General features: G+C 50.3%; 37 protein-coding genes. 6 read left to right on the top strand and 31 right to left on the bottom strand.

Annotation, left to right across the window (positions count from 1 at the left end; genetic code table 11):
* From GF404_08120 to GF404_08030, 19 genes are all read right to left on the bottom strand, one after another.
* The coding region (locus GF404_08120) for a redox-regulated ATPase YchF (GenBank protein ID MBD3382148.1) at nucleotides 1-491 on the bottom strand (491 nt) is incomplete at its 3' end.
* A 3-nt stretch (nucleotides 492-494) separates the two neighbouring features.
* Nucleotides 495-1,388: a deoxyribonuclease IV gene (locus GF404_08115; protein MBD3382147.1), complete on the bottom strand. Its 894-nt coding sequence runs from the start codon at nucleotides 1,386-1,388 to the stop codon at nucleotides 495-497.
* Complete coding sequence (locus GF404_08110) at nucleotides 1,388-2,302, bottom strand: DUF58 domain-containing protein (GenBank protein ID MBD3382146.1); 915 nt, start codon at nucleotides 2,300-2,302, stop codon at nucleotides 1,388-1,390. The genes GF404_08115 and GF404_08110 overlap by 1 nt, the downstream gene beginning before the upstream one ends.
* A 17-nt stretch (nucleotides 2,303-2,319) precedes the next feature.
* The gene (locus GF404_08105) at nucleotides 2,320-3,318 is read right to left on the bottom strand and encodes an AAA domain-containing protein (protein MBD3382145.1); all 999 of its coding nucleotides are present in this window, start codon (nucleotides 3,316-3,318) and stop codon (nucleotides 2,320-2,322) included.
* A gap of 218 nt (nucleotides 3,319-3,536) precedes the next feature.
* Nucleotides 3,537-5,783, bottom strand: a complete 2,247-nt coding sequence (locus GF404_08100; GenBank protein ID MBD3382144.1) for an NADP-dependent malic enzyme — start codon at nucleotides 5,781-5,783, stop codon at nucleotides 3,537-3,539.
* A gap of 213 nt (nucleotides 5,784-5,996) precedes the next feature.
* Nucleotides 5,997-7,124 carry a sodium ion-translocating decarboxylase subunit beta gene (locus tag GF404_08095; GenBank protein ID MBD3382143.1) on the bottom strand — a complete coding sequence of 376 codons (1,128 nt, stop codon included), beginning with the start codon at nucleotides 7,122-7,124 and terminating at the stop codon, nucleotides 5,997-5,999.
* Nucleotides 7,125-7,135: 11 nt separating this feature from the next.
* The gene (locus tag GF404_08090) at nucleotides 7,136-8,995 is read right to left on the bottom strand and encodes a biotin attachment protein (protein ID MBD3382142.1); all 1,860 of its coding nucleotides are present in this window, start codon (nucleotides 8,993-8,995) and stop codon (nucleotides 7,136-7,138) included.
* On the bottom strand, nucleotides 8,992-9,204 hold the full coding sequence (locus tag GF404_08085; GenBank protein MBD3382141.1) for a hypothetical protein: 213 nt from the start codon (nucleotides 9,202-9,204) through the stop codon (nucleotides 8,992-8,994). Before GF404_08085 ends, GF404_08090 begins: the two co-directional genes overlap by 4 nt.
* A gap of 142 nt (nucleotides 9,205-9,346) precedes the next feature.
* Complete coding sequence (locus GF404_08080) at nucleotides 9,347-9,742, bottom strand: DUF393 domain-containing protein (GenBank protein MBD3382140.1); 396 nt, start codon at nucleotides 9,740-9,742, stop codon at nucleotides 9,347-9,349.
* An 86-nt stretch (nucleotides 9,743-9,828) separates the two neighbouring features.
* Nucleotides 9,829-11,187: an aldehyde dehydrogenase family protein gene (locus tag GF404_08075; GenBank protein ID MBD3382139.1), complete on the bottom strand. Its 1,359-nt coding sequence runs from the start codon at nucleotides 11,185-11,187 to the stop codon at nucleotides 9,829-9,831.
* Between the two features lie 16 nt (nucleotides 11,188-11,203).
* Nucleotides 11,204-12,841 carry an acetolactate synthase large subunit gene (locus GF404_08070; GenBank protein MBD3382138.1) on the bottom strand — a complete coding sequence of 546 codons (1,638 nt, stop codon included), beginning with the start codon at nucleotides 12,839-12,841 and terminating at the stop codon, nucleotides 11,204-11,206.
* 73 nt (nucleotides 12,842-12,914) lie between these two features.
* Nucleotides 12,915-13,361 (bottom strand): CBS domain-containing protein, encoded by a 447-nt coding sequence (locus GF404_08065; GenBank protein MBD3382137.1) that lies wholly within the window; start codon nucleotides 13,359-13,361, stop codon nucleotides 12,915-12,917.
* A 58-nt stretch (nucleotides 13,362-13,419) separates the two neighbouring features.
* Complete coding sequence (locus GF404_08060; GenBank protein ID MBD3382136.1) at nucleotides 13,420-14,031, bottom strand: hypothetical protein; 612 nt, start codon at nucleotides 14,029-14,031, stop codon at nucleotides 13,420-13,422.
* On the bottom strand, nucleotides 14,012-15,889 hold the full coding sequence (locus GF404_08055) for an ATP-binding cassette domain-containing protein (protein ID MBD3382135.1): 1,878 nt from the start codon (nucleotides 15,887-15,889) through the stop codon (nucleotides 14,012-14,014). The genes GF404_08060 and GF404_08055 overlap by 20 nt, the downstream gene beginning before the upstream one ends.
* Before the next feature lie 48 nt (nucleotides 15,890-15,937).
* Nucleotides 15,938-18,037, bottom strand: a complete 2,100-nt coding sequence (locus GF404_08050) for a VWA domain-containing protein (protein ID MBD3382134.1) — start codon at nucleotides 18,035-18,037, stop codon at nucleotides 15,938-15,940.
* A 5-nt stretch (nucleotides 18,038-18,042) separates the two neighbouring features.
* A complete protein-coding gene (locus GF404_08045; protein ID MBD3382133.1) occupies nucleotides 18,043-19,929 on the bottom strand; it encodes a tetratricopeptide repeat protein in 1,887 nt (628 codons plus the stop codon).
* A 45-nt stretch (nucleotides 19,930-19,974) separates the two neighbouring features.
* A complete protein-coding gene (locus GF404_08040; GenBank protein ID MBD3382132.1) occupies nucleotides 19,975-20,706 on the bottom strand; it encodes a 2-phosphosulfolactate phosphatase in 732 nt (243 codons plus the stop codon).
* Nucleotides 20,707-21,807 (bottom strand): glycine cleavage system aminomethyltransferase GcvT, encoded by a 1,101-nt coding sequence (gene gcvT / locus GF404_08035; protein MBD3382131.1) that lies wholly within the window; start codon nucleotides 21,805-21,807, stop codon nucleotides 20,707-20,709.
* Nucleotides 21,807-23,738, bottom strand: a complete 1,932-nt coding sequence (locus GF404_08030) for an aconitate hydratase (protein MBD3382130.1) — start codon at nucleotides 23,736-23,738, stop codon at nucleotides 21,807-21,809. The genes gcvT and GF404_08030 overlap by 1 nt, the downstream gene beginning before the upstream one ends.
* 226 nt (nucleotides 23,739-23,964) lie before the next feature.
* Between GF404_08030 and GF404_08025 the strand changes: the two genes are divergently transcribed.
* Nucleotides 23,965-24,132 carry a hypothetical protein gene (locus GF404_08025; GenBank protein MBD3382129.1) on the top strand — a complete coding sequence of 56 codons (168 nt, stop codon included), beginning with the start codon at nucleotides 23,965-23,967 and terminating at the stop codon, nucleotides 24,130-24,132.
* A gap of 179 nt (nucleotides 24,133-24,311) precedes the next feature.
* Here the strand turns inward: GF404_08025 and GF404_08020 are convergent, their stop codons facing one another.
* Both GF404_08020 and manB read right to left on the bottom strand, forming a co-directional pair.
* Nucleotides 24,312-25,088 carry a response regulator gene (locus GF404_08020; protein ID MBD3382128.1) on the bottom strand — a complete coding sequence of 259 codons (777 nt, stop codon included), beginning with the start codon at nucleotides 25,086-25,088 and terminating at the stop codon, nucleotides 24,312-24,314.
* A 54-nt stretch (nucleotides 25,089-25,142) separates the two neighbouring features.
* Complete coding sequence (manB, locus tag GF404_08015; protein MBD3382127.1) at nucleotides 25,143-26,483, bottom strand: phosphomannomutase/phosphoglucomutase; 1,341 nt, start codon at nucleotides 26,481-26,483, stop codon at nucleotides 25,143-25,145.
* A gap of 132 nt (nucleotides 26,484-26,615) precedes the next feature.
* On the opposite strand from manB, the gene ugpC reads away from it, so the two are divergent.
* Both ugpC and GF404_08005 read left to right on the top strand, forming a co-directional pair.
* Nucleotides 26,616-27,683, top strand: a complete 1,068-nt coding sequence (gene ugpC / locus GF404_08010; protein ID MBD3382126.1) for a sn-glycerol-3-phosphate ABC transporter ATP-binding protein UgpC — start codon at nucleotides 26,616-26,618, stop codon at nucleotides 27,681-27,683.
* A gap of 66 nt (nucleotides 27,684-27,749) precedes the next feature.
* Nucleotides 27,750-28,229, top strand: coding sequence for a DUF302 domain-containing protein (locus tag GF404_08005; GenBank protein MBD3382125.1), 480 nt, complete (start codon nucleotides 27,750-27,752; stop codon nucleotides 28,227-28,229).
* 204 nt (nucleotides 28,230-28,433) lie between these two features.
* On the opposite strand, the gene speB is transcribed toward GF404_08005, so the two are convergent.
* Genes speB through GF404_07990 form a run of 3 tightly spaced genes read right to left on the bottom strand, consistent with a single transcriptional unit; the run spans nucleotide 28,434 to nucleotide 30,908 of the window.
* The gene (speB, locus tag GF404_08000) at nucleotides 28,434-29,312 is read right to left on the bottom strand and encodes an agmatinase (protein MBD3382124.1); all 879 of its coding nucleotides are present in this window, start codon (nucleotides 29,310-29,312) and stop codon (nucleotides 28,434-28,436) included.
* A gap of 2 nt (nucleotides 29,313-29,314) precedes the next feature.
* Nucleotides 29,315-30,349: a deoxyhypusine synthase gene (locus GF404_07995; GenBank protein ID MBD3382123.1), complete on the bottom strand. Its 1,035-nt coding sequence runs from the start codon at nucleotides 30,347-30,349 to the stop codon at nucleotides 29,315-29,317.
* A 16-nt stretch (nucleotides 30,350-30,365) separates the two neighbouring features.
* Nucleotides 30,366-30,908 carry an arginine decarboxylase, pyruvoyl-dependent gene (locus GF404_07990; GenBank protein MBD3382122.1) on the bottom strand — a complete coding sequence of 181 codons (543 nt, stop codon included), beginning with the start codon at nucleotides 30,906-30,908 and terminating at the stop codon, nucleotides 30,366-30,368.
* A 187-nt stretch (nucleotides 30,909-31,095) separates the two neighbouring features.
* Between GF404_07990 and GF404_07985 the strand changes: the two genes are divergently transcribed.
* Genes GF404_07985 through serC form a run of 3 tightly spaced genes read left to right on the top strand, consistent with a single transcriptional unit; the run spans nucleotide 31,096 to nucleotide 34,355 of the window.
* A complete protein-coding gene (locus GF404_07985) occupies nucleotides 31,096-32,334 on the top strand; it encodes a DUF1015 family protein (GenBank protein MBD3382121.1) in 1,239 nt (412 codons plus the stop codon).
* Between the two features lie 34 nt (nucleotides 32,335-32,368).
* Nucleotides 32,369-33,253 carry a hydroxyacid dehydrogenase gene (locus tag GF404_07980; protein ID MBD3382120.1) on the top strand — a complete coding sequence of 295 codons (885 nt, stop codon included), beginning with the start codon at nucleotides 32,369-32,371 and terminating at the stop codon, nucleotides 33,251-33,253.
* Between the two features lie 22 nt (nucleotides 33,254-33,275).
* The gene (gene serC, locus GF404_07975; protein MBD3382119.1) at nucleotides 33,276-34,355 is read left to right on the top strand and encodes a 3-phosphoserine/phosphohydroxythreonine transaminase; all 1,080 of its coding nucleotides are present in this window, start codon (nucleotides 33,276-33,278) and stop codon (nucleotides 34,353-34,355) included.
* Nucleotides 34,356-34,405: 50 nt separating this feature from the next.
* On the opposite strand, the gene GF404_07970 is transcribed toward serC, so the two are convergent.
* The 7 genes from GF404_07970 to GF404_07940 all read right to left on the bottom strand — a co-directional run.
* Entirely contained in the window at nucleotides 34,406-34,945 is a 540-nt protein-coding gene (locus GF404_07970) for a DUF1648 domain-containing protein (GenBank protein ID MBD3382118.1), read from the bottom strand.
* Nucleotides 34,946-35,035: 90 nt separating this feature from the next.
* Nucleotides 35,036-35,974, bottom strand: a complete 939-nt coding sequence (locus GF404_07965) for a calcium/sodium antiporter (protein ID MBD3382117.1) — start codon at nucleotides 35,972-35,974, stop codon at nucleotides 35,036-35,038.
* Between the two features lie 81 nt (nucleotides 35,975-36,055).
* Nucleotides 36,056-36,967 carry a CBS domain-containing protein gene (locus GF404_07960; GenBank protein MBD3382116.1) on the bottom strand — a complete coding sequence of 304 codons (912 nt, stop codon included), beginning with the start codon at nucleotides 36,965-36,967 and terminating at the stop codon, nucleotides 36,056-36,058.
* Nucleotides 36,964-37,239, bottom strand: coding sequence for a hypothetical protein (locus GF404_07955; protein MBD3382115.1), 276 nt, complete (start codon nucleotides 37,237-37,239; stop codon nucleotides 36,964-36,966). The genes GF404_07960 and GF404_07955 overlap by 4 nt, the downstream gene beginning before the upstream one ends.
* Before the next feature lie 46 nt (nucleotides 37,240-37,285).
* Nucleotides 37,286-38,761, bottom strand: coding sequence for an NADH-quinone oxidoreductase subunit NuoN (gene nuoN / locus GF404_07950; protein ID MBD3382114.1), 1,476 nt, complete (start codon nucleotides 38,759-38,761; stop codon nucleotides 37,286-37,288).
* Nucleotides 38,758-40,329, bottom strand: a complete 1,572-nt coding sequence (locus GF404_07945; protein MBD3382113.1) for an NADH-quinone oxidoreductase subunit M — start codon at nucleotides 40,327-40,329, stop codon at nucleotides 38,758-38,760. The genes nuoN and GF404_07945 overlap by 4 nt, the downstream gene beginning before the upstream one ends.
* A 31-nt stretch (nucleotides 40,330-40,360) precedes the next feature.
* The coding region (locus GF404_07940) for an NADH-quinone oxidoreductase subunit L (GenBank protein MBD3382112.1) at nucleotides 40,361-41,305 on the bottom strand (945 nt) is incomplete at its 5' end.

Genomic DNA, 41,305 nt, shown 5'->3' with positions numbered 1-41,305 from the left:
TGCAGTACCGCGACTTCCCGTTTGGCTTTTTCATCGTTGGCCAGTCGAGCCTGCCGTTCAATTCTCTCCAGCCGTGATTCAGTTGTCAAAAGATCAGAGAAAATCAATTCTGATTCGACGTTCTCGATATCGCGGGCCGGGTCGACCGAACCATCCGGATGCATTACGATCTCGTCTTTGAAATACCGGACGACATGGGCCAAAACCTCCGGTTCCCTGAGCGCGGGCGGGATATCTTTTTCCGAACGACTGGCGCGGTCGGATTTACCGCTGACACCGGCCACATCCATAAATTCTATTTCTGCCTGAGTTACTTTTTCCGGTTGATATATCTTTTCCAGTTCCCACAGACGTTCATCGGGAACTTTAACGATGCCTCGCCGAACCTCCATCTTGGCTGCGCCGATATGGGATTCCTGGTGATGCGGGCAGACTGCTTTGAAGACTGTGCTTTTGCCCGACTGCGGCAGACCTATAATTCCGATTTTCATCTATCAGACCCTGCTTTCATTCTTTTCATAAAATTTCCTGAGCAGATTAAGATTTACCTCATCCATCGATTTGCCATCCTCCTCCTTGGGAGTCTCCAAAAGCTTGGGAACATCCTTGAGACGGTCGTCCTGCATGATAAACCTGAAAGCATCAGCCCCGATATTGCCCTGACCGAGATGGGCGTGGCGATCGCGTTTTTTTGCAAACTCCATCTTCGAATCATTCATGTGAATAGCTTTGAGGTACTTCAATCCGATTGTAGCGTCGAATTCCTGCATGGTTTTCTGATAGCTTTCCCGATCGCGGATATCGTAGCCGGCGGCAAAGATATGGCAGGTGTCTATACAGACCGAGACTCTCTCCTTATTCTCGACACCTTCAATCATTTCGGCAATCTGCTCAAATTTATAGCCCAGGTTGGTACCCTGACCGGCAGTGGTCTCCAGAGAAATCCGCACACCTGTCGCATGGGTGCTGTCGTTGATCTGATTCAATGTCTCTATGATCTTGCGGATACCTTCTTCTTCAGTTGTATCCAGGTATGAACCGGGATGAAGCACAAGATCATCAATTCCCAACAGGTGGCAGCGTTCGATCTCATCGATTAAGGCAGTTATCGATTTTTTATAGATCGCCTCTTTGGGCGAGGCGATATTTATCAGGTAAGCGGTATGCGCGATGACCGGATATATTCCGGTTTCTTTTTGGCGTCGATGAAAGCGTTCGATTTCATCATCTGTAAGCGGTTTCGATTTCCATTGATTGCTGGATTTTGTGAAGATCTGGAGCGCGGCACAATCGACTTTCTCACCATGATCGAAAGCATTGGACACACCGCCGGCAATCGACATATGCGCCCCGATCAGCGGATAGCGAAATTCCTTGCCCTCAGCCATCAGTACAACCTGCTCCGTTTGTTCAGGTAAGCGAACAGCGAGTAGTCATAGTCCAGCGAAGTGTCGATCAGGTGATAATCGATATTCGACATCCGGCATTCCCGCGCGAAATTATCGAAAACCCGGTCAAGCTCTTTCTTATAGGCTTTCCTGATCTGCCAGGGGAGAGTAGTGATCTCCTCGCCGGTTTCCATATCCTCAAAGATCGCTTCCTGCGGGAATGAGAAATCACGTTCGAATGGATCGAGTGTATGCAGGACTATCACTTCATGGTTGCGGTGGCGGAAATGCTTGAGTCCGGCCATAATCTTCGCCGGATCATCCAGAAGATCGGACATAATGATGATCAAACCACGACGTTTGATTCGTTCAGCCATCTGGTGAAGTGTATGGGCGATATCGGTTTTTTCCGATGCTCTTAGTTTGTCCAGTTCCTTCAGGAGAATATGAATGTGCGATGATGACGATCGCGGCGGAATATATGTATGTATCTTGTCATCGAAGCCAACCACTCCGACTGAATCACGCTGTTTGAGCATCAGAAAAGAAAATGCCGCCGCCAGATAGGAGCAGTACTCCAGTTTGGGCAGGTACTTTTTCTGGTCGGAGGTGTAGCCCATCGAAGCTGAAGTGTCGACTAGCAGATAAGCTTTGAGGTTGGTCTCTTCCTCGAACTCCTTGACATAGAAACGGTCGGACTTGCCGTACACTTTCCAGTCGATATAGCGGATATTGTCGCCGTGCATATACTGGCGATGTTCGGCGAATTCAACCGAGAAACCATGGTAGGGCGACTTATGCAGTCCGGTCATGAAACCTTCCACGACCATGCGCGCCTTAAGTTCCATAGTCTTCAGCCGCGAGACAACCTCCGGCTTCAGAAACCTTCTGTAATCTTTATCTTTGTCAGGCATACTATCTCGGGGAGGAATCAGGATTTCTCTTTGACATCATCCATCAGGCGTTCGACGATATGTTCAGCGGTGACCCCGTCAGCTTCGGCATTGAAAGATGTCACAATACGATGACGAAGCACCGGTTTGGCCACCATGCGGACATCTTCGACTGATGGAGTGGGACGATTATCCAGAATCGCCCGGGTCTTGGCGCCCATGATCAGGTACTGCGAAGCACGCGGTCCGGCACCCCAGCTGACCCAGTTTTTGACATAGTCGAGCCCGGAATCATCGCTTTGCCGGGTGGCGCGTACCAGCCGAACAGCATAGTCGATGACATGATCGGAAACCGGTACCCGTCTCACCAAATCCTGCAGGGCGGAAATATCCGAGCCTTTGATCACGGTCTCGAGCTTGAGATCGCGCCAGGATGTAGTCGAGCGGACGATTTCGTTTTCCTCATCATAAGTTGGATAGTCGATCAATATATTGAACATGAATCGGTCGAGTTGTGCCTCCGGAAGGGGATATGTGCCTTCCTGTTCGATCGGATTCTGTGTCGCCAGGACAAAAAACGGTTCCTCCAGTTTGAAGGTCTGCCCGGCGGCGGTGACCTCATGTTCCTGCATCGCCTGTAGCAGCGCTGCCTGAGTTTTAGGCGGAGTACGGTTGATCTCGTCGGCCAGGACGATATTGGCGAAAACCGGACCCTTGACGAAACGGAACTCGCGCGCTCCGGTGGCACGATCCTCCTGAAGGATTTCTGTGCCGGTAATATCCGAAGGCATCAGGTCAGGAGTGAATTGTATCCGTGAAAATTTGAGATCCAAAACCTGTGCCAGAGTCGAAACCAGTAGGGTTTTTGCCAGGCCGGGGACTCCGATCAAGAGTACATGGCCGTTCGATAAAATCGCGATCAGGAGTTCATCGATGACTTTCTCCTGTCCGACTATGATCTTGCCGATTTCAGATTTTATGGTGTCTCGCGCGCCTTTGAGCTTCTCGATCGTTTCGATATCTTTATTGTCCGCCACATCGTCTCCTTTCGCGAATCTGGAAATATAATAAATAATACAGGTATAACAAGGAATTGTTTCCAGGATAAGGAGATGAGCAGGTTTAAAGCGTCAGGTCACACCTCCCCGACTAAAGTCAGGGAGGCGACGCAAAACCAGGCAGTTGTTTCAAGTGAACAAAAAACGGCGGACACCGAAGCATCCGCCGTCTTGTCTATATAAATCAAAGTGTGCGATCAGTTCGAGGCAGCCTCAAGGACAGCGATCGCGGCCATATTGACGATATCCTGCACATCCTGAGCGCGATGAAGCACATGTACCGGTTTTTTGAGTCCGGACAAAAACGGTCCGAAGACCTCGGCTCCGGCCAGGCGCTGAAGCAGTTTATAGGCTGAGTTGCCAGATTCAAGGTTGGGGAAGATCAGGCAGTTGGCATCACCCTGGATCGAAGAGAACGTGAAATCAGCCTCGGCGATTGGCGCATGAAGCGCGGTGTCAGCCTGCATCTCGCCATCGACGGTGATCTCGGGATGATTCTGTTGCAGAAGCTCGACCGCATGCCTGACTTTAGCAGTGGCGGCATTGCGAACCGACCCAAAATTGGAGTAGGTCAGAAGCGCGACCTTCGGTTCGACATTGAATCGGCGCGCCAGCTTGGCAGTCATCACGGTAATGTCAACGAGCTGTTCCGGAGTGGGATCGAGGTTGACCGTTGTGTCGGCCACGAAATACGGTTTGCCCTTGATTATCAGCATGAAAATACCGCAGACAGTGGAATAGTGCTCTTTCTTTTCGATTATCTGCAGGGCGGGACGGATCGTATCCGGGTAATGCTGACGGACACCGGAGAGCATAGCATCCGCTTCACCCATAGCAACCATCATAGCTCCATAAGAGATCGGATTTTTCATTGCGATAATAGCATCATCAAAAGTAACGCCTTTGCGCTGACGTTTTTCAAAATAACCCTTGGCATATCGAACTCGGTCGTCGGTTTTCAAATGGTTGACGATTTCGATCCCATTCATGGGTATCTCGAGTTCTTTAGCCGTATCCTGAATTGATTCTTCGCGACCAATCAAGACAGGTGAAGCGATTCTTTCATCGACTATCTGGCGAGCGGCGCGCAGGATCTTTTCATTAGCACCTTCGGGGAAGACGATTCGTTTCGGTTTGATGCGTGCCTTGTTGATAATCCGGCGTGAGAGCTGATGACCGATACCGAGGCGGTCTTCGAGCTGGGTCTTGTATTCCTCAATATCGATATGTTTTCTGGCCACACCGGTATCCATGGCGGCCTTGGCCACAGCCGAAGCTTCCCAGACGAGGATGCGGGGGTCGAACGGTTTAGGGATTATATATTCCGGACCGAAGTGGAAATGCACCCCGCCGTAGGCACGGGCGACCGCATCCGGAACTTCGGTCTTGGCCAGGTTCGCCAGTGCATAAGCCGCCGCCAGCTTCATCTCCATATTGATCGCGCGGGCATGGACATCAAGGGCACCGCGGAAGATAAATGGGAAGCCGAGCACGTTGTTCACCTGGTTGGGATAATCGGAACGTCCGGTGGCCATGATGATATCTTTGCGGGCGTCGAAAGCGTCCTCCGGAAGAATCTCCGGATCGGGATTTGCCATGGCGAAGATGATCGGGTTTTTGGCCATCGATTTGACCATGCTCTTGGTGACCATATCCTTGACGGCAACACCGACAAAGATATCGGCATCTTCCATAGCATCATCGAGCGTACGCCTCTGGGTCTCACGCGCGAACTGTTCTTTGTATTTGTTCATTCCATCGGTACGACCCCTGTAGATCACGCCCTTGGAGTCAGTCATCAGGATATTGTCTGGATTGACACCCAGGGCGATATACAGGTTAGCGCAGGCTACACCGGCCGCACCGGCGCCACAGAAGACCGCGCGGACTTCGCTGATATCCTTTTTGACCAGCTCGAGCGCGTTGATAAGAGCCGCGCCGGAGATGATCGCGGTACCATGCTGATCATCATGGAAAACCGGAATATCCAGTTCCTCGATCAGGGTCTCTTCGATTTCAAAACATTCGGGAGCTTTTATATCCTCGAGATTGATTCCGCCGAAAGTGGGTTCCAGAAGTTTGCAGACCTTGATGACTTCCTTGGGATCCTGGCTGTCGACCTCGATGTCATAAACATCGACATCAGCAAAACGTTTAAACAACACCCCTTTGCCTTCCATAACCGGTTTGCCTGCGGCCGGGCCGATATTACCCAGACCCAGAACGGCGGTACCGTTGGAGACCACCGCCACCAGGTTGCCCTTGGCGGTATATTCATAGACATCGTCGGGATTCTCTGCGATTTTGCGGCAGGGTTCCGCCACACCGGGGGTGTAAGCCATAGATAAATCACGCTGTGTCGCGGTCGGCTTGGTCGGGACTACTTCGATTTTTCCCTTACGACCTTTAGAGTGATAATCTAACGCTTCCTCTTTCTTAATCACTTTCTCATCTCCTAAAAAGAGTGAAATATGTCATAAATTGATCTGGCAATAAAAGACCTGTCATTATCTTTGTCAAGCTATTTGGAAATTTTATTGCGACACTTATAATCGGCTTGAGCCCTTAATTTTACTGCTCTCAGGACGGATTGGTTTGATGCTGGGGATCAAAAAAAAGACCCGCCAAAGCGGGCCTTTTAACAAATTGTATTCTGATTATGTCAGCAGGCTCAAAAAGATTCCAGCCGCAACTGCAGACCCGATTACACCGGCCACATTGGGTCCCATGGCGGGCATCAGCGGATTGACCCTGCCGTTAGTCTGATCCGAGACAAATTTCTGGACCACCCGGGCGGCCATCGGTACAGCCGAAACACCGGCGGCGCCGATACAGGGGTTGATCTTTTTGGTACCGGGTAAGAACAGGTTAATGATTTTAGCGAAAACCAAACCACCAGCCGTACTGAAGGCAAATGCGAACGCGCCCAGCACCAGGATCATGATCGTCTGCCAGGTCAAGAAGTGTTCCGCGGCCATAGTTGCGCCGACAGCCAGACCCAGAAAGAGCGTGACGATATCGATTAATGCGCCTCCCGCGGTTTTGCGCAGGCGTTCGGTCACACCGCATTCACGGAGCAGGTTGCCGAACATCAGAAGCCCGATCAGTGGAGCGGCCGAAGGGATTGCCAGTGAAGCGATGATTCCGGTCACGATCGGGAACAGGATTACCGCGGTTTTGGAAACCGGACGGGCCTGTGGCATATCGATCTCGCGTTCCTTTTTACTGGTGAACATCCTGATTATCGGGGGCTGGATTATCGGTACCAGCGACATGTAGCTGTAGGCCGCCACGGCGATCGGTCCCAGCAGGTGAGGTGCCAGCTGTGAGGCCAAAAAGATCGATGTCGGGCCATCAGCACCACCGATTATACCTATCGCGGCGGCTTCTTTGTAAGTGAAGCCCAAAAGGTAAGCCGCCCCGAGCGCGGCCACGAAGATACCCAGCTGTGCGGCGGCCCCCAGCATAAAGGTGATCGGACGTCCCAGAAGCGGGCGAAAATCGGTCAGCACACCTACCCCCAGGAAGATGATCGGGGGGAGAAGCTCGGTCTTGATTCCTGATTTGTATATCAGCGCGATTATTCCATTGTCATAGGCCCCCATCTCGGCTAAAGGCAGGTTTGCCAGGATCGTTCCGAAACCGATCGGAATCAATAGAAGTGGTTCATAGTTCTTCGTGATCGCCAGATAGATCAAAACCCCGGCAATCACGAACATTACCAGGTTGCCCCAGTCGAGATTGGCCAGCCCCGAATTCTGTATCAGCTCTGTTAATGTCTCCATTCTTGCGCCTTCTATGAGATGGTTAAGATCGGTTGAGTTGAATCGATTTCATCGCCGATTTCGGCCTGGATATTCGAGACCTTGCCTGATTTCGGCGCTTTGATGTCATGCTTGGCTTTCATCGCCTCGACCGCGGCGATAACCTGTCCTTCCGAGACGGAATCGCCGACTTTGACATTGATATCGACTACTTCAACTGATCCAGCGAAAGAATGATGCACCGGGGTGCCGTTGTCGGAGGCCGGCGCGGATGTTTCGACTGCCTGAGGCGCGGGTTGTGAGGCTCCGCCACCTGCCGGCTCCATAGTTATTGTAAAGGTTCGTTTGCGACCGTTTTCCTCCACGGTCAAACGGGATTTGACCGGTCCGCTGACGGTTGGCGCGGATTCCATTCTGGCCTGCGGTGCGGATACCGCTTTTTTATCAGGCTTCGGTTCATCTTTCTTCTTGAGAGGAATATCGATTCGCGGTTTTCCGGTCAGCAGACGGATACCCTCGTTGAGTTCCATCTTCTTGCCGGGCACCATCGAAGCCAGGACCAGGAAGATATTCTTGTCGTTGACCGGCAAACTGCGTTCCTCGAGAGCTTCTTTCGCTTTGCCGATATTTTTCGGCGCGGCCTCCAGGGGATCTCCGGTAAACGGTTCCATCTCGAGTTGCTCAGAGGCTTTCTTGACAACTTCCGGATCCGGGGGAAGCGGTGTGCGTCCAAAGTATCCGAGCACGGCTTTACCGTAGCCGTCATTGATTTTCTCCCAGCGTCCATAGAGCACGTTGTTGAAAGCCTGCAACCAATACTGCTGGCTACCCGGGGTAACCGAGGTCCAGGCGCCTCCGGCTTTTACCACAACCGGGAATTCCTCGAGAACTTCGGAGTATTTATCGAGAATACCAGCTTTAACCATCATGTGCACATTGGGTCCGATCGCACCACCCGGCATAGGGAAGCCGAGTACACGAGCATCAGCCGAGGTCGTAGTCGGGTTGAAATTATATTCCTTCATCAACTCGGCCAGTTCGCGCTCGATTTCGGGCATCCGCTTGGGATCTATATCGAGAGAGTAGCCTGTGCCCTTGAGGGCATGAGCCATCGAACGCACATCCGGCTGAACCGTTCCGGAAGCCATCGGGCGACAGGAGAGATCGATACCGTCGACTCCGCCCTCGATCCCGGCCATATAGCAGGCGACCGCGGTTGAAGCGGTGTCATGGGTATGAAGCCAGAGGAGCATATCCGAGGGCATAATCTTCTTGAGCCCCTTAACAGTTTCATAGATCGTATTCGGATCAGTCGTCCCGCTGGCATCCTTGAGGCAGAGGGAATCGATCTGCACATCGCCTTCGAGAAGCTGTTTGCCGATATTGATATAGAAATCCGGTGTATGAACCTTGTCGGATTCGAACGGCAGACCCATCAGGGCGATACAGCACTGGTGGTGCATTCCAGCCTCGACGATCGGCTTGCCGGTATTGATCAGGTTGCGTACATCGTTCATGTAATCGAAGTTGCGATCCCAGGTAGTACCATACTCTTTCATCAGCTTGGCCTGAAGCTGCAGACCCTCGATTGACTGCGTGGTCAGGGTTACTCCTGAGACGGAACGGGTCAAAATCTGCAGGTCGGCATCGGGACCGACTGTGTCCCGGATTTTCTGCATATCCTCGAACGGATCTTCGCCGAGGTAGAAGTAGGGTGCCTGGTATCGGGCTCCACCACCGAATTCGAAGTGGCGAATTCCAGCTTCGGCCGCCAGCTTCATTGCCGGCAGAAAATCATTCAGGCGCACCTTACCGCCGAACGAGCTCTGAAGCCCGTCGCGGAAAGGTGTGAACATCACACGAACTGTTTTGGGCTTTTTGGCTGTTATCATTGTATTTCCTCAATTTTTGTGATTTTTGTTCCAGGATAGTTGGCTTGAGCGACTGCGGTGATCGCGGCATACAATGCGGCATCTTCGACGCTGTCGGCCTGCGGAAAGAGCGCGATAATCGCGCGCATGATTACCGCCAGGATTACCAGCAGGACGAAGACCGCCACAAAGGCGATCGCACAAATCACCAGCAGGTTTGATGAATCCATAATTTATCTCCCCCGCACGATATGTGCGTACGTAGATTGTGTTTTCAAGCGGTCATTAATCATTGACAGAGCAAAAATATACGGAATCTGTTAGTTTTGTCAATAGATACCGCACTATTTGCGGTGCTTTTAGTAATTCCGACTAATCTTGCCCGACACGGGTGAAGACAGGGGGAAGCTCACAGGAACGTTTGCGACCAAATAGCTTGTAGCGGTTTATCACGATGAATCTATATATTCTGTCGCGCAAACCGCGTGGAATCAACATGAAGATATACAGCATCTCCCATACTCCACCCAGTATGCGACAGATATTTAATGCGGCTGAACTTCTGGTGTGATACTTTTTCGGAGTGATTAGAATTATTGTATCAGTCTGCTCTTTTGGATACTCGATTTCATCCAGGAGCTTTTCGGCCTGTTCGGATTCACGCCAGAGATAGACGAACCTTCCGTCGATATCCTGCGAGCTCAGAAAACAGACCACGCTGGTACACAGCCTGCAATTTGAATCATATATGATTGCCGGTTTAAACATGGCGTCCTGTAAATGTCTTTAGTTTTCGGGAAGTTTCAAAAAAAAGCCCCGCCATCAGGCCGGGCATATTTAAAACAGGGCTATTTTCAACCCATCCAGATCGTTTTGATATTGACGAACTCGCGAATGCCGTAATGAGACAACTCGCGTCCGTAGCCGGATTTTTTGACTCCGCCAAACGGCAGACGGGGGTCGGATTTGGTCATACCGTTGACAAACATCGCGCCCGTCACGACCTTTCGGGCGACGTATTCACCTTTTTCGGGATCCTGTGTCCAGACCGATCCACCCAGCCCGAACGATGAGTCATTGGCGACCGCAATAGCCTCCTCCATATCCGAGACCGGAATTATTGCCGATACCGGGCCGAAAGTCTCTTCATCGTAGGCTTTCATACCTTTCTTGCAGTTGGTCAGCACCGTCGGCAGATAAAACGCCCCCGGACCGTCTTTTTTTCTACCGCCGGTCAGAAGTCGCGCGCCCATGGTGAGCGACTGCTGGACCTGCTCATCCAGTTCCTTCAGGAGGTCCATACGAGCCAAAGGGCCAACCTGTGTCTCTTCGTCGAGTGGATCACCGACTTTCATATTGCCCATAATTTCCGCCTGGGCATGTTCGAACTCCTCCAGACGGGATTCGACTACTATAAAGCGTTTGGCGGCAATACAGCTCTGACCGGTGTTTATCATACGAGCCCTGGCGGAAGTGTTAACGCAGGTCGGCATATCGGCATCTTCCAAAACGATATACGGATCTGAACCACCCAGTTCGAGGACGGTCTTTTTGAGCACGTTTCCAGCGGTGGCGGCCACTTTCATACCGGCCGGTTCGGAGCCTGTGAGAGTTACTGCCTTGATACGATCATCCCTGATAACCTTTTCCACCGCGGAGGATCCTATCAACAGTGTGCGGAAAGCATTTTCTGGAAATCCAGCCTTACGGAAGACCTCTTCAATTTTGAGTGCGCTTCCGGGTACGTTGGAAGCATGCTTGAGTACGCCGGTGTTGCCCGCCATCAGGGCCGGAGCGGCGAACCTGAAAACCTGCCAGAATGGAAAATTCCAGGGCATGATCGCCAATACGGTACCGATCGGCTGAAAGGCGACAAAGCTTGTTTTAGCGTCGGTTTCGATTATCTCATCGGCTAAAAATTTTTCGGCGTTTTCGGCGTAGTATTCGCAGACCCAGGCGCATTTTTCCACCTCAGCGCGGGACTCGCTGATCGGTTTACCCATTTCCATCGACATCTCGCGCGCATATTCGTCCTGGTTATCGCGCAGTACAGAAGCGGCCTTATTCATCAATTCGCGGCGTTTTCCAAAATCCGATTCGCGCCATTCCAGCCAGGTTTTATCTACATCGCCTAGTATCTGGTCGATCTGTTCGGGATTGTGTTCGCTGTAATCTTTTATGACTTCGCCGGTGGCTGGATTGACTGTCTTCATATTTCACCTCTTAGGGTTATTTATTGTTTTGATTCAGTTTCTTGCTGAGTTCGTAATTGACCGATGGATCGATTGGAATTTCGACTATAGTAAGTTTCTGCGAGCTGATCGTGGTATCGAGCACAGCGCGCAGTTCATCGAGGGTTTTCGGTGAATAACCTTCGATTCCGAAACTTTCGGCGTACTTGACATAATCGGGATTAGTCAGGACGGTACCGAATTTTTTGCCGGTATGTCCAATCTGCTTCCAGGAAATCAAACCGTAGTCGTTGTCGTTGAATACCAGGATCGTAAATCCGACACCACACCTGCAAGCGGTTTCGATCTCCTGCGAATTCATCAAGAATCCACCGTCACCCATAGCCGCAACCACCCGCCTGTCGGGGTACGCCAGCTTGGCGGCGATTCCCCCCGGAAGGGCGATTCCCATGCTGGCCAGGCCATTCGAAATTATCACCGAGTTCGGTTCATAAACCGGGTAGTTGCGGCCGATCCACATTTTGTGACTGCCGACATCTGAAATCAGGATATCACCCGCCTTGAGAATATCTCTGATAATCGCCAGTACCCCCGGTATGGTAAACTTATCTTTTTCATTTAGCCGGTAGGATTCTATGTCTGCTTTGATCGCTTCGCGGATCGGTTCGTACCATCCGCTGTCATAGCGCGATTCAGCGCTTTTAAACTGTATATTCAGGTCCCACAGGACGGCCGAGATATCGCATACTATCTCGATTTCGGGCTGATAGAACTCATAGACCTCAGCCGGCATAAAATCTATATGAATAATTTTATTGTCTTTACGTTTATTCCAATGCTCCGGGGCGTATTCAGCAATATCGTATCCGATCGTTATGATCAGGTCGGCTTTTTCTATCGCGTCCATGTGGATATCGCGCGCTTGCAGACCGACCGTGTAGAGTGAACAGGGGCTGTCGTCCGATATCGCTCCCTTGCCCATAAAAGTGGAGACAACCGGTATGCCAGTTTTCTGGACGAATTCCCGCAGGTGCTTGGAAGCCATCTTGCGAATCGCCCCGTTGCCGGCCAGAATAAGAGGTCTCTTTGCCTTCCCCAAAAGTTCCAGGGCCTGGTTGATCGCCTTGTAGTCGGGCGCGGCACGACGTACGCGGACAGGTTGAATCGGTTCGAGATCGCATTCTCGGGCAGCGATATCCTCGGGCAGTTCGAAATGTGTGGCTCCCGGTTTTTCCATCTCCGCCAGCTTGAAAGCTTTGCGCACAACCTCGGTCGTGATATGTGGATTGCGGATCGAGGCGTTCCACTTTGTGATCGGTTTAAACAGGTTTACTATGTCTAGATTCTGGTGGCTTTCTTTATGAATGCGATCGGAAGAACCCTGGCCGGTGATTGCAACTATCGGCGCTTTATCCAGATGGGCATCGGCGACACCGGTGATCAGGTTGGTGGCTCCCGGGCCCAGGGTAGCCAGGCATACACCCGCCTTGCCGGTCAGTCTGCCGAAAACATCCGCCATAAAAGCAGCCCCCAGTTCCAGTCGCGTGGGGACAAATTCTATGCTGGAGTTTTCCAGCGAAAACAGCAGGTCTTCGGTCTCTTCACCGGGAACACCGAAGACATACTTTACTCCCTCGGCCTCGAGGCAGTCGACGATGAGGTCGGAAACTTTCATATATATCTTCTAAACCTGAATTGAAATCTAAGCTTATTTACCGATAATGTCCATTTTAAACTTTACAGGTGTATCATCCGGGATACTTGCCGGTGATATAATCCTTAAGGTAACGGTTCTGTACTTTCAGATTTTTGATCTGGCTCTTGACCAGGTCACCGATTGAAATCATGCCCACCAGCTTACTGCCGTCCATAACCGGAAGATGACGAAACCTGTTGACTGTCATGAAGGTTTCAGCTACCTCGATATCATCATCGAGCACACCGACGATCACTTTTGCGGTCATCACATCACTGACTTGACGCTGGAGGGCGTCCTGGCCTTCCTTGTGCATCCGCCAGAGGATATCACGCTCGGTAATGATTCCGACCAGGTTATCTTCTCCCTCGAATACCGGCAGTGCGCCGATACGCTCTTTGACTATCAGTTCCAGAGCATCGCCGACCGATGACTGCGGGCTGATGCTTAAGATCTTTCTCTCTCCCTGAGCCTGTATTATGTCATTGATTTTCACCATGCTCTCCTTTTTTGAAATTGATCGTGTTGGTTATATAACAAGAATGGAGTAAAAAAGTTTATTTTAATTTACAACGTGATGAAGCAACTGAAGTCCCGAGTGTGCGGGCTTTTGAAAGTGTCTCAGGGTCATCTTTGACCGCGCCGAGTCCGTAGTCGGAATGAGCGTACAACAGTTGATCGAAGAATTCTATACCGGCCCAGATGAAAAGCCCCTTGAGTACCGTCAGGGCATGGACGAATTTCTCCCGCTCGCCACCGACTAAGACGATAACTCCCAGTTTCCTTTTGTGTTTGACAGGTTCAAACCTGAAGTTTCCGCTCTCGTAGCCGACCAGCGGTTTGAAACAGTTGCAGCGATCCACAAACAGCTTGGTCTGAGCACTGATTGAATCGAAATAGATCGGGCTGGAGACCACCACAATTTCACTTTGGGAGAGCGTGTGTAAAAACGGAAAGAGATCGTCCTGGTAGAAACACAGCTTTTCGCCGGGTGATTCGCCGCAGGACTGGCAGGGCATTATGGCCATACGGTTGAGGTAGACATGCTCGCTTTTGTAGCCTTCCTGTTCTGCTCCGGCTAATATCTCCCGGGTGATCAGGTCGGTGTTGGATTTCATCACGGGAGAGCCGTTGAAAGCGATTATTTTTCTACTGCTGGAGTTGTTCATAGTCCTCGTACAATCTCTCGAGTTCTGCCTCGAGATCGGCTTTTTGTTTTTGGAGCGAGGCCAGTTGCTCCCAGTCGGAGGCCAGTTCGGGATCCAGGATCTTGTCGCCAATCTCCGTGATCAGGTTTTCAGTCTCTTCTATGGTCGCTTCCAGTTTTTCGATTTTTTTGCGATGACGACGGTTGTCTTTGAGCTGTTTCCACTGTTTGCGGGTCTCTGCGTTTTCTTTCTGTTTTGTCTGAGTTTCTGCCTGCTGTTGCAGGCGTTTTTGCCTGATCTCCCAGTAGTACGAAAAATTGCCGAGGTACTCATTGACAGATCCATTTTCAAGCGCGAACAATTTCTCCACGGTATTATCCAGAAAATAGCGGTCGTGTGAGATCACCAGCACAGCTCCCTCGAATGATTTCAATGCGTTTTCGAGCATCTGGCAGGATGCGATGTCGAGATGATTGGTGGGCTCATCGAGGACCAGGAAATTGGCCGGGTTAGCAAAGATTTTAGCCAGTGACAGACGGCTTTTCTCGCCTCCTGAGAGTGATTTTACCGGTCTGAATATATCCTCGCCGGAAAACAGGAAACGACCCAGATAAGAGCGAAGCTCCTCCGCGGTGGCATCCGGCTTTTCCTCCCAGATCATGTCGATTATAGTCGACTCGGGGTTGAGGATATTCAGTTCCTGGTCGTAATAAGTGTATTCGACATTGTTACCGATTTTGATCTCGCCCCGGTCAGGTTCGATCTGACCGGTGATCATTCGGATCAGGGTTGTTTTCCCGGAACCATTGGGTCCGATCAGGCCGACCTTCTGGTCACGCAGGAGCTTGAGGCTGACATCGGAGAAGAGCTGGCGGTTTCCAAAAGACTTGGCGACATCCTCGAGCTCAAGAATATTGAGCCAGCTTCGCCCGGATGATTCGATCTGCAGTTTCATGTCGGAGGCGTCGCCGGCCGGTTTATCCATCAACTCCATTTTCGACAGCATGCGCCTGCGCGACTGGGCCTGTTTGGTCTTCTGGCCATAGATATTGCGGGCGATAAAATCCTTGATACGGGCTACCTCTTCAGCCTGATGCTCGTATGCTTTCTTTGCCAGCCTGCGGCGTTCGGCGGATTCTTTCTCGTAGAATTCGTAGTTTCCATGGTAAACCTCGAGCCCATGCGGGGTCAGGTCAACTGTCTTCTGGGCGACTCTATTGAGAAAGTAGCGATCGTGTGAGACCACTATCACACTGCCCTCGAAAGTGTTCAGGTACTCCTCCAGCCAGGCGGTAGATTCTATATCGAGATAATTGGTGGGCTCGTCTAAAAGCAACAGGTCAGGATTCTCGAGCAGGATTTTAGCCAGGTAGATGCGGTTTTTTTCTCCTCCCGAAAAGCAGGCGATTTCCTTGGTCCAGCTGTCCTGGTCAAATCCCAGTCCAAAAAGTACGCTTTCGATCTTTTCCTCGTAGTCGAATCCGCCCTGAAGCTCGAATCTTTCCTGCAGGTGGCCATACTTTTCCAGCATCGCCTGGGAGGCCTCCCCGGAGGCGATATCCGCTTCCAGTGATTCGATCTCTGCCTGCATTTTCAACAGCTCGGCGAAAGCGTCGAGCATCTCCACCCACAGAGTACGTCCGCTTATTATCTCCGCTTCCTGTGGAAGGTAACCGATTTTAACCGCTCTCGCTTTTTCGACCTGACCGGAGACCGGTGTCAGGTCGCCTTTGATGATCTGAAACAAAGTAGTTTTGCCGACACCGTTGCGCCCGATCAGGGCGATTTTTTCGCCCCTGTTTATCTGCCATGAGAGTCCGGAAAACAATTCCTTGCCCGGGTATGACATCTCGACCTGATTTAAGTAGACCTGCCGCATAAATAGGAATTTACGAAAGTCGGATCAATTGTCAAAGGCAATCGTCGATCAGCCCTGTTCCTGTTCGTCAGAGGCGACCCCGCGCGCCAAAAACATCTCGACCGCGATAAGCCCCAGTGCCAACAAAAAGAAGAGCTTGGATAGTTCTTTGCCGAGACGGCTTTCCTCGATTACCTCGCCGGCCGGTTGTGAATTCGAAAGCTCGATTAATTCGTAACCGTCAAGTGACCGGCGCAGTTCGTCAACTTCAATCTTGCCCCCGACTGATTCACGGGAAGGGAAATTGACCGCGAAACTCTCCGCCAGGCTGTCGTCAATATAAACCTGGCTGATCCCGGTCGATTTTATGGAAGGGATATTGAGCATCAATTCGGTACCGGAGAATGTGTACGCCGGTGTGATGTTGTTGCCTGCGGGAGTTTGGAGACTGACCGACTGGCTGGGAGCAGGATGCAAAAGTGTGCGGTTGATCGACTGCCCGGTCAGGTAGTTTTCACGCAGGCGGGTGAGGTCATAAGCCAGATATTCCGCGGCTCGGTTTACCAGCGTAACAAAAAATGGTGAAGATGCCAGATCGGAATCCTGACGATCCGGAGTAGTCAGAACTGCCATTAGTTTGCCGGCACCCCAGTTGCTCTCGATAATTGCCGGCGAACCGGTCGAAAATGAAGCCAGCACCCGGCCGTCAGCAGGTTGACTGACCTGCAGAATATTGTAAAAGTCGATTTTGGGCAGATAATCGGGCGAAATCTCTTTGAAACGTACAAACAGCGGATGTTCGTAGTCTATCGAACTGAGACGATAGAAGCCCTCGCCCGGCTGGACCTGTTTAGACTCAATTAGACGTGCGCCAAAGCCCGGCTCGAACAGGTTCGTGTTCAAATCAGCCTGGCCTGAATCGGATGAAGCAAACAGCAGGAGCGATCCCCCGGTTTTGACGAAACTGGCCAGCTTTGAGTATCCCGCCTGCGAAAGGCGGGTCATACGGCTCAGGATAACGCAGTTGTAATCGAATAAATTCAACGCGGGCAGGCGAGAGATTGGCTCCGAAGTCAATTCGATCTGGGTCGGGCTGTCCGGCAAAGGTTTAAACGCCAGCTTCAAAAAGCGATCGTCGGCTTCCTGTTCATAGAGCGTCAGTACCTCGATTTGTCTGGGGATATTGATCGTGAAATAGCGGCGGTTATCCTCGATCAGGTCATCATCGACCAATTCTATAAAGCCACTGTGCTCACCGGCTGAATCGAAGGTGAATGAGAACTCCACCTCGCTTTCGGCAAACTTTTCAAGCGATAAATCAGTCTGGGCGATTCGCTTCTGGTTGATATACAGGCTGACCAGAAGGTTGTCGACACGGCGCGGATTTTCGTTGACTATCCGCGATGCGATCCTGACCGGGCGGCCGGGGTAGATCAATGAATTGCCGAAATCGATGGAAGCGACCTTGAGGTTGTCGTAATCCTTTTTCTCGAGACGGGTCAGGTAGATCTTCAGGTTCTCTATGTTGGGGTAATCACTGCTTTTTAGACCATCCCACTTTTCACCTGTCATATCGCTCAATAGAAATATCTCCTTGACGTAGTTATCCGTCTCAGCCAAAAGTTCGGTAGCTTTTTCAAATGCTGTCCGTGGCTCTGTGGCCATCTGTGAGACCTCGAGCTCATCGACTGCTTCCCTGACGAACGCGTGATTGGAGGTGAACCCATCCGTCAGAACCTCGCTGGTCTGGTTGAACGCGATCAGGGCCACCTGGTCTGAAATATCCAGGTTGTCGAGGATTTCAAATGCTTTCAGACGGGCCTGCTCGAAAAGTGAGCCCTCGCGGTCCTCCAGCGCCATCGACATAGAATTGTCTATCAGGATTATGACTGATGCCTCGGCCGCGCTTCCCAGCGCGGAAGAATATGAGCCCTCTGTGGTCGGACGCGCGAAAGCCATGACCAGAACCAGGATGATCAGCATGCGTAAAATAAGCAATATCAACTGGCGAATTTTGAGACGACGCATGCGTGTCTTCTGCAGGGCCTTGAGATAGCGTACCGAAGAGAACTGCACTCGTTTAACGCGCTGGCGATTGAAGAGGTGAATAAAAAGCGGTATCAGGGCAAGTGATGTCAGAAGCAGTAATGTTGTATTAAGAAAATGCATAGAGCTTACAATTCAAATGGTTTTGAGAGATATTTTCTGGCCTCGGCCTGATCCACCGCCGAGGCATTGATCTCATCTACACGCTTGTAATACTTTTCGGCCTGACCACGTTCACCAGAGAGGTCATAAAGATGTCCCAGAGAGAGATAGATTTGACCCAGGTAGAACGGCCTGAACTCCACGAATTCGGCCAGCGACAGGTAGGTTTTTGCGTTTTCGATATCTTTCTGATACATCAACGCCTGCCCGGCGCGCAAATTCGCCAGAGGATCATCCGGGTTGTTCTTGAGCATGCTCCTGGAATAATTGTATGCCATTACAAACTGACTGTCGGCGCTTTCTCGATCTCGTTCACTCAGCAAGATCCTGCCGAGGTGTAGCCGGGAATCTACCCGGATCGACGCCGAGGTTGTACTGTCGATAGCTTTTTTCAGGTGTTTTTTTGCCTGCTCGAAGTTATCATCGTAGAACTCGATCAAACCCAGCTTGTATTCATGGAGATAATCCGAAGCTGGATTTTGCACAGCCTGGCGATAGTATTTTTCCGCCCGGTCGGATTTTCCGCCCGCGAGGTACATGTTGCTCACTAGATTTAATCTGTTAGTTTCGCTTAAATTATCTTTTTCGAGCACCCCGGCTGCCTCCAGGTATCGACCCATGTGGAAATACACCCCGAACAGATTCAGCATCAGATCATCATCTTCAGGAAAATACTCGAGACCTTTTTCAAGCAGGTACTCCGCTTGATAAACATGACGCTGGAGCATCTCCCGTTCGGCAAAATGCACGAACCATTTTGATTCAAGCGTAACAGTGTCAATATACTCATGCCATCCCTCGGTAATATCCGCCAGGGCCTTTCCGGTTTTTTGCTCGATCACATTCACAGCAGTCAGGTCGGTGGCATCGCGATAAATCGCCCGAATCGTGCTGGCATTTTCAGTCAAAAGCAGGTAAAACATGAATGATGCGGCCAGCTGACGTTTCTTGTGGGGGTCATCCAGATTATCATAAGAGCGGGTCTGAAGCATATCCTCGATCTCGTAAAGTCCACTTTTTAGTTTGTAATCTCTGGCGTAGAAAAGATGAAAATCGGAGAGGTTTGCACAACCCTCCACAATCATCCTGGGGGCATAGCCCCAAAACCGGTAGAGTCTGCTCATGATGGAAGCGGGAGCGGCAATTTCTCCGCTTTTGTGGCTGTACTCATGAAAAACCATACTGCGGGCTGGATGAATCCCGAACTCGCTGTTTTTGTAGGGCGCGTAATGATATGACGAACACGGGTACAAGAACAAACTGGTCTTGCCCGGTTGCTTGAATTCGAGAAAGCTCTTGAAACGTTTGAGTTCGGCCTCGTAAAAGTCACGAATCCTGTTCCAGTGAATATCTCCCAGGGAATTGGGAACAAAATAAATTTCATAATTGGTCGAAGGATCGGGGTAGAAATCATCCTCAATGTTATGATTGTATTCACATCCGGATTCGAATTCTATTTCTTTCAGGGGGGTATAGAATACCTGGTAGACACTGCTGTTCTTTATAAGTATCGAGTCTTCGATGTAAGGTACATTCAATGGTGAAGACAGTTTCATCAACCGCGCGCCACCGTCGGGCGGTAAAGAAAAACGGTTGATTTCGACCTGCGCCTGAGAATCGACCAGGCCAGTATACTTCAGATCGAAACTGAGGTTGCCACAGAAAGCCTGCAGATTGACTTCGCGGGGTAAATAGAGCGTATCACAAATAACTGTTTCGGAAACAGAGCCGCCCGACAGTTTTTCCACAAAGCGGATTTCCAATGAAAGGGCTTTGTGTGTTGAATCAGCCGAAACAGATACGGCCAGGGCCAGCAAAAAAAATATAAGCCTGGTAAACAGCTTAATACTCAAAAGTCCTCCAATCTGTATAATAATACAGGCGACGGCGGAAAATGTTCATTCTGAATCGAGACGGATCAGCCTTCCGGACTTCCAGACCGGGCAGATTTCGATCTTATCCGCCTGCGAACAATAGTTCACGTCGCGTTCAAAACCGAGATTGACCAGAGTTGTTCCGTGGTCAGACTGTTTCAGGGCCGTCTCCAGGTCATGCTTGTGTTTGTTGAATATATCCAGTGCAACCCAGGCGGCGTCGTTTTCGAGACTTAAATTATCGCTCGATGACTTCAGTCTGTCGATCAGCATACCGCCACAGAGGGTGTCCTCGAGTGAAAATCCCCCCTTGTTGCCGGAACAGATCACTGCTATATCCTGCTTGATCTCGGCCAGCCTGCGGGCCACTTCGCTGGTGTTGATAATTGCGCAGGCCAGGCAATGATCGCCCTCTGAGCCTATCAGGAGAGCCGCGGAACCGTTCGTGGTTGCCAGAACGATCGATTTCTTTTCGATTCTTTCAGGGCCATATTCAAAAGGTGAGTTGCCCAGATCGAAACCTTCGACTTTCCGGCCGTCGCGTTCACCACCCAGAACCACCATGGAAGGATCCAGCTTAGCGCGCATCCCGGACGCATCACCCAGTGTCGCCACCGGGATGATTTCCCGTGCGCCGTTTTTGAGAGCGACCGCCGCTACGCTGGTCGCTCTCAACACATCTATAACCACCGTGGTCCGCCCGAGGATCTGGTCCTCAGTTAAACCATTGGGCGTGAAAAACAGTCGAAGTTTCATCTACTTGTGCGATCCTTCCTTGTAGAACGGCGGTTTGACCACTTTTGCGGCGACTTTTTTGCCCCGTATATCGATTTCAATGCTGTTGCCCGACTTCGATATCTTGCGGGGTACATAACCCAGACCGATACCCTGTTCGAGACAGGGTGAAAAGATTCCTGAAGTGACCTTTCCAACTTCCTCGCCGTCGCGGAAGATCGAGTAGCCCTGGCGCGGGATGCCCTTCTCCTGTAATACGAATGCGACCAGCTTGCGGGATGGTTTTTCCTGCTTGACTTTCTGGATCGCTTCGCGGCCGATGAAGTCTCCTTTATCGATTTTTACAATCCAGGACAGCCCGGCCTCGATCGGGTTTGTGTCTTGATCCATATCGTTGCCATAAAGAAGGTATTTCATTTCCAGGCGCAGTGAATCGCGCGCACCCAGCCCGATTGGCTCAATTTTAAACTCTGAACCGGCTTCGAGAGCAGACTCCCACAACTTGTCACCGATTTCAGGTTTGTGATAAATTTCAAAACCGTCCTCGCCTGTGTAGCCTGTACGGCTGAAGAGCACTTCTTCGCCGGCAATAGAGGTTGTCTCTGACCAGTAAAAGCCGAGTTTGGAAAGATCGCAGTCGGTCATCTTAGCCAGAACCTTTTCTGCGTCAGGACCCTGAATAGCGAGCAGGCCCGTCTGATCGGAGAGATTATCGACTTTTACGTCACCTTCCAGGTTATGCTTGATCCATTCAAGGTCCTTATCCAGGCAGGCGGCATTGACCACCATGATATAATGATCACCTCGATTGTAAATCAAAAGATCGTCGACTATTCCACCCTCGGGGTAGCACATGCAGGTGTAGTGCACCTGGTTGACGGCGAGAGCGGATACATCGTTGACGGTAAGTCTTTGAAGAAAATCGAGCGCGTCTGATCCGGAGACCTTGAACTCTCCCATGTGGGATAGATCGAACATTCCGACCGAGTTGCGGACACGCAGATGCTCGTCTTTAATAGATTTATAAGAGATCGGCATCAGGTAACCGGCAAAATCCACTATTTTAGCTCCGGCTTCACGATGCTTTTCATAGTACGGTGTTTGTTTGGAATCAAAAACCATCACTTAACCTGCGTTTTTTTCGTGTAATTCAAGAGACCTCCGGCCTTGAGCAGTTCGATTTGCCTGTCGGAGAGGTCGTAGCTGACCTCAAAGCTTGCGCCCTGAGTCTTGTTTTCGACCGTGAGATCTTCGCGCTTGTCGAGCTTTTTAATGATATCAGTAATCACCAGTTCGTCACCAGCTTTGAGACGATCATAGTCGGCCGCGTTCTTGAACGTCAACGGGAGAATACCGAAATTGACAAGATTAGTCTTATGAATCCGGGCGAATGATTTGGCGATTACGAATTTAACACCGAGATACATCGGGGCCAAAGCGGCATGCTCACGCGAGGAGCCCTGGCCGTAGTTCTCACCTCCGACGACCGCTGATGCTTTGGCTTCCTTGGCTTTGCGTGAGAAGTCCTGGTCGACATAGAAGAAAACATATTCGCTGATAGCCGGAATATTCGACCTCAAAGGCAGAATTTTGGCCCCGGCCGGCATGATATGATCGGTGGTTATATTATCCTCTAAGTGAAGCAGAAGTTTCGTCTTGATCGTGTCCTCCAGGGGACCGCGGGTCGGCAGTGGAGCAATATTCGGACCGCGCTCGATTTCGACCGTGTCCGGTTTCTTCGAGGGCTTGACAATATTACGATCGTCTATCTTGAATTTCTTCGGCATCGTGACCCGTGGCTGGTCGCCCAGTTTGCGGGGATCGGTGATCTTGCCTTTGATCGCGGTCGCCACACAGACCTCGGGCGAGGCCAGGTAGACCTGGGCATCCTTGGTACCGGAACGTCCGACGAAGTTGCGGTTAAACGACCTGACCGAGACACCTCCCGAGGGCGGTGACTGACCCATACCGATACATGGTCCGCAGGCAGATTCCAGAATACGTGCGCCGGCAGAGATCATTTTAGCCATCGAGCCGTCCTCGGCCACCATGGTAAAGACCTGCTTGGATCCGGGCGAAATCGTAAGCGAAACTTCCTCGGCAACCTTCTTGTCTTCAAGCACTTTACCGACAGTGCGCAAGTCCTTGATAGATGAATTTGTGCAGGAACCAATACAGACCTGGTGAACCGGTGTGCCGGCGATCTTTTTAACCTCGACCACATTATCCGGAGAATGAGGCTGGGCAATCAGCGGCTCGAGTTTATCCAGATCGATTTCAAGCAGTTTGTCGTATTCACAATTTTTATCGGCAGTCATTTCCTTGTAGGATTTCTCACGTTCCTGGGCGGCCAGGAATTTTCGTGTGGTTTCATCTGACGGGAAGACCGAAGTTGTCGCGCCCAGTTCCGCTCCCATATTGGTGATCGTGGCGCGTTCGGGCACGCTCAGGTGTTTGACGCCGGGGCCGTGGTATTCGATGATATTACCGACACCACCTTTGACAGTGAGTTCCTTCAGGACCTTGAGGATGATATCCTTGGCGGTCACCCAGGACTGAAGTTTGCCGGTCAGTTTTACACCTACAACTTTGGGGCAGGGCAGGTAAAAGGGCCCGCCTCCCATCGCTACGGCGACATCCAGGCCACCCGCGCCGATCGCGATCATACCCAGGCCTCCGGCGGTCGGAGTATGAGAATCCGATCCCAGAAGTGTCATGCCCGGTACAGCGAAGCGTTCCAGGTGAACCTGGTGACAGATACCGTTGCCCGGCTTTGAAAACATGATCCCGTACTTTTTAGCGACCGACTGCAGGTAGCGGTGATCATCCGCGTTCTCGAATCCGGATTGCAGGGTGTTGTGGTCGACGTATGAGACCGAACGTTTGGTTTTGACCTGCTTGAGCCCGAGCGCTTCAAACTGCAGGTAAGCCATAGTACCGGTGGCGTCCTGCGTCAGAGTCTGATCAATTTTTATTCCGATTTCCTTGCCGGCGCAAAGTTCGCCGTCGACAAGATGTTTTTTTAAGATTTTGTAAGCTAATGTGAGTCCCATAAATCCTCCTGCCGATTTTTTGAAATTACGTTAATTTAAGATACGTCAGGCAAAAGTCAAATCCTAAAATCGAGAATCCCCTTCGCATATAATACCCAACTGCATATCGAATTAACAGCAAACTGGTCAAATTTGTTGACTTTTGACAGTGAAGAGCAAATGTTATCTGAGGGTGCGTGTCAGCACACCATGTGTTTATGTAAATTTTATCAGTGGATGGTAGAACGTGAGATTTTTCTGTCATGTTTTCGCGCTGTTAGTGGTATTCACTCTCAACGTATTTGCGGAAGGAGAGGACTGCGATAACCGCAAAGCAATCGATGTTTACGATTATTCGGATTTACCGCATATGGTTACTGCAACTACATGCGGGATGGGTAATGACTATGAATAGAGATGCATGGACTACTCTGACAACGGAGAGAATTATGTTCTATCAAATAGAGATTACCGAACCGGGACTTTCTCGGCTTATCTTGATCCAAAAAGTTCATGCTAAACGGGAATTGCGCTTGACTCAGTATGTCCACCGGGTGGAGGGGGAACCGGTTGCGTGGTTATGAGCCAGAAAGATCAGGCCTTGAATTCTGGAGAATGAATTCCGGGGGGATGGTTTGTAAAACCTTCCAGCATGTTCTTTATCTCTTCCACCCGGAATGGTTTTGGCAGAAACGCATCGGCGAAAGATTTCATCATTTCCCGGTCCTCGGGTGATACATTTTCACCTGAGATCAGTATAACGTGAGTGAAAGGCGAAGCTGATTTCAGTTTCCTGGCAAGATCGGCACCGTTTAATTTAGGCATCTTCAGGTCTGCAATCACCGAGTGGATATGATCCCGGGACATCTTTTCAAGCGCTTCATGGCCGTCTTCGGCCTCATAGACCCGGAAACCGAGTTCTTCCAGTTGTGCGGCCAAAACAGAGCGGAAATCTTTATTATCATCGACTACCAGCACTTTAGCTCTCTGTTTCTGACCGGAAAGAAGTGATTCGAGGAGTTCCTCAATGCGCGAGATACGAAATGGTTTATCGAGAAAAGCGTCAGCGCCGTACTGGTAGACGCGATCTTTGATATTGTTCATGTTTACACCGGTGATCAGCATCACAGGAAGGTCGGGATTGTGTTGCTTTACGCGCTGGAGAATCTGCAGGCCGTCCATCTCCGGCATGCTGATATCGGCGATCACCAGGTCGATCTCGTTGCGTTTGACAAGCTCGAGTGCCTTGTGACCATTCGAGAGCGAAATCGGCGAGTAACCGATAGCCTCGAGGGTGTCATGCATCAGGCGCAAAAGATTCGGATCATCATCGATGATCAAAATCGTATGTTTTTTATTACCAGCAGTCATTTTCTCTTCAAGCCCCTTTAGTACAATAATCGGCAGAAGAGCGGAAAAAGTTCACTATCCGCGGATAATTTCAAGCACCTCAGCCACTTTCGCCTTCAGGATTTCGGAGCTGTTCGCCTCCAGGTTGAGCCTCAACAGGGGCTCTGTATTGGAGGGACGAACGTTAAACCAGAAATCCTCACCCTCGACCGTGATACCATCGAGCTCATCGATCTTTAAATCACTGAAATGGCTCTTGATTTTTTCCAGGGTAGCCGGGATGTTCTTGACTTTACTGTTGATTTCACCCGAGCGGACATAGGGATCGATCTCTTTGACCAACTCCGACAGTAATTTATTTTCCAGAGATAACAACTCGAGGCATACCAGCAGGGCGATCAGGCCGGAGTCTGCAAAATAATTGTTGCGGAAATAGAAATGACCGGAATGTTCTCCCCCGAAGACAGCGTTGTGTTCTTTCATCAATGGTTTGATGAGAGCATGACCGACCCGGGTACGAATCGCGGTACCGCCCAGCTTCTCGATAGTTTCGGGTACCGTTTTGGAGCAGATCAGGTTGTATAAAACAGTCGCGCCCGGCTCTTTTTTGAGCAGGTTGCGGGCCACCAGTGCCGTAATCATGTCGCCCCCTAACGGACGCGCGTTTTCGTCAATCAAAAATACACGATCCGCATCGCCGTCGAAAGCGGCACCCAAATCGGCTCCGGTCTGCCTGACTTTTTCCTGCAAGTCCTTGATGTTTTCCGGTTCGATCGGGTTGGCCGGATGATTTGGAAAACTGCCGTCCGGTTCGAAGTACATCGGCGTGACCTCGCATTTGAGCTTTTCGAACACAGGTGGCAGGATCTTTCCGGCCATACCGTTGCCGGCGTCGATGGCGAGCTTGAAAGGTTTGACTTTGGCCGGATCAATGAAACTGAGCACATGCTCTGCGAACTCGGGCAGGATATCTCGTTCAGTCTGCTTGCCGGTGTAACTGGAATCACGAAAGCCCTTTATCATTAATTCGCGAATCTGCCTGAGACCTCCTTCGCCCGACAGCGGTTCAGCATTTTCACGGCAGACTTTAAGTCCGTTGTATTCCGACGGATTATGCGAGGCGGTGATCATGACACCGGCCGGGTAGCCGAATTTTCCCACCGCGAAATAGAGGCTGTCAGTCGATATTTCACCCAGGTCAGAGGCGTTTGCACCCTGGTCTATGATCCCTTTCATGAGGCTTTCCGCCAGTTTTGGAGATGATACACGCATATCCCTTCCCACTGCGACAGCCGAGGCGTTGAGGTATTGTACCAGGCCCCGCCCGAACAGGTAGGCGGTTTCATCGGTCAAATCCTGGCCGTAAATACCCCTGATGTCGTATGCTTTGAATATATGTTCCGGAATATCTGTCATGATTGCATCCTTTCAGGTTAGTATACTCTCAACTATCAATATAAAATCGATCGAAGCAGGATAAAGCAAAAACATTATTAAAATGGCGTGATTGTTGTTGAAAACAGGGCCTGCAATTGGTTTCTTGAATGTATGGCGAAACTTGTAATGAAACAGGTCAGCAAGGCTTTTGGTGAGACGCGGGTTGTCGAAAAATTAGACCTTGAGATCGCCGAAAGTGAGCTATTCGTTCTACTCGGTCCCTCGGGATGTGGCAAGTCGACAGTCCTGAGGCTGATTGCTGGCCTGGAGGAGATCGATTCAGGCCAGATGTTTATCTCCGGACGCCAGGTCAACCATGTCGCGCCCAAGGATCGCAATGTTGCCATGGTATTCCAGAACTACGCACTTTATCCGCATATGACGATCTATGACAACCTGGCGTTTCCGCTCAAAATCAGGAAGATGGACAAGTCGGAAATCGAACGGATAGTAATCAGGCAGGCTGAACTTCTGGGATTGAGCGAACTCCTGCCTCGTAAACCCAAAACCCTCTCCGGCGGACAGCGTCAACGGGTTGCCCTGGGGCGGGCATTGGTACGCCAGCCGGAGGTGTTTTTGTTCGATGAGCCTCTTTCCAACCTGGATGCAAAACTGCGTATCTCGACCAGGGCCGAAATCGCCCGCCTGCAGAGGGAGTTGTCAGCCACAATGATCTATGTCACCCATGACCAGGAGGAGGCACTATCTCTCGGGCACAGGATTGCGATTCTCTACGACGGCAGATTACAGCAAGTCGGTGATCCCCGGGAGATCTACGACAAACCAGCAAACCTCTTCTGCGCCGGATTTGTGGGCAGTCCACGGATGAACCTGCTGGCTGGTAATGTGTCTTCCGATGGGGTCCGGGTTTCAGCGGAATCAGTTTTGAGGTTTCCTGCTGAGATTATGGATAAGCTTAAATCTTCTGAAGTAACACTCGGAATCCGTCCCGAAAAAATTCATCTGAATTCTCACAATGATGACCTGCTGATGAAAGCGAAAGCCTATTATTCTGAATTCGCCGGAGATAAATACATAATTTTTGCCCGACTTGGCGATCAGGAGCTCCGGGTCAAGACCGATAAGCCGGTTGAGTTTTCAGCGGAAACTGAAGTCTCACTATATTTTAGCCCAGCCGACTGCCATTTCTTTGACTCCACCGGGAATCGCATCGAATAATCTTTGAATCCTTTCCCGCCTGAATCAATCTAAACAGTAAAAGCACAAATTTATGAGGTGAATAACATGAAGATTTTGATTCTGCTGACAGGGTTCGTGCTCGGCATCGGATTAACTTTAATTGGCGTTAAAATGTTTATGCCGAAGATGATGCTGACAGTGCAGAAGAGCAAACTCGATTTCGAACAGACTGTAGACCATATCAAACAGAGCGCTCTCGAAAAGGGCTGGAAGGTACCAAAAATTTATGACCTGCAGAAGAGCCTGGCCGAGGACGGTTACACCACGGATATACTTAAGCTGAAGGTGGTTTCGTTATGTCAGCCGGAACATGCCCATAAGATATTATCCTCCGATGAGCGCAAGAAGGTTACTGCTATGATGCCCTGTCGCGTTGGAGTCTATGAGACCGCTTCCGGTGAGGTTATGATCTCAGCCATGAATATCGGTTTGATGAGCAAGCTCTTCGGCGGAGTGATCGAGGATGTCATGGGGCAGGTAGCGACCGAGGAACATGAAATGCTCAAACCGGTCCTGGCAAATTGAATCAGATTCTCCATAAAACAGAACTCTCTCCGCAGTTTGATGTTTTCGATGGTTCGAATCTACCTAAAGGTTTGAGCCATGCTTGTAATATAGAAGATCTGCAAAGCCCGGATTCGTTATAGCACGTCTTGAGCGTTCGGCCTTAGTCGGGAGACTGCAATTTGCCATAAAAATCGACTTTAAATCTCAGAAGCGAGATTGGACTTACAGCTCTGTGATATATCCGATCAGCTTGTAGATTAACCTGGCGGCGGTAAATTCGGAGACTAAACTGCCGGGAATCGGCATCAGTTCGACCACATCGAAACCGACTATGTTCTTGCGTTTTGCCACCGCTTTGAGGATATTCAATGTCGGATACCATCTGCCACCACCCGGTTCGGGAGTGCCGACCCCGGGCATGAGGGAGGGATCAAAAAAGTCGCAGTCGATAGTTATATAGATATCATCAGTGAGATAGCTGAGAATATCATCCAGCCATTTGTCAGGCATATCCAGTTCTGATCCGGACACAATCGGAATATTATCCTTCTGGATAAGCTCATACTCCTCTTTCGAGTAATTGCGGATTCCGATTCCAGCGGTTTTATCCACATAATCCCGAATCCGCTTCATCGCGCAGGCATGAGAAAACCTCTGACCCTGGTACGTCTCACGCAGGTCAGCATGAGCGTCGAATTGCAAAACCGAAAGACTCGGATACTTTTCATGGTATGCCTGAACAAGGCCTGACGATATCGAGTGTTCGCCTCCCAGCATACAGATGATCTTGCCGTTTTCGATCAGTGGCAATGAATTCTTGTAGATTGATTCTGTCATCTTTTCGGGGCCGGATGCGGTAATTTCCATTTCGGGCAGAGTATGAATCCCGGCATGGTATGGTTCACTCAGTAGCTCATCATCGAACAGCTCGACCTCGTGTGAGGCGGATATTATCGCGCGCGGGCCGTCGGCAGTTCCCTTGCCAAAAGTGGTGGTCTGTTCATAGGGTACCGGAAGTATCACGAAGCGTGACTTATCATAAACTGATTCATCATCGGAAAGCCCCAGAAAATTGAATTGATGTCCGCAGAAGCCGGCCATAATCAGTAGCTGAACTCGAGTTTTTTGCCCATTGAGAAACCTGGTTTGCTTCTCTTTCTGGCAATATCTTCTGCGCCCTGCGCCAGTGCTGTGGCCAGGATCGGGAGGGCGATGGTAACATCGGCGTAGCAGGTGACAGTTTCCGCTTCTTCGGCGATTTTGCCCCAGGATTCCGCTTCATCGAAAGTGCATCCCGACAATCCCCCCCAGTGGGGAGCGTCGGTGGTAACCTGGATCGCGTATCTGTGCCCGGGGGAGTCGAAGCCGAGATGGATTATCGCTGTCACTTCGGCCTGCTGGATGAAGTTTTTCGGTACGCCACCGCCTAAATATACAACCCCGGTCTGGGGTGCCTCGGCTGCCAGAAGAGCGGTTTCCTCGACATCGCCGATGACATCGAAAAAGACTACTCTGCCACCACGCTTAAAGCGTTCAGCCAGTGCAATACCGTAAGAGGAATCCGCGATCGAAGGACAGTAGATCGGGACATTTGCTTCATAGCAGGAAGTCAAGATACCGTCCTGCTTTTTGACGCTATTGAGATACTCGCCCCAGAGATAGAAGAATTCACGTGTGGTATACGCGCGAGACAGATCGAGATTGGAATGGGCCCAGTCGTCGATATGTTTTTCCAGCTTGCGGAATTCATCTTCATCGGCAAAGGTGTCATAAATGCGGTCCACTTTTTGTTCGAATAATGCCGTGTCATTGACCAGATGACTGCCTATATAGTGGTGATGCCCCATGGACTCATGGGCGTCGTGAAACAGGTTGGCCCCGGTAGAAACCAGGCAGTCGATGAATCGATTCTTGATCAGGTAGACCAAAATTTCGCGCATCCCGGCGGGTACCATAGCGCCCGACAATCCCAGAAAGATCAAAGTTTTCTCTGATAACATCTTTTTCCAGATCGAATATGTCTGCGCCAGGGTACGACCCTGAAACGATATCTTTTTCATATTTTCGAGGAGATCGGAGACATCGGAGTTTTTATCGACTTCGAATGGTTGTGTAGGCGTATCGAGGTATTTCTTCAATCTCTTCCCTCCCGGATTATAGAATCATGATGGCGGCGGCTACTACGGTTGTCCAGCTACCGGACTTATGACCCTTTGCGGATTGAGTAGAATTGCGTGTACGGATAATCTTGCCCTGAACTTTCCAGATTTCGCGGTTTTCATCCCAGCTCTTATCCAGGTTGATTTTCAGTCCCATAGTAGTGGCGAGCATATCAACCGCAAGGTCCTCGGCATAATCGCCGGCATGACGGCCGGTCCAGCCGTAGGCATGATGCTCGGACAGGTAACCGTACTGTTTACGATCCTGTGGAATTGCAACTCCCACTGAGGCTGAAATCAGGCGATTAGGCTCATCGGTGGAGTTACGGCTCATGACCGCATAGACTACCTGACCCGGTTCGAGGAGGCTGAGTCCCTCATTCTTGGGGATAATTCTTGCTCCGGGCGGAAGAATCGAGGAGACCGTGACCAGATTGTACATGGCGATATTTGCATCGCGCAACGCGAGTTCAAATGAATTCAGTTTTTCTTTATGAATCCCCACACCGCGGGTTAAAAACATCTTCTTAGGCGTCATGTTATGCATATAAATTCTCCCACTTAATCAAACGAAAATAATTTAATCCGGGCCAAAATTCAACAGCTATTTTACACAAAACCGGCAAACTTATCACTTGCAATTTGAGGCGAAATGCTTAAATTTCAGCCTGATTTAAGGAAATATATCTCTACTTTCAGGAGGTCGACAAGCTTTAGGGGATGCTATGATTACGATTAGACCATTTAAGGGACTCAGGCCAAAAGTTGAACTGGCGGAACAGGTGGCGGCTCCACCTTACGATGTTCTCTCATCGGAGGAAGCCCGCACCATGGCCGGCGAAAACAGGTATACGTTTTTACATATCAATAAACCGGAAATCGATCTGCCGGAGGGAACTGACCCTTACGACGATCTGGTCTATCAAACCGGCCGTGACAATCTCAAACGCTTTATCGAAGAGGGAATACTGGTCCAGGATAATCAGGATTCGCTTTATATCTATCGCCAGGTCTGGAAAGGACATACCCAGACCGGATATTTCTGTCTTTCATCGGTCAAAGATTACGACCAGGGACGAATCAAAAAGCATGAATTCACCCGCCCCAAAAAAGAGGCCGACCGTACTAAGCTGATCGATGTCATGAACGCCCAGGTGGGGCCCGTGTTTTTGCTCTACAAGCATCAACCGATCCTGGATGGTCTTTTGGAGGAGGCAACTTCGGAAGAACCGCTGATCAATTTCACAACTCCCGATGAGGTAACCCATCAGCTCTGGGTAGTCGATGATACGGATTTCAATCAGCGTGTGGTCGATGCCTTTAAAAAGCTCGAGGCTACCTACATCGCCGACGGCCATCACCGCACAGCCTCCGCCTCCAATGTCTGTAAACTGCGCAAAGAAAAAGACTCGAAGCATACCGGAGATGAACCTTACAACTGGATTCTGTCAGTGATTTTCCCCGACAACCAGCTGAAGATACTGCCATACAATCGTGTGGTAACCGATCTGAATGATCTCGACAAGGATACATTTCTGCAGAAAGTCGGCGAGAAATTCAACTGCGACAAGCTCGATAAGACCGTTTCCATTGAAAACGAACATGAATTCGGTATGTATCTCGACGGGGACTGGTATATGCTGACCCCCAGGCCGGGCACTTTCATGATCAACAGCGTACTTGAGGCATTGGATGTCAATATACTGATGACCAACCTTTTAGAACCGGTGCTGGGTATCGGCGATCCCCGAACCGATCCGCGTATCGAATTTGTGGGCGGAATCCGTGGCAACTCAGAACTCAAGCGCCTGGTTGACTCCGGCAAATTCGCAGTGGCTTTCTCATTGTACCCGACTTCTGTCGAGAGGTTGATCGATGTGGCCGACGCCGGCAAGGTGATGCCACCCAAGTCGACCTGGTTTGAACCAAAACTGAGAAGCGGTATGGTCAGTCATCTGCTTTAGAGAGCAAAGATAAATAAAGATACAGGAGATGATCATGAAGATATTGATTTCCGATGCTTTCGATCCCGGGCTTCCTGACAAGCTGTCGAAATTCGGCGAGGTTACCGATGACAAGTCTCAGCTGGCCGAAGCTGATGTGGTTTTGGTGCGCTCCAAGACCAAATGCACCAAAGAGTATATCGATTCCGCCACGAACCTGAAGCTTATCATAAGGGGTGGCGTGGGGCTCGACAATATCGATCTTGAATACGCCAAGACCAAAGGTGTAAAAGTTTATAATACCGCCGCGGCATCCTCGATCGCGGTAGCTGAACTGGCTATGGCCCTGATGATGGCTATGCCCCATAATATCGTCAAAGGTGATAACACTATGAAAAAAGGCGAGTGGGCTAAAAAACAGCTTAAGCGCACCGAACTCTATGGCAAGACCCTGGGGATCATCGGATGCGGTCGTATCGGCACCGAGGTCGCCCGTCGCGCGCGCTGTTTTGGCATGACGGTTCTGGGATGCGATCCGTTTGTCACGACCCATGAGTTGATGGAGATGCAGACCGATATGGGCGGTATGCTGGGGCGTTGCGACTATCTCTCTCTCAATCTGCCCCTGACTGACGAGACTAAAGGCATCGTCAACAAGGACATGATCGCCAAGATGAAAGACGGCGTCTATATCGTCAATACCGGTCGCGGTAAGACCGTGGCTGAAGAAGATGTGGCCGAGGCTCTCAAGTCGGGCAAGATCGCGGGCTATGGCAACGACGTCTGGTATTCGGATCCGCCCGAGAGCACACCCCTGACCGATGCTCCCAACACGGTTCTGACTCCGCATATCGGAGCGTCCACAAAAGAAAACCTGCTTCGTATAGGTGATATTATCGAGGAATTGATCGGAAAGTTTGTCGATGGCAAGCTTGATTAACATTTAAAACAAGAGGTGCACCATGTCAGACAGAGTGTACAATTTCAATCCCGGCCCGGCGACTCTTCCGCTGGATGCGCTCGAAAAAGCTAAAAAAGAATTTCTTGATTATCGCGATACCGGAATGTCGATCATCGAGACCTCACATCGCTCGCCCGAATTCGAGGGTGTGCTGGCCGATGCCCAGGCTCTTTTCAAGGAGCTTCTGGGGATTCCGGATAATTACCATATCCTCTTTATGGGCGGCGGCGCCAGCCTGCAGTTTGCCATGATCCCGATGAATTTCATTGGGGACGGCGGTTCAGCTGATTATATCAACACCGGTACCTGGTCGACCAAGGCAATCAAGGAAGCTGATATCATTGCCAAAGGCAATGTGATAGCATCTTCTGAGGACAAGAATTTCTGTTATATCCCGGAAAACTACAACCTTACCGATGGCGCGGCCTACCTGCACATCACTACCAATAACACCATCAAGGGCACGCAGTGGCACAATTTCCCGGATACAGGCGCAACTCCGCTGGTGGCGGATATGTCTTCCGACATACTCAGTTACAAGTTTGATGTCAGTAAGTTTGCCATGATCTATGCCGGCGCGCAGAAGAATCTGGGACCGTCGGGCGTGACTGTTATTTTGATGCGCGAGGATTTCGCGGCCAAGGCCAAAGAGGGTCTGCCGACCATGCTTTCCTACGGCACCCATATCAAGAAGAATTCCCTTTTCAACACCCCGCCGGTTTTCCCGATTTACATGGTTAAACTTGTGCTGGATTGGGTTAAAAAACAGGGCGGTCTGGAGAAAGTCGAGGAGATCAACCGCAAAAAAGCGGGCATGATTTACGAGGCCATGGACAACTCCGACGGTTACTACAAGGGTACCGCAGAAGTCAAGGATCGTTCGATCATGAACCTCACCATGCGCATGGAAAACGAAGAGCTCGAAAAGAAATTCATCGCCAAGGCCAAGGAAAAAGGCCTGCACGGCCTCAAGGGCCATCGTTCGGTGGGTGGTATTCGAGCTTCGATGTACAACGCTTTCCCGCTCAAGGGCGCGGAAAAACTGGCCGAATTTATGGAGAAATTCAAAAAGAAAAACTGATTGATGTGCGATTATTTAACCGGGCGGACCAGTTGGTTTGCCCGGTTTTTTTATTCGCTCGACTGTCGGGCTTTTTCAAGTTCGTAGCGACGGCGTATTTCCGGGGTGACTCTGAGAGCCCTGAACAGGTAAACCAGCGGTATAATCATCACAACCACAATCATTACGATTAAGAAGCCTGTCATAAGTTCAGCCTGTCCAGTAGTGTTGTACTCATAGGTATGTTGCAGTGCATAGAGAAAGATCAGATCCACTCCCAGGATCATCATAAGCATCGTGTTTTCCAGGATTTTAGACAGCTTTTTGAGATTGCTTTCAGTTCCCATCCAGATTTCTTTGTTTGGCACATTGATCAAAGAGCGGGGAGCTTTCTTCATTAACCAGTTAACCAGCGGAACCATAAGGTTCATAAACGCCAGCATAGCGATCCAGACTACAAAAAAGGTAGTCTTATCCATCCAGTCATCCGGCTTTCCGCTGAAATCGAAATGGGAGGCCATTCTCTGGGGCAGTTCGGGATAATGAAACAGGATCTGAACTGTCATTAATCCCATCAGCCCAAACCATGATATTTTCAAAAACCTGTTCATCTCAGAATAGATACACCTGCGTAACAGAGTTATTCACTGATAATATCGGTATTTTTGTGAAGATGTAAATGCTTATGGGAGAATAATTTATTATCCTCTAAGGGCAACAAACACGATGTATCCGACATACACCGAAAGCAGCATTACTCCTTCCAGCCGACTGACTTTCCTGCCCGAAGAAAACATCGGATAGAGGGCTATAGTAATCACGATCATAAGCGGAATATCGATATACAGTGATTCTGTGGGGACTCTGACCGGCTTGATCAGCCCGACCACACCCATTACCAGCAGGATGTTGAAAATGCACGATCCGATCACATTGCCGACCACGATATCAGATTCCTTGCGTACGGCGGCCACGATCGAGGTAGCCAGTTCCGGCAGTGAAGTCCCCAAAGCCACGAGTGAGAGGCCGATCATGAATTCGGAAACACCGATCAAACGCGCCAGGTCGATAGCCCCGCGCACGAACAGTTCCGATCCGGCCGGGAGTGCCAAAAGGCCCAGTATTACGAACAGGTAATCGTGGAAACGACTGCGCAAAACACCGGAGACCTCGGTTTCGACTTTGATCACGCCCTCACGGGACTTCTTCACGCAGTAAAGGTTGAAGAATACAAAGCCTGCCAAAAACACGAGAGAATCGATCGGTCCGATTAAGCTGTTCAGCGAAAGCAACAGCAGTAAAATCGCCACCCCGATAGCGAACGGCACCTGGAACTTGATTGAAACTGCCGATACCTGAGGTGGAAATATGAGTGCGGAGAAGCCGAGTATCAGTCCTATATTGGCGATATTGGAACCTATGATATTGCCGATAGAAATCGAGGCACTGCCCTTGAAGGCGGCCACGCTGGAGATAAACAGTTCGGGAGCAGAAGTGCCGAAAGCGACAATCGTCAGTCCGATGATCAGCTTGGAGACACCCCGCCGAAGAGCAAAAGATGAAGATCCGCTCACCAGCCATTCACCGCCGAAATAGAGCAGGACACCGCCTGAAAGTATGTATATAATTATCATCAGCATATCAGAATCCACAAACGATCGCTATATACAAAGAATTTTTGGCGATTACAAAATAAATCGGATGAAATGAACGGAAGCTGATTAACCGCGGATAATTTTGGAGACTATATCAGAAATCGTGATTACGCCGATCAGTTTTTTGCCGATGACGATCGGCACCCTTCGGAGGTCTTTGAAAAGCATCAGCGCGGCCGCTTCGACCACGGAAGTGTTTTCGCCCAGTGTCTCGACATTGGTATCCATCAATTGCGATACTTTGACATCCTCCTCGGTCCGAAGGATATTTTCGAACGATTCGGAATCGTAGGACATCGCCAGGTTGGAAATCAATGACTGGTAATCGGGCAGGGCGGCCTTGACAAGCTGGCGGTTGTCGATCATACCAACCACTATATCATCATCATCGATAACGATGATGCCGGAGATACGGTGCTCGAAGAGAACATTGGCGACTTCCTTCAAACTGCAGTCCGGATTGACCGTGACCACATCGCGCTTCATCACGTCCGAAACCGTCAGCTCACGCTTGATTTCAACACCGCTGTCGTCGATTACCCCCATGATATCATCGACCCCGCGAGAAGTCAAAAGCTTCTCGGTGTGGCCCGGTGTACGGGCCAGGTTGGCAAAAGCCGAAAGGGTCTGCAGATAGCTTTTGGAAATTTTAGAGGGAGTCAGCATCAGGCAGACCACGTGCAGCTTCTGGTTGTCGGAGGTGCGGTCCTCGAGACCCTGCTTGGAGATTCCCAGGGCAATATACATACGGTCGACCGCGTCTGTACGGGCATGGGGAAAGGCGAATCCGCGACCGTAGGAAGTATCCTCGATCTTTTCTCGTTCGATGATTCTCTCGGTGATGATTCTCTGGTTTAGAAAAGGGTACTTGCCGATTATCTGGTTGAGGATTTCAGTAATCGCCTCGTATTTGATTCGTGCCTTCAGATCAGGCACAATCAGATCCCTGTCTAAAAGCTGGCTGAGTTTCATACTCAAATTTCGACCCCTGTTTTATTATCGGCCGGATTCCGCTCGGGTAAAGTAAATTGATCGATTATCGAGACACCAATTCGTGAGAAAAATTTTCTGCTGTCAACCATCCTGCCGGAGGCGATATTGTAATAGCGATGATAATCCGGGTCTATTACCATCCGGTAAAATAAAATCAGGTAGCAATTACCTGATTGAATAAGCAATGCGGGATAAATTATCAGCCTGCCGGTTGCCGGCCAGCCATGCGATATATCAGTCAGTTCATTGTGATTCATAACGTCATCCAGCCGTAATAAAACCATCGCTTTGACGATGTCAAGATCAATAGACAAAAGACTGAGTGACAGTGTCGGCCAGATCCAAAAACGGCTGTGGGTATATCCCTACGATGAGTGTACCGATCAGCCCGATCAAGATAGCGACGGTTACCGGTGAGGACAACTGCCAGCGGGCCGGAGTTTCACCTTCCTTGTCGAGCGGGCTCTTTTCGGTTATAAACATTTCCTTGACTACGCGAACATAGTAAAATATCGAAACCACCGAGGTCGCGACAGCGATCATGACCAGCCAGAAGTAGTTTCCATTCTCGATCGCCGCCATGAAAACCCGGTATTTAGCGATAAAACCGGCCAGGGGTGGAATACCCGCCAGGCTCAGCAAAAACACGGTCAGGCAGGCCGCTAAAAACGGTGATTTTTTAACCAGGGCGCCATAATCTTTGATTTGATCGCTTTCAAGTTTATGGCCGGCGGCGATTACGACCGCAAACGCTCCCAGGTTGGCAAACAGATAGGCGAATATGTAAATCGAAATGCTGGAAATCCCTAGTTGCGAGGCGGCGACGAAGCCGACCAGGATATAGCCTGCCTGGGCAATCGATGAATAAGCCAGCATGCGTTTGATATTGTTTTGCAGGATAGCGGCTACATTGCCGATAATCATTGCCAGCGATGCCAGAACAGCGATCAGGAGGCCCCAATGGTCAGAGGCTGTGCCGACAGTATAAACACCATAGATGATGCGCGCCAGAGCGGCCAGGGCCGCGGCTTTGGAGGCCACTGAAAGATAGGCGGTTATCGGCGTAGGCGCTCCCTCGTAAACATCCGGAGCCCACATATGAAACGGCACAACCGCCAGTTTGAAACCCAGACCGGCCAGGATGAACACCAACGACAGCACCATACCGTACTGAATTTTTCCGCTGTTCAGAAGCATGGCGATCGATTCCTCAACCAGGACGGTTGAACCGGTCATACCGTAGATGAAGCTTATGCCGTACAGAAGGAAAGCGGAAGACAGCGCTCCCAGAATCAAGTATTTTAACCCAGCCTCGGATGATTTCATCTGCTTCTTCTGAATGGCCGCCAGAACGAACAGCGGTATGGTCGACAGCTCGAGGGCGACGTACAGTGATACCAGCTCGGTAGCAGAAACCAGGTACATCATACCGACAGTAGAGATAGCGAGCAACCCGAAGTATTCGCCCGGATTAGTAATATACTTTTTGACAGTTTCATGAGAACTCGAGACCACCATGAAACCGGCCAGTAGCAAGACTATCTTGAAAAATGAAGCGAAATTGTCATTGTAGAACATGAATCCGAATGAGACCTGTTCCGGCCCACTGGGAGTTATCACCACCAGGGCCATGGCAGCCAGAAATCCGAATTGCGTAAGATAAAGAAGCGGAGTCTTGTTCTTTTTGAGTATGAACAGATCGACAGTGAATATCAGGATGGCCCAGCAGAACAGAAACAGCTCCGGAACCATCAGGTCGAGACGGTACAGTGAACTCATCCAAGTATCCCCTTAACGATATTGACGCCGTTAATTATCTTGTCAGACAGCTTCATCAGGGTATCATCCATCATGTAAGACAAAACGCGCGGATAGATACCGATCATGATGGTCAGGATTGCCAGTGGCACGACTGTGAATATCTCGCGGAAATTGATTTCAGTCAGATTCGACCATTTGACATTGAACTGTCCCAAAAACACTTTTTGAATCATGCGCAGGAAGTAACCCGCGGTCAGGACCACGCCGATAACCGCGATACCGGTCAGGACTTTGTACTGGGCGAAACCTCCCACGAATACCAGAAATTCTGAAATAAACCCGGACAGGCCCGGTAGCCCCAGAGATGCCATGCAGAAGAATGTCATCAGGGAGCCGTAGACCGGCACCTTGGTCCAGAGACCTCCGAAGGCTGCAATCTCGCGTGTATGAGCCCGGTCATAGATTACCCCGACCAGAAGGAACAGTGCGCCGGTGATCAGGCCATGGGAAACCATCTGGAACATACAGCCGGATATGCCGACGATAAACGGCTCACCGAAATAGGAGAAGACGCTCATTCCCAGCAGGCAGTAGCCCATATGCGAAACCGAGGAATAAGCCACCAGTTTTTTCAGGTCTTTTTGTGCCATCGACACCAGCGCGCCATAGATAATGCCGATCACCCCCAGGACTGCCATGAATTTCGAGAAATAGTCGGTGCCGTAGGGCAGAATCGGAAATGAAATTCTCAGCAGACCATAGGTACCCATCTTTAACAGGACACCGGCCAGGATGACTGAAACCGCAGTCGGCGCTTCCACGTGAGCGTCGGGCAACCATGTATGGAACGGCCAGACCGGGACTTTAATCGCGAAGGCGATGAAGAAGAACATCCAGACCAGAAGCTGGAGGCCTTCTCTCAAAAAGAGGCCGTTTTCATTCTGGGCCATGCTGGCCAGAACTGTCAGATCGAGAGTATGCAGGTTGCGGGCCACCTCGCCGGCTGAACCGGGTTCGACTGCGAAGAAATACAGTATCAGGATGCCGACCAGCATGAAAATCGATCCGAACAACGTGTACAAAAAGAACTTAATGGCGGCATAGATCTTACGAGGCCCGCCCCAGATTCCGATCAAAAAGTACATCGGAACCAGCATAATTTCCCAGAAGATATAGAAGAGGAAGAAATCGAGTGCCGCAAAGACACCCATCATACCAACTTCCAGAAGCAAAAAGAATATGAAGTATTCCTTGGCGCGGTGCGTGATTCCAAACGATGCCACGATCGATATAAAAGAAAGGAGTGCAGTTAATACCAGCATCGGCATGGACACCCCGTCGGCGCCCAGAAAATAGTTAATATTCAAAGACGGAATCCAGGAGACTTTCTCGACGAATTGAAAATCACCTGAAGGATTATAATTGGCAAGCAGGATGACCGCCAGTATCATCGGTATACCGCTGAAAATCGAAGCGATAGTGCGAATCGCCGTCAACTGGGATTGCTTTGTGAAGGCCAGAACGATCATCCCCACCAGCGGAATGAAGATCATCAAAGTCAGTATCGGGAATGAAAAAGATTCCATAAGCATGCACTCCTTATGTTTACCGTCTCTATTAGAATAACTTAATGATCAAAATTACTACCACGCCCAGCACTATCACGAAGGCATAGTTGAATACTCGTCCGGTCTGGAAGCGGGAGAACAATAATCCGAACCCGCGGGTGACATAACCCGCCCCGTTGACCGCGCCGTCGACCACATAGCGGTCAAACAGGTTGGATACCCATGACAGCACTAAAGTCGACTTGCCCATGAAGTTCACGATACCATCGATCACCAGCTTGTCGAAGACAGCCAAAAAACCGGCCGCCCACAAGGTCGGTCCGATTACGATCGTATCGTAAATTTCATCCCAGAACCATTTATTGAACAAGAACGTATGTATCGCTTTGAACTGCTGTGTCAGCTTCTCCGATGAGATCGACCTGCGAATGTACATCAGGTACGCCAGCAGGATACCGCTGACGGCGACAACAGTCGATATTCCGGCCAGCATCCAGTTGAAATGCACATGATGATCGTGATGGCCGTAATCTAACACGAAAGAGCCGAAGTTTTTGGGCAACCAGGGAATCCCGACCCATCCGGCAAAGATCGACAGAAAAGCCAGAATGATCAACGGCCAGGTCATTGTCGACGGAGACTCATGGGCGTGATCGTGTGCTTTCTGGTCTCGGGGCTCTCCAAAGAAGGTCAGAAACACAAGCCGGAACATATAAAACGCCGTCATGAAAGCAACCGCGATTGCCAGCACCAGGAAAAACGGGTGACCTTCGGCAGAAGCAATAATTTCATCTTTTGACCAGAACCCCGAAAGCGGGAAGATTCCGGCGATTGACAGCGAAGCTATTACAAAAGTTATCGAAGTTATTTTCATCTTACGCGAGAGTCCACCCATGTGATGGATGTTCTGGGTGTGGACCGCGTGGATCACCGAACCAGCGCCCAAAAACAGGCAGGCCTTGAAGAAGGCGTGGGTCATCAGGTGGAATGTTCC

Source organism: Candidatus Zixiibacteriota bacterium (assembly GCA_014728145.1).
Classification (GTDB): Bacteria; Zixibacteria; MSB-5A5; order JAABVY01; family JAABVY01; genus WJMC01.
Note: the sequence above shows the minus strand (reverse complement) of the source record. Positions and strands in the feature narration are given on the sequence as shown.

Coding starts and splice junctions, on each gene's coding strand:
- GF404_08115 (MBD3382147.1), bottom strand. CDS start 1,388: ATGGCTGAGGGCAAGGAATTTCGCTATCCGCTGATCGGGGCGCATATG.
- GF404_08110 (MBD3382146.1), bottom strand. CDS start 2,302: ATGCCTGACAAAGATAAAGATTACAGAAGGTTTCTGAAGCCGGAGGTT.
- GF404_08095 (MBD3382143.1), bottom strand. CDS start 7,124: ATGGAGACATTAACAGAGCTGATACAGAATTCGGGGCTGGCCAATCTC.
- GF404_08090 (MBD3382142.1), bottom strand. CDS start 8,995: ATGATAACAGCCAAAAAGCCCAAAACAGTTCGTGTGATGTTCACACCT.
- GF404_08085 (MBD3382141.1), bottom strand. CDS start 9,204: ATGGATTCATCAAACCTGCTGGTGATTTGTGCGATCGCCTTTGTGGCG.
- GF404_08080 (MBD3382140.1), bottom strand. CDS start 9,742: ATGTTTAAACCGGCAATCATATATGATTCAAATTGCAGGCTGTGTACC.
- GF404_08075 (MBD3382139.1), bottom strand. CDS start 11,187: ATGAAGACAGTCAATCCAGCCACCGGCGAAGTCATAAAAGATTACAGC.
- GF404_08070 (MBD3382138.1), bottom strand. CDS start 12,841: ATGAAAGTTTCCGACCTCATCGTCGACTGCCTCGAGGCCGAGGGAGTA.
- GF404_08065 (MBD3382137.1), bottom strand. CDS start 13,361: ATGGTGAAAATCAATGACATAATACAGGCTCAGGGAGAGAGAAAGATC.
- GF404_08060 (MBD3382136.1), bottom strand. CDS start 14,031: ATGAACAACTCCAGCAGTAGAAAAATAATCGCTTTCAACGGCTCTCCC.
- GF404_08055 (MBD3382135.1), bottom strand. CDS start 15,889: ATGCGGCAGGTCTACTTAAATCAGGTCGAGATGTCATACCCGGGCAAG.
- GF404_08050 (MBD3382134.1), bottom strand. CDS start 18,037: ATGCATTTTCTTAATACAACATTACTGCTTCTGACATCACTTGCCCTG.
- GF404_08040 (MBD3382132.1), bottom strand. CDS start 20,706: ATGAAACTTCGACTGTTTTTCACGCCCAATGGTTTAACTGAGGACCAG.
- gcvT (MBD3382131.1), bottom strand. CDS start 21,807: ATGGTTTTTGATTCCAAACAAACACCGTACTATGAAAAGCATCGTGAA.
- GF404_08030 (MBD3382130.1), bottom strand. CDS start 23,738: ATGGGACTCACATTAGCTTACAAAATCTTAAAAAAACATCTTGTCGAC.
- GF404_08020 (MBD3382128.1), bottom strand. CDS start 25,088: ATGACTGCTGGTAATAAAAAACATACGATTTTGATCATCGATGATGAT.
- manB (MBD3382127.1), bottom strand. CDS start 26,483: ATGACAGATATTCCGGAACATATATTCAAAGCATACGACATCAGGGGT.
- ugpC (MBD3382126.1), top strand. CDS start 26,616: ATGGCGAAACTTGTAATGAAACAGGTCAGCAAGGCTTTTGGTGAGACG.
- GF404_08005 (MBD3382125.1), top strand. CDS start 27,750: ATGAAGATTTTGATTCTGCTGACAGGGTTCGTGCTCGGCATCGGATTA.
- speB (MBD3382124.1), bottom strand. CDS start 29,312: ATGGCCGGCTTCTGCGGACATCAATTCAATTTTCTGGGGCTTTCCGAT.
- GF404_07990 (MBD3382122.1), bottom strand. CDS start 30,908: ATGACGCCTAAGAAGATGTTTTTAACCCGCGGTGTGGGGATTCATAAA.
- GF404_07985 (MBD3382121.1), top strand. CDS start 31,096: ATGATTACGATTAGACCATTTAAGGGACTCAGGCCAAAAGTTGAACTG.
- GF404_07980 (MBD3382120.1), top strand. CDS start 32,369: ATGAAGATATTGATTTCCGATGCTTTCGATCCCGGGCTTCCTGACAAG.
- serC (MBD3382119.1), top strand. CDS start 33,276: ATGTCAGACAGAGTGTACAATTTCAATCCCGGCCCGGCGACTCTTCCG.
- GF404_07970 (MBD3382118.1), bottom strand. CDS start 34,945: ATGAACAGGTTTTTGAAAATATCATGGTTTGGGCTGATGGGATTAATG.
- GF404_07965 (MBD3382117.1), bottom strand. CDS start 35,974: ATGCTGATGATAATTATATACATACTTTCAGGCGGTGTCCTGCTCTAT.
- GF404_07955 (MBD3382115.1), bottom strand. CDS start 37,239: ATGAATCACAATGAACTGACTGATATATCGCATGGCTGGCCGGCAACC.
- nuoN (MBD3382114.1), bottom strand. CDS start 38,761: ATGAGTTCACTGTACCGTCTCGACCTGATGGTTCCGGAGCTGTTTCTG.
- GF404_07945 (MBD3382113.1), bottom strand. CDS start 40,329: ATGGAATCTTTTTCATTCCCGATACTGACTTTGATGATCTTCATTCCG.